Raw genomic sequence first — 54,437 nt, forward strand, 5'->3', positions numbered from 1 at the left:
GCGCAGACCGGCGCCGCCGCGACAGGCCAGCCGGACCGCACGGCGACGCGTCTGAGCGGCAACCGCATTCGCTTCGCCTACACGGACGCCACGCTGAACAGCATGGGGGCGACGGCGGTGGATCAGTCCATCGAGGTCGTGCGCCGTCGTCTGGACAGCTCGGGCACCAAGGAAATCGCCATCACCCGTCAGGGCGCGGACCGCATCGTGGTCCAGGCTCCGGGGCAGAGCGATCCAGCCGAGCTGGAACGTCTGGTCGGCCGTACCGCTCAGCTGACCTTCCAGATGGTCGACACCTCGACCAATGGTCTGCAGGACGCCATGGCCGGCCGCGTGCCGCCGGACGCGGAACTGCTGACCGACGATCAGGGCACGCCTTATCTGGTCAAGAAACGCATTCTTGTGTCGGGTGAAAACCTGACCCGCGCCGGCGTCGGCTCGGATCAGAACGGCCGCCCGGCCATCGACTTCCGGTTCGACGGGCAGGGCGCACGTCGCTTCGGCGAAGCCACCGCCCAGAACATCGGCAAGCCCTTCGCCATCATCCTGGACGGCAAGGTGATTTCGGCCCCGACGATCCAGGGCGCCATCACCGGCGGCACGGGTCAGATCACCGGCAACTTCTCGATCCAGTCGGCTTCTGAACTGGTCAACCTGCTGAACGGGGGCGCCTTGCCGGCGCCGCTGAAGGTCGAGGAACGTCGCGTCGTCACCGCCGAACTGGGCGCCGACGCCGTGCAGGCCGGTATGGTTTCGACCATCATCGGCTTCATCCTGATCTGCGTCTTCATGATCGGCGCCTACGGCTTCCTGTTCGGCGGCGTGTCGGTGCTGGGTCTGATGCTGAACGGCATCCTGATCATCGCCGCCATGTCCCTGTTCGGCGCGACCCTGACCCTGCCCGGCATCGCCGGTCTGGTGCTGACCTTCGCCGTGGCCGTGGACGCTAACGTGCTGATCTACGAGCGCATGCGCGATGAAGCGCGGGCCGGTCGTTCGGTCATCGCCTCGATGGACGCCGGCTTCAACAAGGCCATGGGCACGATCGTCGACGCCAACCTGACCACACTGGTGGCGGCGCTGATCATGTTCATGTTCGGTGCGGGCCCCGTGCGTGGCTTCGCGTGGACGCTGACCATCGGCGTCTTCACCTCCATGTTCTCCTCGGTGATGGTCGCCCAGGTGCTGCTCGGGTATTGGCTCAAGATCGCCAAGCCCAAGAAACTGCCGATCGCGGAGTGATGGCGATGCGTGGATGGCCCCTCATCAAACTGCTTCCGCAGAAGACGAACTTCCGGTTCGTCAAATATGCGCCCGCCGCCGGTGTGATCTCGATCATCCTGTGCGTGGCGTCGATCGTCGGCTGCTTCTATCCCGGCCTGAACATGGGCATCGACTTCCGGGGCGGCGCCTCGATGGAGGTGTCCAAGCCGGCTGGCCAGGTGCTGGAACTGGATCAGGTTCGCAGCGCCGTCAGTGAACTGGGTCTGGGCGACGTCCAGGTCCAGGGCATCGACAGCGCCGCCAGCGCCATCGTTCGCTTCCAGATTCCCGAGGACGAGGGCCAGAGCGCTGTCGTCGCCCGGGTCGAAAAGGCGATCGACGCGGCTGTCGGCGAGGTGAAGTACTCGGGCGTCAGTGTTGTCGGCTCCAAGGTCTCGGGTGAGCTGTTCACCAACGGCCTGCTGGCCCTCGGCGCAGCCATCGTGCTGATGTTCATCTACATCTGGTTCCGCTTCGAGCCGCAGTTCGGCTTCGGCGCCGTGGCCGGTCTGGTGCACGACATGATCCTGACCTTCGGCCTAATCGCCCTGTTCCGGTTCGAGTTCAGCCTGAACACCGTGGCGGCCATTCTGACCGTCATCGGCTATTCGATGAACGATACTGTCGTGGTGTTCGACCGCCTCCGTGAGAATCTGCGCAAGTACAAGACCATGCCACTGCGCGAGGTCATCGACCTTTCGCTGAACGAGACCCTGTCGCGGACCATCATCACCGGCGTCACCGCCGTGGGCGTTCTGGCGGTTCTGGCTCTGTATGGCGGCGAGGCCCTGTTCGGCTTCTCCATCGTGCTGATGATCGGTATCGTCATCGGCACCTATTCGTCGATCTACGTCGGCGCGCCGATCATCCTGCTGTGGGGCGTCAAGCGCGGCGGCTCCATCGATGAAGACGCCAAGCCGGTCAAGTTCGGCATGGCCAGCCGCCCTTAAGGCCGGCTTCTACCTGAAAAGGCTCCTCCTTCCCCCGGACGGGGAGGGAGGAGTAAGGTCACGCTTCCTGATTCCGACCCGGGGAGGGGCGCATGGCCAAACTGCTTTCAAATTTCAGAACGACTTTCCTGCTCAGCATCCTGCTGGCGGGGATCATGATCTTCGCCTTCGGCCGCATCGCGCCGGGCGGTTTCGATCTCGGCTTCGCCCAGGCGGCCTTCCGCTGGGTCCACGTCGTCGCCGGCATCCTGTGGATCGGCCTGCTCTACTATTTCAACTTCGTGCAGATCCGGGTCATGCCCGCGATTCCGGCCGAGCTGAAACCCGCCGTCAGCAAGCACATCGCGCCCGAGGCCCTGTTCTGGTTCCGTTGGTCGGCGCTGGTCACGGTGCTGGCGGGGATCGCGGTCCTGTTCGCGCGCGGCCACGTCTATGCCCATGAAGTGCTGACCTTCGGCCTGGCCGGCGGTCTGAACGCGGGCGATCAGCAGTTCACCCTGATGGGGATCGGCGTCTGGCTGGCCATCGTCATGTTCCTGAACGTCTGGGGCGTGATCTGGCCGAACCAGAAGCGTGCGCTGGGCATCATCGTCGTGGACGACGACAAGAAGGCCAAGGCCGCGCGCATAGCCATGCTGGGCAGCCGCACCAACCTGCTGCTGTCGCTGCCGATGCTGACCTCGATGGCCATGTATCAGACCCTGTTCGGCTGAGACTTGCGCCATTGCGCGCAATGGCCGATGGCCTTGCGTGATGACTGTTGATCTTGATGCCCAGGTCCGCGCCGCCGACCCCGACCGCTGGCTCTCCAGCCGGTTCGTGGCCGATGTTCAGGCGCGCGCGGACCTGATCGCCCTCTACGCCCTTGAGGCGGAATTGCTGACCATTCCCACCCGCGTCACCCAGCCCATGCTGGCCGAGATGCGCTACACGTGGTGGGCCGAGCAGATGGAGGGCGTCTTTTCCAACACCCCGCGCGTCGGCCATCCGGTGCTGGAGGCCCTGACAGCCGCCGTCGCCCGTCACGGGCTGGACCGAGCGCCCTTTGATGCTCTGATCGAGGCCCACATCGGTCGGGTCCACGGCGATCCGCATGATCTGGACGCCTTCTACGTCGGCCCGATGCAGGTCGCGGCGAGGGTGCTGGCGGGCGAAGGGCATGACGCGGCCGTCGTTGAGGCCGGGCGTCTGTGGGCGCTGTCGCAGACGGGGCGGGCGGATGAGGCGAAGGCTCAGGCCTCCGTCGCCAACGCCGCATTGAAGGCCCTGCCGACCACCGCTTTCCCCGCCGTCGCTCATGCGACGCTGATCCGTTCGGACGAGCCGGAGCCGCTGAAGCGGTTGCGGTTGTTCTGGGGCGTGCTGCGCGGCCGAATCTAGATCGCGTTCAGCGGCAGCTTGAGGAAGCGCTGGCCTGACGCTTCGGCCGGGGGCATGGCGCCCGCGCGGATGTTGACCTGCAACGCCGGCAGGATCAGTTGCGGCGGGGGCAGGGTGGCGTCGCGGGCCTCGCGCATGGCGACGTAGTCGTCCTCGCTGCGTCCCGCCAGATGAATATTGGCCTTCTCTTCGTCCACGCTGGTTTCCCAGCGGAACTCGGTGCGACCGTCCTTGGGAAGGTAGTCGTGGCCGACGAAGACCCGTGTCACGTCAGGCAGGCTCAGAATTTTCTGGATCGAGCGATGCAGGGTCCGGGCGTCGCCGCCGGGAAAGTCGCAGCGGGCCGTGCCGTAGTCGGGCATGAACAGGGTGTCGCCGACAAAGACGGCGTCGCCGATACGGTAGCTGACGCAGGCGGGGGTGTGGCCGGGCGTGTGCATCACCTCGACCTCTATTGAACCCAGAGTGAAGCGGGCGCCGTCAGCGTAGGTTTCGTCGAAGACCACGGCGTCGGGGGTGACGTCGGCGGCCTCGAACAGGTCGCCAAACGTCTTCTGCACGCGGGTGATCTTCTCGCCGATGCCAATGGGCGCGCCGGTGCGGGTGCGGATGACGTCGGCGCCGGTCAGGTGGTCGGCGTGGGCGTGGGTTTCCAGCACCCTTTGCAGCTTCAGGCCGCCGTCGCGGATAGCGTCCAACACCCGCTCGATCGAATCGGTCGAGGTGCGTGCCGCCGCCGGATCATAATCCAGCACCGGGTCGATGACGGCTGCAGCGCCAGTCGCCGGATCCGACACCAGATAGGTGACGGTGTGGGTCGCATTGTCGAAGAAACCGATGACGTCTGGGCGGGCGGCGGCGACGGAAAGGGGCATGGGTCAGTCTCCTGGATCGCGGCTAAATATATTAGTCATTGCTAATTTAACAAGTGCTCATATATTGAGCGGCATGATCGACCTGAACGCCATCGGACTGGAACGCTTTCAAGCCAATGCGGGCGACGCCGCCCGGTTGCTGAAATCCCTGTCAAACGAAAACCGCCTGATGATCCTGTGCCAGATCGGCGAGGGCGAACGGCAGGTCGCCGACCTGCTGCCGCTGGTCGGCCTGTCGCAATCGGCCCTGTCCCAGCATCTGGCGCGTCTGCGCGAGGACGGGCTGGTGAGCGCGAGGAAGAGCGGCACCGCCGTCTTCTATCGCATCGCCGACCCGGCTGCCCTGCAGGTGATCGGCGTTCTGGCCGAGATCTTCTGTCCTCCGGCTTCGGCCTGAGGCCCTCCCCAATCCAAGGACCATGACCATGAACCCGCTTGTCTCCCTGTCGCCCGCCGAGGTCGCCGCTCGCCTGAAGGCGCGCAGCGCCGTGCTTGTCGATGTCCGCGAACCCGACGAACACGCGCGCGAGCATATCGTGGGCGCCGTCACGGCACCGTTGTCGGCCTTTGAAGCCGCGAATCTGGGGCTGACGCCGGGCAAGGATGTCATCTTCATGTGCCGCAGCGGCAACCGGACCGGCGCGCACTGCGACCGGCTGGCCGCGCGCGTCGACGGCCCGGCCCATGTGCTGGCCGGCGGCCTGGACGCCTGGAAGAAGGCCGGGCTGCCGGTCAAAACCGACGCCAAACAGCCTCTGGAGCTGATGCGTCAGGTGCAGATGGCTGCGGGCGGGCTGATCCTGGTCGGCGCCCTGCTGGGAACGCTCGTTCATCCCGCCTTCTGGGGGCTCAGCGCCTTTGTCGGCGCGGGACTGTTCGTGGCGGGCGCCACCGGCTTCTGCGGGATGGCGCGCCTGCTGGCGGTCATGCCGTGGAACCGGAATATGAAGCGGGCCTGAGGTCATGGAGCCGATCCAGCTTCTTCTGGCCGCCCTCAGCGGCGGCGTCGTCGCCTTGCTGCTGACGGTGTTTGGCGGCGGCGGGTCGGTCCTGGCAGTGCCGCTGCTGCTCTATGTCGTCGGCGTGCGCGACCCGCATGTGGCGATCGGCGCCTCGGCGGCCGGGGTGTCGCTGAACGCTCTGACGGCGCTGGCCGGTCAGGCCAAGGCAGGGCGGGTGCGTTGGCCCTGCGCCATCCTGTTCGCCGTGGTCGGCGCGACGGCGGCCTGGTTCGGCTCATCTTTCGCTAAGGCCATTGACGGCCATCACCTGCTGCTGGCCTTCGCCGTGGCCATGGCGGCGGTCGGCGCAGCGATGCTTCTGCCCAAGAAGAGCGAGGGCGATCCGGGCGTCCGCCTGCATCGGGGCTTGGCGCCGCGCATGGTGATGTCGGGGGCGGGCGTCGGCATCGCGGCCGGCTTTTTCGGCATCGGCGGCGGCTTCTTGATCGTGCCGGGCCTGATGTGGGCCACAGGCATGACCCTGGCGGCGGCGCAGGCGACGTCCCTGCTTAGCGTCGCAGCCTTTGGGGCCAGCACGGCGTTGAACTACAGCCTGTCCGGTCTGGTCGACTGGAGCGTGGTCGCGGCCATGACGGTCGGCGGCGCGGCGGGCACGATGGCGGGCCTGCCCCTGTCGAAACGTCTGGGTGCGAACGCGGCCCTGGGGCGCCAGCTGTTCGCGGGCCTGATCCTGATCGTCGCGGTCTATGTGGCGTTCAAGGCGATCACCGGCGGCTGATCTCAGTCGCACAGACCGCCGATCAGGCGGGCCAGCAGGGCGTTCAGCGTCTTTTGCTCATCGATTGAGAGCGGCGCGAGGATGTCTCGCGCCGCTTCTTCGTGGCTGGGCATGATGGTTTCGATGAGGTCGAAACCCTTGTCTGTGAGGCGCACCAAGGTGGCGCGGCGGTCGGTCGGGTGGGGGCGGCGTTCGACCAGTCCGGCCTTTTCCAACCGGTCGATGCGGGCCGTCATGCCGCCGGACGACATCATGGCCGCCTCGAACAAAGCAGTCGGCGTCAGGCCTTCGGGCGCACCCGAGCGGCGCAGGGTCGCCAGGGCGTCGAACTCGCCCTGTTGCAGGCCATAGCGGGCGTAGAGGGGCGCCTGGCGCTCGCGTGCGACCAGGATGGAGGCCTCATGCAGTCGGCCCAGCGCCTCCATTGGCAACATCTCCATCTTGGGACGTTGGACGGCCCATTGGGCGGCGGCGCGAGAGGCTCTGTCGGGCATGGATTATCTTGACATCGAGATACTTGAGGCCAAGATAATAGCGCGATTTTCCAGTGGAGTCCTGTCTGATGACCGCACGGTCCGAAGCCGAACCGGCGCGCGGCGCGTCCTTGCTGCTGCTGGCGGCTATCTTCGCCCTGGCGCTGAACCTGCGCCCGGCGATGGCGGCGGTCGGGCCGCTGCTGGACCTGATCGAGGGCGCGACGGGGATGGATTCCACCGCCGCCAGCCTGCTGACCACACTGCCGGTGCTGATGATCGGCCTCGGGGCCCTGTCGATCCGCCCCTTGCGGCGGCGGCTGGGAGAGCGGCGCGGCATCCTGCTGGGGGCGCTGCTGATCGGTGCGGCCTGTCTGGTGCGGGCGGTGCTGAGCAATACGGCGGGTCTGATCGCCAGCGCGGCGGTCGTCGGCGTCGGCGTGGCCCTGATCCAGGCCCTGGCGCCGGTCGTCATCAAGCGGGCGTTTCCCGCGCGGTTCGGCACGGTGATGGCCGTCTACACCACGGGCATCATGGGCGGGGCGGCGGTTGCGGCGGCCACGGCGGCGGGACTGGCCGAGGCGGTCGGCTGGGCCTGGACGCTGGCGCTGTGGAGCGCACCCGCCTTTGTCGCGGCGGTCGTCTGGCTGATCGCCGCCCGCGATCCCGCGGCAGAGGAGCCCGACCGGAGCGTCGTGGTCGAGGTGCTCCACCCCGAAATCCCCTTCTGGAAGCAGGGCCGGGCGTGGAGCCTGATCTTGATCATGGGGCTGGGGACCTCGGCCTATACCCTGGTGCTGGCCTGGCTGCCGCCCTTCTACGTCGATCTGGGGCAGGCGAGGGCGACGGCGGGCTATCTGCTCAGCGGCATGACCGGGGCCGAGGTCGCGGCCGGCGTCATCGTCTCACTGGTGATCGCGCGCTTTCCTGACCGTCGCGGGCCGATCCTGACGGCGCTGGTGCTGGCCCTGATCGGTCTGGCGGGGCTGGTGGTCGCGCCGGTCTCGCTGGCGGTTCCGGTCGTGCTGGTCATGGGGCTGGGCATTGGGGCCATCTTCCCCCTGACCCTGATCCTGGCGATGGACCAGATCGACGACCCCGCGCGGTCGGGCGACCTGCTCGCCTTCGTGCAGGGCGGCGGCTACATCATCGCCAGCCTGTCGCCGCTGGCCGCGGGCCTGCTGCGCGACCACATGGCCGACCTGACGCAGGCCTGGGTCCTGATGGGGGTCGGTGTGGTGGTGTTGGGCGTGATCGCCTTGGGGTTCCGGCCGGGTCTGCCCAAGCTGCGCTGAGACGACCCGGCCTGATCGCTTAGGCGTCTCGCCAGGCCTTCAGCGCCTCCATGGCGCGGATGCTCTGCAGGCGCTTCTTGGCGCGGCCGCGTTCCTTGGGATGGATGCGCTTGCCGTCCTCATCGACCTTGGGGGCTTCGAGCGGCGGCAACAGGCCGTAGTTGATGTTCATCGGCTGGAACTTGGAGCCTTCCAGGTGGCCGCCGGTAATGTGCTCGACCAGGGCGCCCATGGCGGTTTCGGGCGGCGGGGCCGAAAGGTCGCGGCCCAGAGCTTGCGCGGCGGACAGACGGCCGGTCAGCAGGCCCATGGCGGCGCTTTCGACATAGCCCTCGACACCCGTGACCTGACCGGCGAAGCGCAGGCGCGGCATGGCCTTCATGCGCAGTTGCTTGTCCAGCAGTTGCGGGCTGTTCAGGTAGGTGTTGCGGTGCAGGCCGCCCAGACGCGCGAACTGGGCGTTCTGCAGGCCCGGGATCATGCGGAAGGTTTCAGCCTGCGCCCCGTGCTTCAGCTTGGTCTGGAAGCCGACCATGTTGAACAGGGTGCCCAGGGCGTTGTCCTGACGCAGCTGGACGATGGCGTGGGCCTTGACCGTCGGGTTGCGCGGATTGGTCAGGCCGACGGGCTTCATCGGGCCGTGGCGCAGGGTCTCGCGACCGCGCTCGGCCATGACCTCGATGGGCAGGCAGCCGTCGAAATAGGGGACGTTTTCCCAGTCCTTGAACTCGGCCTTGGGGCCGCCCAGCAGGGCGTCGATGAAGGCCTCGTACTGCTCCTTGTCCATGGGGCAGTTGACGTAGGCGGCGGCGTCGCCGCCGGGGCCTTCCTTGTCATAGCGCGACTGGCGCCAGGCGATGTCGAAGTCGATGCTGTCGGCGTGGATGATCGGGGCGATGGCGTCAAAGAAGCTGAGGCTTTCCTCGCCCGTCATCTTCAGGATGGCGTCGGCCAGGGCCGGCGAGGTCAGCGGGCCGGTGGCGACGATGACGTTGTCCCATTCTTCCGGGGGCAGGCCGGCGATTTCCTCGCGCACGATGGTCACCAGAGGGTGGGCTTCCAGCTTGGCCGTCACGGCCTGCGAGAAGCCGTCGCGGTCGACGGCCAGGGCGCCGCCCGCCGGGACCTGATGGGCGTCGCCGCATTCCATGATGATCGAGCCCAGCGCCCGCATCTCGGCGTGCAGCAGGCCCACGGCGTTGAACTCCCAGTCGTCCGAACGGAAGGAGTTGGAACAGACCAGCTCGGCCAGACCGTCCGTCTGGTGCGCATCGGTCTTGATGCCCGGCACGCCGCGCATTTCATGCAGGATGACGGGGACGCCGGCCTGGGCGATCTGCCAGGCGGCTTCGGAACCGGCGAGGCCGCCGCCGATAACGTGGACGGGTTTGGGAGTGGAAGCTGCGTTCGACATGGCGGCCTTCTAGCGGGCTGCGCGCCTCCCGTCAGCCTGTCATTGCGGCGGGGTGGCGAAGCAGTCGCTGTCTGGCGTATGAGCAAGCTTAAGAGGAGCCCATCATGACCACGGCGTTTTCCATCGGCGAGGCTCTGGCCTCCGGCTTCAGGTTGACGAAACGCAGGCCGCTGCAGGTCTGGGCCTGGGGCGTCGCGTCCGTGGCGCCGTCGCTGCTGGTCGGGGCGCTGATGCTGCGCCTGTTCGGGGCGATGACGTTGGAGGGCATGGCCTCCGATGAGCCCTCGCCCGCCATGATCGCGCAGATGATCCAGTTTCAGGCCCTGTCGGGGCTGGCGAACATCCTGCAGGCGCTGATCTGGGTCGTGGTGACGGCCGCGATCTTCCGCGCCGTCCTGTTCCCCGAGCGTTCGGCGCCGTTCGCCGGCCTGAAGGTCGGCATGGACGAGGTGAGGGTCGCCGTCGTCGGCCTGGCCCTGATCGTGGGCTTCTACGCGGCGGCCATCGTGATCGCCCTGGTCGCCTTCGCCGTCGGCGTCGGACTGTGGTTCGTCTCGGAAGCGGCGGCGGTCGCCGTGGGCCTGCTGGTGGCGCTGGCGGCGGGACTGGCCGTTTGGTGCGTCATCCTGCGGGCCTGCCTGATCATGCCCGCCAGCGTGGCCCTGGGCGACTTCGCCTTTGTTCAGGGCTGGAAGCTGTCGAAGGGGCAGGTGCTGCGGCTGCTGGGACTGAGCCTCGCGATCATCGCGGTCGTGCTGGCGATCGAACTGGCCCTGCTGGCCGTCATCGCCGTCGTCCTGTTCCTTGTCGCGGGGATTAACGTCTTCAGCCTGGCTGCGATGCTGGAGAATGGCGCGCCGCCGACGGTGAACTGGGGCGTGCTGATCCCCTGGGCGCTGGCGGCCTTCGTGCCGTTGTCGTGGCTGCAGGGCTTCCTGAGCACGGTGACGATGGCGCCCTATGCCGAGGCCTGCCGGTCGTTGCTGGCGCAAGCGCCGCAGGACGAAGCGCGTCCGGTTGCGCTAGGCTGAGCGGGAATCGAGGACCCTGCATGACTTTTCCCGCCACCGACTGCGCCTTTGAAGGCTTTCGCCTGACGCGACGCGCGCCTGTCGCCGTCCTGTCCTGGGCCGCAGCCTATGCCGTCTTCATCGGTATTCTGTTTCTGCTGGTGGGGCCGCACTTCGTCACGGTCCTGTCGGTGATCACCGAGATGCAGGCACAGGGGCAGACCGAGCCTTCACCGGAAGACGTGGAGCGGCTGATGCAGGCCTATGCCGCCATCATCGGCTGGGCCATGCCGCTGGGGCTGCTGTTCAGCGCCGTGATCAGCACCGCCATCGCCCGGGCCGTTATCCGTCCGGACGAGCGCAAGTTCGGCTATCTGCGCGTCGGCAAGGACGAGTTTCGGGTGCTGGGGGCCAGCCTGATCGTGTCCCTGATCATGTTCGTGGTGTCGTTCATCGGCTTCATGATTGCTACCGTGGCGATGGCGGGGGCCATGACCCTGCCGGCGCTGTGGCTGGTCGTGGTTCTGTTGTCGCTGGCGATCATTGGCCTGCTGATCTGGCTGTCGGTCCGGCTCAGCCTGGTTGTGCCGGCGACCTTCGCCGAGGGGCGGGTCGTGTTGAAATCGGCCTTCGCCATGACGGGCAAGAAGGTGTTCTGGCCGCTGCTGGGCATGGCGATCATCGCCGGGGTCCTGGCCATGCTGGTCGGCCTTCTGGGCTCAGCCGTGGCGGCGCCGCTGAGCCTGATGGTCGGCGGGAACGAGCGACTGGTCGCAATGGAGGGGGCGAACGTCGCCGGTCTGCTGAGCGCTCTCGGGCCCATGCTGGTCGTATCACTGGTGGTCCAGGCCGTCCTGTCGGCGGCCCAGATCGTGATCATGTACGCGCCCTTCTCGGCCGCCTATCTGCAGCTCAAGGGTGCGCCGCGCGCCTGATGAGGCGAGACGCCTGACCGGGTCGGTCAGGCGCTTTTGCGGGCACGGGGCTTCTTCTCCGCCTTCTGCACTTCAGGCAGGGCGGCCACGCGCGCCTTGCGGCGCTCTTCGTGGCGGTCCAGCACCTCCTTGAGGTACTTGCCCGTCCAGCTGGCAGGGTTGTCGGCTACCTGTTCAGGCGTGCCGAAGGCCACGATCTCGCCGCCGCCGTCGCCGCCTTCGGGACCGAAGTCCAGCAGGTAGTCGGCGACCTTGATGACATCCAGATTGTGCTCGATGACGACGATGGTGTTGCCGTTGTCGACCAGTTCCTGAAGCACCTCCAGCAGCTTGCGGGTGTCCTCGAAATGCAGGCCGGTCGTCGGCTCGTCGAGGATGTAGAGGGTCTTGCCGGTGGCGCGGCGGGCCAGTTCCTTGGACAGCTTGACCCGCTGGGCTTCGCCGCCCGACAGGGTGGTGGCCGGCTGGCCGACCTTGACGTAGCCCAGGCCCACGCGCTCCAGCGTCAGCATCTTGTCGCGGATCGAGGGCACGGCGTTGAAGAAGCGTGCGGCCTCTTCAACCGTCATGTCCAGAACATCGGATATGCTCTTGCCCTTAAAGACAATTTCCAGGGTTTCGCGGTTGTAGCGCTTGCCCTTGCAGACGTCGCAGGTGACGTAGACGTCGGGCAGGAAGTGCATCTCGATCTTGATGACGCCGTCGCCCTGACAGGCCTCGCAGCGGCCGCCCTTGACGTTGAAGCTGAAGCGGCCGGGGCCGTAGCCACGGGCCTTGGATTCCGGCAGACCCGCGTACCAGTCGCGGATCGGGTTGAAGGCGCCGGTATAGGTCGCCGGGTTCGAGCGCGGGGTGCGGCCGATGGGCGACTGGTCGATGTCGATGACCTTGTCGAACTGCTCCAGCCCCTCGATCCGGTCGAAGTTGGCGGGCGCGTCCGAGGCGTTGTGCAGGCGGCGGGCGGCGGCCTTGTACAGGGTCTCGATGGTGAAGGTGGACTTGCCGCCGCCGGACACCCCGGTGACGCAGGTGAACAGGCCGACCGGAATCTCGCCGGTGACGTTCTTCAGGTTGTTGCCGGTGGCGCCGCTGATCTTCAGCATCCGCTTGCGGTCGACGGGGCGGCGGCCTTCGGGCGGCAGTTCGATCTCGCGCGCGCCGGTCAGGAACTGGCCCGTCAGCGATTTCGGGTTGGCCATGACCTCGGCGGGCGTGCCCTGGGCGCAGATCTCGCCGCCGTGGACGCCGGCGGCCGGACCCATGTCGATGACGTAGTCGGCAGTCAGGATGGCTTCTTCGTCATGCTCGACCACCAGGACCGAGTTGCCGAGGTCGCGCAGCCCCATAAGGCTTTCCAGCAGGCGAGTGTTGTCGCGCTGATGCAGGCCGATGGAGGGTTCGTCCAGGACATAGAGGACGCCGGTCAGGCCTGAGCCGATCTGCGAGGCCAGGCGGATGCGCTGGCTCTCGCCGCCCGACAGGGTGCCGGAACTGCGCGACAGGCTGAGGTAGTCCAGGCCGACGTTGTTCAGGAAGCGCAGCCGGTCAGTGATCTCCTTGAGGATGCGGCGGCCGATCTCGCGCTGCTTGGCCGTCAGGTGGTCGTCCAGGGTGGTGAACCACAAATAGGCCTTGGAGATCGACAGCCAGCTGATCTCGGCGATGTCGGCGCCGCCGACCTTTACCGCCAGAGCCTCGGGCTTCAGACGCTTGCCGCCGCAGACCTCGCAGGGCGTCTCGGACTGATAGCGGCCCAGTTCCTCGCGGACCCAGGCGCTGTCGGTCTCGCGCCAGCGGCGTTCGAGGTTGGGTAGGACGCCTTCAAAGGCCTTGGCGACCTCGTACTTGCGGGCGTTGTCGTCATAGACGAACTTGATCTTCTCGCCGCCCGAGCCGTGCAGGATGACCTTCTGGGCCTGTTCCGGCAGGTCGCGCCAGGCCTTGTCCATCGAGAAGCCGTAGTGCTGGGCCAGCGATTGCAGGGTCTGAGTGTAGAGCGGCGAGGGGCCACGCGCCCAGGGGGCCACCGCGCCCTTGTGCAGGGTCTTGTCGCGGTCCGGGATCACCAGATCGGCGTCGAAGGCCAGCTTGACGCCAAGGCCGTCGCAGGTCGGGCAGGCGCCGAAGGGGTTGTTGAACGAGAACAGCCGCGGCTCTATCTCGCTGATGGTGAAGCCAGAGACGGGGCAGGCGAACTTCTCGGAAAAGACGATGCGGCGCGGCTCTTCGCCCTCGGGGGCGGTGGCCCATTCAGCAGTGGCGATGCCGTCGGCCAGGTTCAGCGCGGTCTGGATGCTGTCGGCGTAGCGTGGCTCAAGACCTTCTTTGGTTACAATGCGATCTACAACGATGTCGATGTCGTGCTTGAACTTCTTGTCGAGCGCGGGGGCGTCCTCGATGGCGTAGAATTCGCCGTCGATCTTCAGCCGCTGGAAGCCCTGGCGCTGCCACTCGGCCATTTCCTTCTTGTACTCGCCCTTGCGGCCGCGAACGACCGGGGCCAGCAACAGGATGCGCTCTCCGTCGGGCAGGGCTGTCAGCTTGTCGACCATCTGGCTGACGGTCTGGCTCTCGATCGGCAGGCCGGTGGCGGGCGAATAGGGCACGCCCACGCGCGCCCACAGCAGGCGCATGTAGTCGTGGATTTCCGTGACCGTGCCGACCGTCGAGCGCGGGTTTTTCGAGGTCGTCTTCTGTTCGATGGAGATGGCCGGGGATAGGCCCTCGATCAGGTCCACGTCCGGCTTGCCCATCAGTTCCAGGAACTGACGCGCATAGGCCGACAGGCTCTCGACGTAGCGACGCTGGCCCTCGGCGTAGATGGTGTCGAAGGCCAGCGAGGACTTGCCCGACCCCGACAGCCCGGTCATCACGACCAGCTTCTCACGCGGGATATCGACGTCCACGCCCTTGAGATTATGCTCGCGGGCGCCGCGAACGCGGATGAAATTGTGTTTTTCGGTCATGGGCCCGGAAACGGTAAGCGGGAACGCGGGAGACCCCGAAAACGGTCCGGGGCGACGACGCTATATGGGGATCAATTCGCCCGAAACAGCAAGAACAATATGAGAACTCGCGTGAGGCTTGCGTTCGACAAGCTTGACCTTAAGGTCCGCGCTTTCGGGGGGAGAATGTCATGCGTATTCTGAAATTGGCGGTAGGGATTGCAAGCGTAGTCGCGCTGGGTGGGTGCAATTTTCATACGACCCTGCCGACATCGGATCCGGCGCTCAATGCTGAAGCCGATGCATTGTTTGAAGATCTGGCGCATGGCCGTGACGACGCGGTGATCGCTCGTATGTCGTCTGCGAACAAGCCGGCCGAAATCCGGGCCCAGTTGCCGATGCTTCGCAATATGGTCAGTGAGGCCAATCCGCCCGAACCCACAGTGGTGGGGACGCGAAAGACAAGCGGCACGAGCGGCGAAGTCTATGAGGTGCAGCAGGACTACGCCTATTCCGATCGCGTAGTTCACGCCTACACGACCTTGATCAAGGAAGGCGGCGCTTGGAAGGTTCAGGCCTTCAACATTAATGCGCAGATGAAGCCGTCGAGCGCTGAGCCGTCTGCCTAGTCGCCGGGCGTCCAGGCGGGCTCAGGGCGGCGGTAGCGCTCCCCCGGACCGACCAAAACGCCGCTGGCGTTTGCGACGCCCAGTTCCAGGCTTTCAGCGATGCGGCGGGCGCGGACGATGAAGTGGTCGGCGGCGACGGGCGGGCAGAGGTCGCGGGCGGTGGCCTCGAAGATTTCGAGCCAGCGGTCGAAGTGGCGGGCGTCGATGGGCAGAGGCAGGTGCTTCGGCATGGGCCGGCCCTGATAGACGCCGGTGGACAGGGCGACCGAGGACCAGAAGAGCTTCATCTGTGCCAGATGCGGGCCCCAGTCCTCGATCCGTTCGGCGAAGATCGGGCCGATGAAATCATCCTCGCGGACGCGGGCGTAGAAGCCTTCGACCAGGGCGTCGATCAGGGCCTCGTCGATGCCGGTCTCGTCCCGGATTTGCTGGACGGCTGCGGCGCGGCGGACGGCGGCCTCGGCCCGGTCGGGCAGGGGCTTGTCAATGCGGAAGGCGACGGTTCGGTCAGACGCGGTCATGGGCTGAAGATAGGCGCGCCGCGCTGCGTTGCAAAAGCGCAGCAGGAGAATTGGGGTTGCGCTGCGAAAGATCAGCACCCATCCTTCTAATCAGCCAACGTATTTGACGAGGAGGCACGACGATCATGATCAGCGCTCTGGAAATCGGTTTCGCCCTTTCCGCTCCGCTTTTCGTGCTCGCCTATGTCCTCGCTCAACCCAAGCCCAAGCCCGTCCGCATCCGCACTCGTGACGCTCAACAGCGTCGCGGCCCGCACGCCTGACGGTCACACCCTATTCGATAATCTGAGCCTCGCCTTCGGGCGCGAGCGCACGGCCGTCGTGGGCCGCAACGGCGTGGGCAAGACCACGCTGCTGCGCCTTGTCGCCGGTCTGGCCGAACCCGCCGAGGGGACGGTGGCGCGCGCCGGAACGGTCGGCTGGCTGGCGCAATCCTATGAGCCAGCGTCCGGCGAGACCGTGGCGGAGACCCTCGGCGCGGCGGAGCCTCTGGCCCTGCTGGCGCGGGTGCTGGCGGGGGATGGCTCGGTCGAGGACATGGCTGAAGCCGACTGGACGCTGGAGGCGCGGCTGGATGAAGCGTTGGGGCAGGTCGGTCTGGCCGGGCTGGCGCTGGACCGGCTCATGAGCAGCCTGAGCGGAGGCGAGCAGACCCGGCTGCGGTTGGCCGGGCTGATGCTGGCGGCGCCGGACCTTATCGTTCTGGACGAGCCGACCAACCATCTGGATGTCGAAGCGCGGGCCTTGGTGGCTGAGGTTGTGGGGCGCTGGCCGGGCGGGGTGCTGACGGTCAGTCACGACCGGGGGCTGCTGCGGCGGATGGACCGGATCGTCGAGCTGTCGAGCCTGGGGGCGCGGACCTATGGCGGCGGCTGGGACCTCTATGTCGAGCGGCGGGACGCCGAGCGGGCGGCGGCGGAGCGCGATCTGGAAAGCGCCGAACGTGAGGTCGGACGCGCGGCCCGCGAGGCGCAGACGGCGCTGGAGAAGAAGGCCAAACGAGACAAGGCGGGACGGGCGCATCGGGCGGGAACGTCAGATCCCAAGATCCTGCTGGACGCCAGGGCGCAGCGAGCCGAGGAATCCGGGGCGCGTGAGGGGCGGCTGGCGGAGCGTCGGCGCGCGGAGGTCGAGGCGCGGTTGGTGGAGGCGCGTGAGCGGGTCGAGCGGGCGCGGTTGCTGTCCGTGCCCATGCCTTCGACCGGGCTGGCGGCGGGGAAGGCCGTGCTGGCGCTGGACGAGGTTGAGTGGCGCAGTCCTGAAGGCCGATTGATCGTCGGGCCTGTGTCGCTAGGGCTGACGGGGCCGGAGCGGGTGGCGATTACGGGGCCGAACGGAGCGGGCAAGACGACGCTGCTGAAACTGATCTCGGGTCAGTTGCAGCCGACGGGGGGGCGGATCGAACGGCCTGTGACGGCGGCCCTGCTGGATCAGGCGGCGGCGATCCTGAAGCCGGACGAAACCCTGATGGAGGCCTGGCGAAGGCTGAATCCCGAAGGGACGCCGAACGACGCCCATGCGGCCCTGGCGCGGTTCCTGTTCCGCAACACGGCGGCGCACCGGACGGTGGGGACCCTGTCAGGCGGCGAGCGGCTGAGGGCGGCGCTGGCCTGTGTGATGACGGGGGCGAAGCCGCCGCAACTTCTGATTCTGGACGAACCGAGCAACCATCTGGATCTGGACTCGATCGCCGCCATCGAGGCGGCGCTGGCGGCCTATGACGGGGCGCTGGTGATCGTCAGCCATGATCGGGACTTCATGGACAATGTGGGGGTTGATCGGGAGGTGCGGTTGGCGCGGCCGCTTCCGTGAGCTGTGGCGTATGACGCCAAAGAACTGGATCCGGCGTCCGCCGGGATGAGCGGGGGCAAGGGGGCGCGGACCTGTCAAAGACCGCTCCCAATCTGGCAGAGGCTGGGATCAGGGCGTGTGACGTCGCTTCGAGCGCCCCCGATCTGCTGAGATCATGGGGATTGAGGTGATAACTCGTGATCTCTGTGTCAGCCCCAGGCTTCGACCACGCCCTGGCGGCGGGCGCGAATGGGGACGGGGCCGGTCGTGACCGGCTCGGCCTCGGCGCGGCCGAAGAGCCAGCCCTGACCATAGTTGACGCCGAGGTCCTGAAGGGCCTGGGCGGCGTCCTCGGTCTCGATCATCTCGGCGATGGTGGTCATGCCCAGAGAGCCGCACAGTTCGACAAGGTGGCCAATCAGGGTGCGCGTGCGGGCGTCGCCGTCGATGTCGCGCACGAAGGCGCCGTCGATCTTGACCGCGTCGACCGAGAGGCCACGCAGATAGTCGAAGGCGGCGGAGCCCGCGCCGAAATCGTCGATGCAGACCTTTACCCCCGCGTCGCGCAGGGCGCCGAGGCGGCGGTTGGCGGCGGCGATGTCAGCCAGGGCGGCGGTTTCGGTGACCTCGACGATCAGGCGCCTGCGGTTGTCGGGCTCGGAGGCCGTCATTTTCAGCAGGGCCGTGACATAGGCGTCGTTGGCGAGCGAGGCGCCGGAGACATTGATGGCGATCTTGAGGAGGCCTGAGCCGGGCTGGCGCAGGCGGTGGACGATCTTTTCGGCCACGGCCAGATCAAAGCTTTCGATCAGAGCCAGTTCCTCGGCCATGCGGATGGCGGGCGCGGGCCCGCCTGACTGGCCGAAACGGGCCAGGGCCTCGAAATGGTGCACGGCCCGCGTCTTCAGGTCGACGATGGGCTGATAGAAGAGGGCGAATTCCTTTTCGCGGACGATGCTGCGGAAGCGATCGGCGTCCTTCAGCGTGCGCGACAGGGAATCGGCGAAGCTGAGTTCAGGCTGGGCGGCGTTGTCCTTGAGGCAACCCTCGATGGCGAAGCGCATGGCGCGCAGGGCGCACAGGGCGTCCGAGCCGACGGCGGTTTCGCTGGCGCGCGAGGTCAGGGTCAGGCCCTCGGCCAGCCCGGCTTCGCGGACCTCGGCTTCGAGGTCGCGACCGTCGTCGGCTTCCTTGATCAGGGCGTATCGGTTGGCGGTCAACTGACCGGCGCTGAGGCCGTCGTGGGAGGCCGCTTGCAACCGTGCGCCGATGCGGGCGGCCAGGCGTTCGCTGGCCAGATCGTCTGCAGCGCCGAGGCCCTGAACCTCGATGAAGGCCATGGCCAGCCGCTGCAGGGCGGCGCCGGTCTTGCCATTCAGGCTCTCGCGGGCAAGCGCCATGAAGCCCTCGGCGTCCGTCAGGGGGCGGGCTTCAAGGTCCTCCAGCACGAAGGGCTCGCCCTGCCAGGTGAGGGCGCAGGAGACGGCGGGGGCGAGGTCCGGCAGGACGAAGGCGCGGAACAGGGCGCGACGCACGCGGCCGTCCCCGCAGTCGGCAAGAATTTCCAGCGGCAGGCTGCGCGCTCCGCCGGTCAGGCTGCGAAGCGCCTCCAGGACCGCGGAGCGACTGGAAAAGGACAGCAGATCAGCGAAGGGGCGGCCGATCCAACTGGCCGTAGATTGTCCCGCCGTCGGCCCGGCGCCGAGCGCGAAGGTGATCTCGGCCTTGTCGTTCACCTCGACGAGGGCGTCGGCGGCGGCGAAGGCCAGACCAAGAAGACGGGATTTCAGGTTCATGGACCGAGTTTGCCCGGGCGGCCGTTAAGAAAAACCGGATTGGCGCCGAATTCCCTGGCTTGATCAGGCCTTGCGGTTCAGAGCCACGGCGCGGCCGTCGCCTTCGGTGGCGCGACCCGAGGCGCCATAGCCGACGCCCTGGGCGCGGGCGCCCGCGACTTCGGCGGCGATGGTGCGGACCAGGCCCTCGGACACCTGACGGGCGGCGTCGACGGTTGAGGCGTGTTCGGCCAACACGCTTTCAAAAGACTGGGTCGCCGCGATCAAGGCCTCGCGAAGATCGGCGGGAATGACCGTCAGGAAGGCAGGCGCGGCCTTGGCCTGGGCCGACTCGCGACGATAGAGGTTGGCCAGTTCCTGGGTCTCGGCCATGCCGCTGGCGACGTCCTGGGCGCGATGGGCGCGAAAGGCGGCGCTTTCGACAGCGAGGCGCTCGGTCAGGGCCTGGGTCAGGTTGATGAGTTGGCGGGCGCGCAGGGTGGAGGTTTCGACGTCGGGGGTCACGCGGACTGTTCCTGCATCTTGAGCATTTCGGACATGACGGTGTCGGCCAGGCCGATGCCGCCGGCCTTGACCGTCTGCTTGGCCATGGCGTCGAGCAGGAAGCTGCGCCAGGTTTCCTCGGCGCTGCCGCCGCCGAAGGCGCCGTCCGTTTCCAGGCCTTCGAACATGGGCTTGAACATCTGGGACAGGAAGCTGGCCTCGAAGTCCTGGGCGGTCTTGCGCATCTGTTCCGGCGACTGGCCGCGATGAAGCGTCGGGTTGATCGGGTTCAGGGCGTTGGCGGCGACGGGCAGGACGTCCATCACATGACCTCGATGTCGGCTTGCAGGGCGCCGGCGGCCTTGATGGCCTGCAGGATGCTGATCATGTCGCGCGGGCTGACGCCGAGGGCGTTCAGGCCGTTGACCAGGGTCGACAGCGAGGTCCCGCCGTTGACGATCCGCATCTGACGGCCGGTCTCTTCCTCGATCGAAACGTTGGACTGCGGCACAACGACGGTCTGGCCGCCGCGGCTGAAGGGCTCGGGCTGGCTGACCAGCGGGTTTTCCTGAACCGAGACGGTCAGGTTGCCCTGGGCGATGGCGACGGTGGAGATGCGCACCGCGTCGCCCATGACGATGACGCCGTTGACCTCGTCGATGATGACCTTGGCCGGGGCGTCGACGCGGACCGGCAGGTTCTCGACCTGGCTGATGAAACCGGCCATGCCCATGGTCTGGGGTGAGCGGACGGCGACGACGGTGCCGTTCTCGGCCAGGGCGCTGTTGGGGTAGGCCTGATTGATGACGGCGGCGACGCGCTGGGCCGTGGTGAAGTCGGGATTGCGCAGGGTCAGGCGCACGATGGGCATGGCGGACAGGTCGAAGCCGGTCTCGCGCTCGACCACGCCGCCCGAGGCGATGCGACCCGCCGTCGGCACGCCGCGCGTGACCGAGGAGCCGGAGCCGCCCGAGGCCGAGACGGCGCCGGTCTGAACGGACCCTTGCGCCACCGCGTAGATCTCGCCGTCGGCGCCTTGCAGGGCCGTGACCAGAAGCGTGCCGCCCAGGAGGCTCTTGGCGTCGCCCATGGCCGAGACGGCGACGTCCAGACGCGAGCCCGGAGTGGCGAAGGGCGGCAGGTCGGCGGTGATCATGACCGCCGCCACGTTCTTGGTGTTCAGGTTTGCGCCGCGGATATTGACGCCCTGACGCTCCATCATCCCTTCCAGAGACTGGCGGGTGAAAGGCGAGTTGCGGAGGCTGTCGCCCGTGCCGTTCAGGCCGACCACCAGGCCGTAGCCGACCAGCTGGTTGGTGCGGACGCCTTCGACCGAGACGATGTCCTTGATCCGCGACTGAGCCTCGGCCGCGTTCGGCGCCGCCGCCAGAATCAGGGCGGCGGAAGCGGAGGCGATGAGGGCGGTGAGCAACTTCTGCATGCGACAGACGTCCTGTTGAGGCGTTCACGATTAACCATGCGAAGATCGTGCCGCCTGAAAAACGTATTGAATTCAATGCTTGCTGTGCGAGGTGCAAATGTCCTGCGGCAGAATCTGCCGGGGCGTTAACCAAGCGGTGACCCTCGTGGCCGATGGTGCAGGCTGATCGGGAGCATGGATCATGAAGGTCACCGGCCCCTCGGGCGCGACATCGACGCAAGGTTCACGGCCCGCACGCGCGGCGGGCGGCTTCAGCCTGCCGGCCAGCGGGGCGGCGTCCGGGCCGGCTTCCGCCGCCGCGACCAGCGCCGCATCCAGCGTGGCGGGCGTCTCGGCCCTGATGGCCCTGCAGGGGGTCGAGGATGCGACTGAGCGTCGGCGCCGGGCGATTCGGCGCGGCGGCGGGCTTTTGGACCGACTGGATGAGCTGAAACTGGCGATGCTGAACGGTCAGGACGGGGCGCCGGCGCTGGAGCGGCTGGCGCGGACCCTGCGCGAGGAGCGGCCCGAGGACGCCGATCCGGGCCTGAACAGCGTGTTGGATCAGATCGACCTGCGCGCCGCCGTGGAAATGGCCAAGGCGGAAGCGGCGCGGGCGCGGGCCTAGAAGCCCCGGGAAACACGACGGAAACGCCATGTGAGCGGCGCGGGTGAGGATATTTTGCCACACTCTCGCCGCATTAATGAACCTCTGCCATATCACGGACACGCGAACGCCATTGCCGCGACTCTCCGGCTTGCCTATACGGCCAGTGCGCCGCAGGGGGGCGCAGACAAATGAGCGTGAGTGCGATGAACGCATTAGCGTCTGTGATCGAGGGGGATATGGTCCAGTACCGTCCCACCGACGACGAGCCGTTTATGAACGAGCGGCAGCTAGCCTATTTCAAGGCCAAGCTTCTGGCGTGGAAGGATGACATCCTCCGCGAATCCAAGGGCACTGTCGTTAATCTGAAAGCCGAAACCGAGAACCACCCTGATCTGGTGGACCGGGCCTCGTCGGAATCCGACAGGGCGCTGGAGCTTCGGACCCGCGACCGGCAACGCAAGCTGATCTCCAAGATCGAGGATGCGCTGCGTCGGATCGAGGACGGTTCCTACGGCTATTGCGAAGACACCGGCGAGCCGATCGGCCTGGGTCGACTGGAAGCCCGTCCGACGGCGACCCTGTCGGTCGAGGCCCAGGAGCGGCACGAACGCCGCGAAAGGGTCCATCGCGACGACTGAGCCGCCGTCACCGACAAGGTGACGAAAAATTCGGGATATTTCCCCAGTTGAGCCATGTTGCGCTGCAACATGGGTCTTGATCGGCAATGTTCTGCTGTCGGTCAGCTCAATCAAGGATGTTTCATGACCCGTATTCTCGTCTCCCTGTCGGCTGTCAGCCTGCTGGCCCTCGGCGCCTGCGCCCAGACCTCGGCGCCGAAGCCGGTGAGTCCTGGGGTCGATCAGGTCATTGAGAAGGTCGTCTTCGTAGCGGCCGAGACCCAGCCCTGCACCGCGGGCGTGGCCCGCACCACCTGCCTGCAGGTGCGGGAGGCCGTCGATCAGCCCTGGACGCTGCACTACTTCGGCTATGAAGGCTTCGAGCATCAGGCGGGCGTGGAATACCGCCTGCGCGTTCGCGGCACGCCCGTCGCCAACCCGCCGGCCGACGCCTCGTCGGTGCATTGGTCGCTGGTTGAGATTCTGGACAAGAAGCCCAAGCGCTGATTGGGATTTGGACGGCGCCTCTCTTGACTTCGGTCGAGACGTGATCGACCTAGGCCCCTGTCGGAACGGCGTCGCGTCCTGCGGGGTGCGACGCCTTTTCGGCGTTTTCAGAGACTGGACGCTCTGCCCGGATCGCCAAGGTTCGCGGCGGGCCGCCCGGCCGCCTTCGCTTTCAGGCTCGCAGGATCCTCATGTCCGTCAAGGTTCGTTTCGCCCCGTCGCCCACGGGTAAGCTGCACGTCGGCAATGTCCGCACCGCTCTGGTGAACTGGCTGTTCGCCAAGGGGCAGGGCGGCTCGTTCGTTCTGCGTATCGACGACACCGACCTGGCGCGCTCGACCCAGGAGTTCGAGGACGGCATTGAGACCGACCTGACCTGGCTGGGTCTGGTCTGGGACGAGCGTTACAACCAGTCCAAGCGGTTCGACCGCTATGAAGAAGCCGCCGCGCGCCTGAAGGCGTCGGGCCGGCTCTACGCCTGCTATGAGACCTCGGAAGAATTGGATCGCCGCCGCAAGGTGCAGTTGTCGCGCGGCCTGCCGCCCATCTACGACCGTGCCGCGTTGGACCTGACCGAGGCCGAGAAGGCGGCCTATGAGGCCGAGGGCCGTCGTCCGCACTGGCGCTTCAAGCTGGAGGGCAAGCGCGTCGCCTGGGAAGATCTGGCGCGAGGCCACGCCGAGGTGGACACCGCCTCGATGTCGGACCCGGTGCTGATCCGCGAGGACGGCCTGTTCCTCTATACCCTGCCGTCGGTCGTCGACGACATTGACATGGACATCACCCACATCATCCGGGGCGAGGACCACGTCACCAACACCGGCGCGCAGATCGAGATCTTTGAGGCCCTGGACGCCAAGGTTCCGGGCTTTGCGCACATGCCGCTGCTGGTCGGCGCGGACGGCACGGCCCTGTCCAAGCGTCTGGGCTCGCTGTCGATCAGCGACATGCGTGATGAAGGCTATGAGCCCATCGCCATCACCAGCCACCTCGGCAAGATCGGCACCTCGGACAATCTGGAGATCGCGGCCTCGGTCGAGGCTCTGGGCCAGTCCTTCGCCTTCTCCAAGATGGGCCGCTCGCCGGCGCGTTATGACACCGCCGATCTGGACCGTCTGAACGCCCAAGCCCTGCACGCCATGGGTTATGCCGAGGCGCAGCCGCGTCTGGAGGCGCTGGGCGTCGATCTGGGCGAGGTCTTCTGGGACACCGTCCGTGGCAATCTGAACAAGTTCGCCGACGTGGCCGACATGGCCAGGATCGTCACCGGCCCGGTCACGCCAGTAATCGAGGACCCGGCCTTTGCGGCTGCGGCTCTGGAGGTTCTGCCTCAGGTCATCGACGCGGGTGCATGGTCGGCCTGGACGACTGCGGTCAAGGAGAAGACCGGCGCCAAGGGCAAGGGCCTGTTCATGCCGCTGCGTCTGATCCTGACCGGACAGGCGCACGGACCGGACATGGCGGCCATGGCCCCCCTGATCGGCCGCGAAGCCATCGTGCGTCGCCTGAAGGGCGAGGCGGGCTGAGCCCTCAGGCTTAGCCGGATACAAGAAAGGCCGTCTTCTCTCGAAGGCGGCCTTTTTCGTTTCTGCGATGCGGCTGGATCAGCCGGCGTTGCAGGTCGCCAGGGCCTGGTCGTCCAGAGCCTCGCCCTTGTAGCTGAAGGCGGTGACCGGGCCGAGCTTGGCGACCACGCGACGGCAGGCGCGGGCGGCGGGCTGGCTGGTTCCGCCCGAAGCGGTGCAGGACGCGCCTTCGCAGCGCCAGGCGGCGCCGTCAACGATGACTCGGCCGGCCGGGGCCTTGGCGGCGTCGGCCAAGGTCAGGCTGGTGGTCGGGGCATCAGCGGCGAAAGCGGGAGCAGCGACGAACAGGGCTGCGGCGGCGAGAAGAGCACGCATAGGCAAGACTCCAAATGGGTTGGGCGCACGGCCCTGCGACGCCATAGTCCGTTTTCTTTGGAAACTGTCAATGCGGTTTCGAAGCAACGGATCGGCGTTTACTGACCCACGTTTACTTACCGATGATCATGTTTCAAGTGCGGCGTGTCATCGGCCTTTTTCATGGCGATCACGGCGTCCTCGACCGTATCGACGCTGATGTAGGCGTCCAGGAAGCTGGCGGGCGTCATGCCTTCCTCCACGCTGTGGCGGATCAGGGCAAAGTAGTTTTCCCAGAACCCGTTCAGGTTCAGGAAGATGACCGGCTTGGCGTGCAGGTCCAGCCGTTTCCAGGACAGCAGTTCGATCGCTTCTTCGAGGGTGCCGATGCCGCCCGGCGCCACGACGAAGACGTCGGATTGATCGTACATCAGCTGCTTGCGCTCGTGCATCGAGGTGACGACCACGGTCTCGACGTCGTCGAACAGGCGTTCACGGCTGCGCAGGAAGGCCGGCATGATTCCGACGACCCGGCCGCCGGCTTCGTGCGCCGCGCGCGCCGAGGCGCCCATCAGGCCCACGCCGCCGCCGCCGTAGACCAGGCGCCAGCCCGCCTCGGCCGTCGCCTTGCCGAAGGCGCTGGCAGCCTGGACGTACTGCGGATCAGCCCCGTCGGACGAGCCGCAGAACAGGCAGACCGAGCGGCCTTCGAAGGGGGCGATGTTGGCGGGCGGCAAAGACATGGGGCCTCGGTACAGGAAGGGAGACAGAGCGGCGTCGACCGCGCTATCTGAGGGCATAGGCATATCGCTACGCGGGTCAGGATGAAACGTCGGATTGTCGTTGCATGGTCTGGCGTCGTGCTGGCCCTTGCGGGCTGCAGCGCGCCGGTCGAGCGCACCAAGGGCGAAGAAGCCCGACAGGACGGCGGCTGGACGGCGTCGCCGCGCATCAAGGCCATCGTGCGTCAGGGCACGGGGCTGGTCGTCCGCGGCGATGCGCCGCCGGGCGCGCGCGTGGTGTTGCGCGGCGATCAGGACGCGGCCTATGCGGCGGGAACGGATGCTTCCGGACGATTCGAGTTGCGCGTCGGTGCGGTCCCGACGGCCATGCTGCTGACGCCAGAGGTTCAGATCGGCCAGTTTCCGGCCTCGGGTCCGGAGCAGTTGATCCTGGCGGGCGACGGCGGCGACCTGGCGGCTTTGCTGATCGAGGGCGGGGCCAGTCGTCGGCTGTCCCCCGGTCCGGCTCTGGATTCAGTCGACGGTGACGGCCGAGGTTTGCTTGTCTCTGGGCGGGCTCGGCCCGGCGCGCGCGTGGCTGTATCCGCTGACGGCAGTGTGGCGGTGGAGGCGGTCGCCGATGCTGAGGGGCGCTGGACGGCGACTCTCGCTGGCGTGGGGGATCGGTCGGCAGACATCACGGTCGACGGGGCGAGATTCGCCTATCCCGGACCGGCAGGTGGCGCGGGTGTCGGATTGATCGAACGGTCCGGGGCGGGGTGGCGGCTGACGCGGGCCCTGTCACCGTCGGCACGGCAGACCAGTTGGTTCCCGGACCTGTGATGTGCCGATCCAGCACAATTTAGATTTCATTAACCAAACAAGTTGATCAAAGGCCTGTCTTCTTATTCTTCGAGGACACCCACCATCACCGAACGAACGACTTTCAGCCCGACGCGCAATGCGTCGGGTCTTTTTTTGCACGGTGCGTGCTGAGCGGTTCAGCCAGATCGGGCGGTCAGCTTTATCGCGGCGCTCAGGCCGAACAGAACCGCCAGGACGGCCAGCGTCAGCAACTCCGGTGCGACCTCGGCTACGCCCGCGCCTGCCGCGTTCAGCTTGACGAAGGCCTGGATAGCCGAGGTCGAGGGCGACAGGCGAGCCAGCGAGGCGAGCGGTTCAGGCATCAGGAACAGGGGCCAGGCGGCGCCGCCTAGGAAGAAGAGCGGGACCGAAGTGCCGACCAGAATCTGCATGGCGCGTTCATGCCGGTCGAAAAGGCTGCCGATGGCCAGTCCCAGGGCCGAGACGCTGGCTGCGAAGACCGGCACGGCCAGGATGATCCCGAACAGGTCGCCCATGCGCGGATAGTCCTGAAACCAGAAGACGAAGCCGAAATAGAAGAGGCTGGCGACGCTGCCGATCAGGGTCAGGGCGGTCCACAGGCCGAGGAAGCTGCGGGTCGAAAGCGCCTGGGCCCCCGTTTCTCGTCGCAGACCGGCGAACAGGGCGGCGCCCAGCAGCAGGGTCTGTTGCAGGATGATGGCGCTGACCGCCGGGACCGCATAGCTGCCGTAGCCGTCGGTGGTGTTGTAGAGCGGGCGCTGCACGACGGTCGGGGCGCGTTCCAGCAGGCGCGTGGCCTCGATCACGGGTGTCAGGACCTGTTCGGCGGCGGCCGCCGCAGCACCGCCCAGCGCCTTGCCCATGGCCGTGGCGCGGACCAGATAGGCGCCGTTCAGATAGAGGCCGATCCCCTTGGCGTCGCCGTGGATCAGGGACGACTCGAACCGTTCAGGGATCATCATGACGGCGTCGACCTCGCCGTTGCGCAGCATGCGCTCGGCTTCGGCGGGGGAGGCTGAGACGACGGCGGCGTCCAGAGCGCGGGTGGCGTTCATCTCCTGCACCAGTCGGCGGCTGAGGGTCGAATGGTCCTGATCGACGACGGCGACCGGCAGCTTGACTGGCGTCTGACCGACATAGGCCATGGGGTAGTAGAAGGCGTAGGCGACGACGGCCAGCAAGATGGTGCTGGACAGGGGGCGGTGCTTGAAGATGCCTGCTAAGGCTCCGATGAAGGCCCCGCCAAAGCTGCGGGCGGGCAGGTGCAGGCTGAGGTCTTCGGGTTTGGGCGCGCGTCGGGCGCGACGATGGGCCAGAGGGATCGACAGGGCGAAGGTCCCGGCCGCGACGCCCAGCAGGATCAACAGCGGCTCCAGCGAGGCGGACAGGTCCGAGCCCAGCACCATCTGCTCGTTTTGCAGCCGCAGGTAGTGGGTGAAGGGCAGGATGGCGCTCCACGCCTGAGCGAAGGCCGGGCCGTGCAGAAGGGGCAGGGTGCCGTTGGAGAAGGCGATGGCCGAGCCCGCATAGACCGCCGTGGCCGAGAAGCTGGTGTCCATGTCGCCGGTCAGCGCGACCAGCAGGGCCGATATCCCGGCGGTGGCCGCCATCAGGGCGAGCAGGCCAGCTAGCAGCATCAGCAGGCTGCCCTCGACGCCCCAACCGCGCCAGCCACAGAGCCAGGCGATCCAGACCGCGCCCCACACGGTGAAGGTCAGGACATAGGGCGTCAGCTTCCCCGCCAGCGCCGCCGTCAGCCGCCCGTCCATTCGCGCCGACCAGTCCATTAGCGAGCCGCCGCGCAGTTCACGCCCCACCCCCATGACGGCGGCGCAGGCCATCAGCAGATGCAGGGCGCCGGGCATGATCAGTCCGCCGAGGAAGAGCTCGAAACTCAGTTGGGGGTTGCCGAGGATGGTCACCTGAACGGCGGGCGTTTTCAGCCGCGCGGCGGGCACGCCCAGCGCTCGCGCCCGGTCAAGGATCAACGGAGCGGCGGCGCTGGTCAGGGCCGTGGTCTGGGCCGAGGCGGCCAGCGAGCCGACGGTCTGGAAGGCGCCGTTGTAGTAGACGATCACCGCGTCCGGCTGACGAAAAGCGTTCTTCTCTGCGCCGCGCGGGATGTAGGCGAGGCTGTAAATCTTGCCCGACCGCATCAGGGGCCAGGCGGCTTCCAGATCGGTCGGCTGGGCCACCACCCGCACGCCGGGGCTGGCTTCCATGTTGCGGATGGCGGCGCGGCTGAAGGCGGAGTGATCCTGATCCACCACGGCGACCGGCACGTCGCGCACCACGCCCTGGAAAAGCATGGCCCCGACCACGACCATCAGCACGATCGGCATGACGAGCAGCAGGATCAGGTCCCAGCGGCTGCGGGCCAGATGGGCGATCTCGGCGCGCAGGGCGTGACTGAAGACGCCGCCGTCAGTCGGCCTTGTCACCGGGCGGGCCAGTCGAACAGGACGCTCATGCCCGGACGCAGCCCCTCGACTGGAGCGACCGGTTTGGCGTGGATCTCGAAGCTGCGCACGTCATAGCCGCGCGACTGGCGTGTGGCGCGCCAGGTGGCGAAGTCGCCCTGGGGGCTGATGAAGTTGACGCGGAAGGCGACGCCCTTGCGGTTCAGGGCGGGGATGTCGCCGCGCACGGTGTGGCCGATCTTCAGGCCGTCGAACTGATCCTCGCGCAGGTTGAAGGCGATCCAGGCGTGATCCAGATCGACCACGGTGAAGACCGGCACGCCGATCAGCACTAACTCGCCGGGGTTGGAGAAGCGTTCGGCGATCTCGCCTGCCGCTGGGGCGATCAGGCGGGTTTCAGCTTGCAGCGCGGTCATCTGGCCGACCCCGGCGCGGGCGGCGGCGACCTGGGCGTCGGCGATGGTTTTCTCTTCGCTGCGAGGGCCGGCGACGGCCTTCAGGTACTGCTGGCGAGCGGCCTCGGACTGGGCGGCGGTGGCGGCGCGGGCGGCGACGGCCTCGTCGCGGCGCTGGGCGGAGATGACGCCCTCGGCGAACAGGTTTTCAGCCCGCCGCGCGGTCTGGGCGGCCAACTGGGCGGCGGCCTGGGCGCTGCGCCAGATGGATTCCAGCGAGCGGATGTCTTCGGGCCGGGCGCCGACTCGGCTCAACTCCTGAACGGCCTTGGCCCCTTGCAGGGCGGCGGCGGCCTGCTGGTCGGCGGCTGTGATCTCGGGGCTGGAGAGGATGGCCAACACCTGGCCCTGAACGACGCGGTCGCCGGCGGAGGCCAGCATCTTCTCGACCCGGGCAGGGGCCTTGGTGGCGACGGTGAAGGTCTCGGCCTCGACCATGCCCTGCACCTGCGGCGGGGCCGGGCGGGCGGCGAGGAAGAGGCCGATGATCACAAAGGCGAGCACGGCCAACGCCGCCAGCGCGATGATCAGGGTCTGGAGCCCTTTTCGTTTCAGGGGCGGAGGCGGCGTCTCGGGCGCGGGCGGCGGGGCGAGGGGGGCTTCGGTCATGGCGCGATCACCCGGTCGGCGCGTTGCAGATAGCTGATGAATTCGTCGCTGCGGTCGCTGGCGGCCAGCAGGGCGGCCAGGGCCAGTTCGTACTCATAGGCCGCCGCCGCGCGCTGCAAGCGGGCCGCGCCCAGCAGGTTGCGGGCGTCGATGACGGCGGAGGCCGGGGCCTCGCCCTCGCGGAAGGACAGGTCCTGAACCCTCAGGTTCTCGGTCGCGGCTTCAAGGCTGGAGTCCAGCGACAGGAACTGACGGCGCGACAGCTCGACCAGGTTGTAGGTGCGGATGATCAGGATGCGGACCTCGTCGCGGGCCTGACGCTCCAGCTGTTCGGCGGCCTGTGAACGGGCGCGGGCGGCGCTGATCATCCGCCCGCGATCCAGCGACGACATCAGGGTGTAGCGGGCGCCGACGCCGAAGGCCCAGTCGGGCTCGATCGGCAGGGCGTCCTCGCGGTTCAGGTTGTAGGCGCCGAAGGCGTAGACCGACGGACGCAGGCGTGACCGGGCCAGATCCACGCCGGCGTCGGCCAGATCGCGCCCTGCGCCGGCCAGGGCGATGCGGGGATTGTCGGCGGTTCCGGCTTCGATGAAGTCGCTGACAGGGGCGGGCGGCGTCGAGTTGACGAACAGGGAGCTGGTCGGGGCCACGCGATTGGTCACGGCCAGCAGCCGCGATAGGCTTTCCACCGCCGTATCATGCTCCAGTTCGGCGCGATCCAGCTGACGTTGGGCGGCGTCGCGGGCGACCTGAACCTGCAGTCGTTGCGCGGCGCTGAGGAAGCCCTCGCGCTCCATGGCCTGGGCGTTGCGCAGGTGCAGGTCGAAGCCGTCCCGCGTGTCGCGGGCGATGATCAGGGCCTCGTGCGTCAGGGTCTGGCCGAAATAGACCCGCACCAGATTGACGCTTTCCAGATTGCCCGCCTCGGCCTGACGGGCGCGGGCCATGTCGACATTGGCGCCCGCCGCATCGCGCAGGGCAGGGATGGCCCCGCCGGTGTAGATGGGCATGACGGCGGTGGCGACGGGACGGAAGCTGGTGTCGGCGGTCTTCAGCCGCACGCTGCCGGGCAGGCTGGCGAAGAACTCGGGCAGGGCGGTCTGCAGCCGGTCGTTGATGGCTTGCAGGATGTCGCCGGGCACGCCGGGCAGGTCGCCGATGATGCCGGGCAGCAACTGGTTGGCGACGGACTCGGCCTGGCCCAGGGCGTCGGACAGGGAGATGTCGAAAGTCTTCTGATAGCGCAGCACCTGAGCGTCGACGGCGATGGTCGGCCGGTTCAGCGTGCGCGCGGCCGCCGCCTGTTCCTCGGCTGCGGTCACGTCGGCGCTGGACGCGCGTCGAATGCTGGAGGTGGCCTCCAGGCGGGCGGTAGCCGCTTCGAAACTGTAGGGAACCGCTTCCTGGGACAACGCCGTCGAAGCTGGCAGGAAGGACGTTGCTGTCAGGACGAAAAGAACCACGCCGCGTCGCCATAGGCCCTGCGTTTTCGGTCCTGATCTCGTCATCGAAATCGCCCCATCAAAGTCGTGCGGCGCCGTGGGGCGCCGCGCCCACCAGCGGCGAGCTTGACCTTAAATCGCGTCAGAGTGGTTCAGGTTGCATCGGGGGTGGTTTGCGAAGCTTTGGCGAAATCACGGCGTGATCGTGGCGGCTTCGAGGAACCCTGGTTTGCTAACGGCGTTGGCTTCGGATCAGGTGTTAAGGTCGGGGGCGGGATGTCGCATCCACAGACTGTGGCATGGATTGTCGGGGCGGCGGTGACGGCCGCTGCGCCTGCTCTAGCTCAGGAGTCGTCGGAGCCCGACGCCTTGACTCGCGAAGTCGTGGAACTGCGCCGGGCTGTCGCCGCGCTTCAGGCAAGACTGGACGCTGTCGAGGTTGCGGCGCGAAGATCGCCTGCAGCTCCAGAACCGAGCGGATCATCCGCGCCGGCGTCGCCGGCGGCGCCTGCGACATCCGTCTCGACGGTCCTGCCCAACCGCAACACTTTCGGCGATGAGCTTACTGGAGTAGCGCGGGCAGATACGGCGGCGCCGCCCAATGATCCGCAGTTGCGGGGCTTCATCCCTATTCCCGGCACCGACACGATGGTCAAGCTGGGCGGGTTCGCCAAGGTCAACGCCATCTACGACTTCGGCCCGGCGGGGAACCCCGACAAGCTGGTCACGGCGACTATTCCGATCAGCGGCGGCGACGCCCGAAACGCCAATCTGGACGCCAACGCCACCCGTTTCAGTTTCGACGTGCGGCGGCCGAGCGCCCTGGGGCCGCTGCGCTTCTATCTGGAGAACGACTTCTACGGCGGGGCGGGCAGCACGGCCTTTCGGTTGCGGCAGGCGCATGGCCAGGTGGGCAATACCTATGCCGGCTACGGCTACAGCGCCTTCACCGACTCTGACGCCTTTCCCGAGACGCTGGATGACGAGGGGCCCAACGCCGAGGCTTTCCTGCGGGTGGCGGCGATCCGTCAGATCTGGAAGCTGGGTGGCGGCGCGACCGCGACTCTGTCGGTCGAGGATCCATCGTCAGACCTGACTTTGGGCTCGGGGCGGACCTCGGCCCAGCCGGCGCCGGACGTGGTGGGAGCGCTGCGACTGGAACGACCGTGGGGGCATGTCCAGACTGCGGCCGTGGTTCGTCGGATTGGCTACAGCGAGGATGACCGCGATGAGAGCGACTTTGGCTATGGGCTGAACCTGTCGGGCCTGTTCAAGCTGGGCGGTGATTTCGCCATGGCGGGCGTGACCTATGGCGACGGCGTGGCGCGCTATTTCAACGATCTGGGCGGACGCGGTTACGACGGTCTGATCCAGCCGGACGGCGATGTTCGCACCCTGTCCGCCTATGGCGGCTACCTCGGCTACACGCGTCACTGGAGCCCGCGCTGGCGGTCGAACCTGGTCGGCGGGGTCGTGGTGCTGGAACGCGACGCCCTGCTGGCGCCGACGGCTTTCCGATCCAGCGGCTATGGGGCCCTGAACCTGATCTGGGCGGTCAGCCCCAGCTTTTCGGTCGGGGTCGAGGCCCTGTACGGGCGCCATGAACTGCAGAACGGTCAGGACGCCGACGTCGCCCGGCTGCAGGCTAGCCTCAAATACGATTTCGTCCGGTGAGCGCCCTGCTGGTTCAGCACCCGGAGATCGCGCTGTTTCTGGCGCTGGCGATCGGTCATCTGATCGGGATGATCAAGGTCGGGCCGATCCAGTTGGGCGGCGTCTGCGGGACCCTCATCGTGGCCCTGATCCTGGGGCAGAGCGGGGTCAAGCTGGATCCCGACCTGAAGGCGGTGGCCTTCGCCCTCTTCATCTTCGCTCTGGGCTTCACCGGCGGGCCGCAGTTCTTCGCCAATGTCGGCAAGGGCTGGCGCTACGGAATGCTGTCTCTCGTCGAGGTCGTCGCCGTGATGGCGGTGGTCATGACGGCGACCGTGTTGCTCGGGCTGAACCCGGGCGCGGCCGCGGGGATGCTGGCGGGGTCGGCGACCGAGTCCGCCGTCATCGGCACGGCCTCCGAGGCGGTCAGCCGGCTGGCTTTGCCGCCGAGTCAGATTGAGGCTCTGCAGGGCGAGATCGCCACGGCCTACAGCGTCACCTACCTGTTTGGCCTGATCACCATCGTCCTGTTCACCAGCCAGCTGGCGCCCGCCATTCTGCGCATTGACCTGAAGAAGGAGGCGGCCGATCTGGCGCGCCGCATGGGCGGTGAGGGCGAGAGCGGGGCTCCCGCCCTGCCGCCACTGGTCGGACGGGCCTTCGCCGCCGGGGCGGCTGCGGGCGAGACGGTCGCTGCCTTCGAGCAGCGTTTGAGCTACGACGCCACGGTCGAACGGATCAGGCGCGGGGACGAGGTGCGCGAGGCGGCCTCCGACGACCTGCTTCAGCCCTCCGATGTCCTGCTGATCGTGGGGCGTCGCGACGGGGTGCTGAGGGCCGCCGACGCGCTGGGACCCGAGACCGTCACGACCCATCTCGATATGCCGCTGGCGCGCCGACCCTATGTCATGAACCGGGCTGAACTGGTCGGATGTACGGTGGCGCAGCTGCGCGCCCTGGCGCCGCTGGAGGCCCATCGCGGGGTCTATATCGCGGGCATCCAGCGACTGGGCCACGCCATCCCGGTCCTGCCCGCCACCAAACTGGAGCGCGGCGACGTCATTGAGCTGTACGGCGCCGAGCGCGCAGTGGCTCGCGCCGGCGACGAACTGGGGCGGGCCATCCCTGCGGGCGACAAGACCGACTTCGTCATGCTGGGCCTGGGGGTTCTGGCGGGCATTCTGATCGGCGCTCTCGGCGCGACGGTTGCGGGTATTCATGTGACCCTGGGCGCGGGCGGCGGCTGCCTGCTGTCGGGCCTGCTGTTCGGCTGGTACGCCTCGCGCCGCGCAGGATCGGCGGCGTTTCCCTCGTCGGCGGCCCAGATCCTGAAGGATTTCGGCCTGGCCACCTTCATCGCCGCGGTCGGCTTTTCCGCCGGTCCCGACGCGATCCGTCTGATCAAGGAATACGGTCTGGCCCTGCCGCTGGCGGGAATCCTCGCGGTCCTGATCCCGGCCTCGCTGTCGCTCTTCATCGGCCATCGCCTGCTGAAGATCGAGACGCCGATCCTGCTGGGGGCCATCGCCGGTCAGCAGTGCAGCACCCCCGCAATCAGCGCCCTGGTCAGCGCCTCGGGGAACTCGACGCCGGTCGTCGGCTACACCGTCACCTACGCCATTTCCAACGTCCTGCTGCCCCTGCTGGGGCCGGTGGTCGTCGGGCTGGCGGCGCATCTGGGATAGAGGAGGAGGGCCTCATGGAATGGCTGCATAACCTGTTCTCACGCTCGCCGGAGGCCGCACTCTTCCTGACGCTGGCCATCGGCTATGCGGTCGGCAAGATCAATTTCGGCCGGTTCCAGTTGGGCGGGGTCGGCGGCTCCCTGTTGGCGGCGGTCGTCGTCAGCCAGGTGGGGGTCCAGATCGACGACGGGGTGAAGGCGGTGATGTTCGCCCTCTTCATCTACGCCGTGGGCTACAACAGCGGGCCGCAGTTCTTCAACTCGCTGAACAAGTCCAGCCTGCGCGAGATCATCCTGGCGGTCTTCCTGGCCATCACGGCCCTGGTCACCGTGGTGGTGCTGGCCAAGCTCTTCCATCTGGACAAGGGGCTGGCGGCGGGTCTGGCGGGCGGCGCCCTGACCCAGTCGGCCATCATCGGCACGGCGGGCGACGCCATTTCGCGTTTGCCTCTTTCGCCTGAAGCCATCAAGGCGCTGCAGGCCAATGTCGCCATCGGCTACGCCGTGACCTACGTCTTCGGCTCGCTGGGCGCGATCATCGTCTGCGTCAACATCCTGCCGCGCTTCATGAAGGGGGACCTCAAGGCTGACGCCGCCAAGGTCGAGGCCCAACTGCGCGGCGGCACGCCCGTTTTCGGCCCCGGCGCGACGCCGGCCCTGCCGCGTCTGGTCGGCCGAGCCTATCAGGTGCGCGAAGCCGAGGGCCAGACCGTGGCCGAGATCGAGACCGCGGCCCAGGACGCCATCACCATCGAGAGCGTCCTGCGGGGCGGTCAGGTCGTACCGCTGAAACCGGATTTTAGGCTTCAGGCCGGGGACGTTGTGGTGGTCGTCGGGCGGCGCGATCAGGTTGTCGACATGGCCTCCGACATCGGTCCCGAGACTGTCCTGCCCGACGACGGCGAGAACCCGGTCATGCAGTCGCGTCAGGCGGTCTTCACCCGCAAGGACATGAACAACATGACCATCGCCGAGGTGCAGGCGGCGGTCGATCGCGACATGCGGCGCGGCGTCTACATCGAAGGCATCACGCGCATGGGGCGACCCTTGCCCGTGCTGCCGGACACCAAGCTGGTCCATGGCGACGTGGTCACCTTCTATGGTTCGGCGTCCGATACCCAACGCGCGGCCAAGGCGGCGGGCTATGAGCTGGTTCCCAGCGACAAGACCGACTTCGTCTATCTGGGGCTCGGGGTTCTGGTCGGCCTGCTGATTGGTCTGCTGAGCGTGCAGATCGGCAATGTCCCGCTGACACTGGGGGCAGGGGGCGGCGCCCTGTTGTCCGGTCTGGTGTTCGGCTGGATGCGCGCCAAGCGGCCCATGTTCGGGGCCATGCCCCATGCGGCGGGGCAACTGCTGCAGGACTTCGGCCTGGCCGCCTTTGTGGCCGTGGTCGGTCTGAACTCGGGGCGTCAGGCCCTGCAGACGGTGCAGGAACATGGGATCACCATCTTCATCCTGGGGGTGATCGTGACCCTGTTGCCGCTGCTGCTGACCATGCTCTTCGGCCGCTATGTGCTGCGTTACGACAACGCGGCCGTCTTTGCCGGCGCCCTGGCCGGTTCGCGCAGCGCCAACCCCGCCTTCGGCGAGGTCCTGTCCAAATCCGAAAGTTCCGTGCCCACCGTCCCGTTCGCCATCACCTATGCCCTGGCCAACGTCCTTTTGACCCTGCTCGGCCCGCTTGTGGTCGGTCTCGTCTAGCCCCGGAGACGTTTGATGCATTCCCAAGATGAAAAACTGGCCCAACTCAGCCCGTTCGAGCTGAAGGATGAACTGATCAAGCTGGCCTCCAGCGTCGAGAACCGGCTGATGCTGAACGCCGGGCGGGGCAATCCGAACTTCCTGGCCACGACGCCACGCTATGGCTTCTGGCGGCTGGGCCTGTTCGCCATGCGGGAGGCCGAACGCACCTTCGCCTACATGCCCGAGGGGCTGGGCGGCTTCCCGCGTCAGGCCGGGATCGAGGATCGGTTCGAAATCTATGCGCGTGAGCACGCCGGCGCCGAGGGCATGGAGTTCCTGGCCGGCGCCGTCTCCTATGTCCGCGACCAGCTGGGTCTCGACGCCTCGGCCTTCCTCTATGAAATGTGCGAGGGGATTCTGGGCTGCAACTATCCGGTGCCCGACCGGATGCTGAAGCTGTCAGAGGTCATCGTCGGCCACTACCTGCGCGATGAAATGGCCGGAGCGCACAGCCTGGTCGGGGAGTTCGACATCTTCGCCACCGAGGGTGGGACGGCGGCGATGACCTATATTTTCAACACCCTGCGGGAGAACCATCTGGTGTCGCCGGGCGACAGGATCGCCATCGGCATGCCGATCTTCACCCCCTACATCGAAATCCCCGAGCTGAACGACTATCGGCTTGAGCAGGTGCATATCGAGGCCGATCCCGATCTGGGGTGGCAATACCCGGCCTCGGAGATCGACAAGCTGAAGGACCCGTCGATCAAGGCCTTCTTCCTGGTCAATCCCAGCAATCCGCCGTCGGTTCGCATCGACGACGCGACGCTGGAGCGCATCGCCGCCATCGTGAAGGAGCGGCCGGACCTGATCCTGCTGACCGACGACGTCTACGGCACTTTCGCCGACAACTTCGTCTCCCTGTTCGCGGTCGCGCCGCACAACACCATCCTGGTCTATTCCTACTCGAAGTATTTCGGGGCCACGGGCTGGCGTCTGGGCGCCGTCGCCACGCATAGGGACAATGTGCTGGACCGGCTGATCGCCAAACTGCCCGAGGCCGCAAAGAAGGAGCTGGACGAGCGCTACGCCTCGATCACCACGGCGCCGCGCGATCTGAAGTTCATCGACCGGTTGGTGGCCGACAGCCGTACCGTCGCCCTGAACCACACGGCGGGCCTGTCGACGCCGCAGCAGGTGCAGATGGTGCTGTTCTCGTTGTTCTCGCTGATGGACACGCCGCAAGCCTACAAGGCGGCGATGAAGCGGCTGATCCGCCATCGCGAGCACGCCCTCTATCGCGAGATCGGCGTGGCCCCCGATCCCAACCCCAACGACGTCGGCTACTACACCCTGCTGGACCTGGGGGACCTCAGCGAGAAGGCCTTCGGCAAGCCGTTCAGCGACTGGCTGCTGAAAACGATCGAGCCCCGGTCGCTGCTGTTCGAACTGGCCGAGGAGTCCGGCGTGGTCCTGCTGCCCGGCGGCGGCTTCGGCGCGCGAACCCCGGCGGGCCGTGTCTCGCTGGCCAACCTCAACGAGGCCGACTACGCCAAGATCGGCAAGGCCGCCCGCGCCCTGATCGAGAAATACTACAGGAAGTTCGAGAAGGGCTGATGCACATCAGGCGATCAAAGACGCATGTGGTCCAGAGACATTGACGGAAATCCTGACGCTTGAGTGGATGGGAAAACCCGCCTGGATGTGGGCGGGATTTCTGGTCGTCGTCGTGGCTTTGCTGGCCTTCGATCTGGGCGTCCTGCACCGCAAGGCGCACGAGATCGGCGTGCGGGAAAGCCTGTTGCTGTCAGCCTTCTATATCGGGGTCGCCCTGCTGTTCGGGGTCTGGGTCTGGGTCCGGCTGGGGGCGGACAGCGGGCTGGACTATCTGACAGGGTTTGCGATCGAAAAGAGTCTGGCGATGGACAACGTCTTTGTCATCGCCATGATTTTCAGCGCCTTCGGGATTCCGCGCCTGCATCAGCATCGCGTGCTGTTCTGGGGCGTGCTGGGCGTCATCATCCTGAGAGCCGTCATGATCGCGGCTGGGGCGGCTCTGGTCAGTCGCTATGAGTGGGCGCTGTATGTCTTCGCCGGCTTCCTGATCTTTACCGGCGGCCGGATGATCGCCACCAGTCCTACCGAGGAGGCGGCGACAGGGCAGGGTGTGGTCAAATGGCTAAGGCGACATATGCCGGTTACGGACGGTTTGCATGGCGCGCGGTTTTTCGTTTTTGAGGCCAATGCGGCGGGACGGATGGTTTGGCACGCCACGCCGCTGTTCCTGGCCCTGGTGACGATTGAGTTCGCCGACGTGATCTTCGCGGTGGATTCGGTGCCGGCCATCTTCGCCATCACGACGGATCCCTACATCGTCTACACGTCCAACATCTTCGCCATTCTGGGGCTGAGGGCGCTTTATTTTGCGCTCGCGGCGGTGATCCACCGCTTCGCCTATCTGAAGCAGGCCTTGGCGATCCTGCTGGTCTTCATCGGAGGGAAGGTCATCGCCGCGCCGCTGATGGGGCTGGAGAAGTTTCCGCCGGCGATATCGCTCGGCGTGACGGCCGCCATCCTGGCCGCGGGCATTCTGTGGTCGATGTGGAAGACCCGGGCCGAAACCCGGGTCGACACATGAGGCCCGATCAGGCCGGCTTTTCTTCCAGACGCTTGTCCAGATAGGCGCCGACGCGACGCTCGACCGCGCCGATGTGGTCCTGCCAGAAGTGGCTCGCGCCTTCTTCCAGTTCGTAGTCGATGACGATGCCCTTCTGGGTGCGCAGCTTGTTGACCACGCGCTCGACCTCGACCGGCGGCACCACGGTGTCGGCGGTGCCATGCAGGAACAGGCCCGAGGCCGGGCAGGGCGCCAGGAAGCTGAAGTCGTACATGTTCGAGGGCGGCGACACCGAGATAAAGCCGTCCGTCTCAGGACGGCGCATCAGCAACTGCATGCCGATGTAGGCGCCGAACTGATAACCGGCGACCCAGGTCTGGGTGGCCGCGGGGTTGTTGGCCTGCAGCCAGTCCAGGGCCGTGGCGGCGTCAGCCAGCTCGCCGATGCCGCTGTCGAACTCGCCCTGCGACTTGCCGACGCCGCGCGAGTTGTAGCGCAGGGTGGCGAAGCCACGCTGGACGAACAGCTGGTGCAGGGTCACCGCCACCGGGTTGTTCATGTGCCCGCCCGCCTTGGGGTGCGGGTGCAGAATCAGGGCGATGGGCGCGTTGGGGCGCTTGCCGGGGGAATAGCGGCCTTCGATACGGCCCGAGGCGCCGGGAAGAATGACTTCAGGCATGGATCAGAGGAATCCTGTCTTCAACTGTCGTTTCGCGGGCGGACAATACTTGACCAACGCAGTAGGACTTTCTAAGTCCGCTCGGCGTGGCGCACTTGTCTGCGAGGGCGCGGGTTCTAACACATGAGCCCCGAAAAGCGTGAAATTTTTGAGGACATTCCATGCGTCTGTCGACAAAGGGACGATACGCCGTGATGGCAATGGCCGATCTGGCGCGCAACGGCGCGGACCGGGCGGTGTCTCTGGCCGAGATCGCGACGCGTCAGGAAATCTCGCTCAGCTATCTGGAGCAGTTGTTCGCGCGCCTGCGTAAAAGCGGTCTGGTCAAGAGCGTACGCGGTCCCGGCGGCGGCTATCGGCTGGCGCGCGAGGCCTGTGAAACGGCCGTGGCCGAGATCGTCCTGGCGGTGGACGAGCCGATCCGCGCCACGCGCTGCGTCGGCGCCGGATCGCCCAAGGGCTGCATGATCAAGGGCGAGCGCTGCATCACCCACCACCTTTGGGAAGACCTGGGTCAGGAAATCCATCGCTATCTCGCCAGCGTCAGCCTGGAGGACGTCATCCAGCACCGCACCGGTCCAGCGCGCCTGGGCGTGCCGGCCGGCGCCGGCATGGAGGCGGCGGCATGAGCGTCTATCTGGATTACAACGCTTCGGGTCTGGTCCGCCCCGAAGTGCAGGAAATCATGGCCAGGGCCCTGGCCGACAACGGCAATCCGTCGGCGGTCCACGCCGCCGGGCGCCGGGCGCGGGCGCGCATCGAGACAGCGCGGGCTCAGGTGGCCGAGCTGGTCGGAGCCGACCCCACCGCCATCATCTTTTCTTCGGGCGGCACTGAATCCAACGCCCAGGCTATCGTCAGCGCTCTGGCGGCGGGTTGCGAGCGGCTGATCGTCGGCGCGACCGAGCATCCTTGCGTGGCCGAGGCTGCGGTGGCCTCAAGCGCACCGGTCGAGGTGCTGCCGGTCGATGTCAATGGCGTGGTCGATCTGGTCTGGCTGGCCGAGGCGCTGGCGCGTCCGGGCCGCGCCGTGGTCGCCATCCATCATGCGAACAATGAAAGCGGCGTGATCCAGCCTATCGCCGAGGCGGCGGCTCTGGTCCGCGCGGCGGGCGGCTGGCTGCACGTTGACGCCATCCAGTCGGCGGGCAAGGTGCCGGTCGATATGCGGGCGCTGGACGCGGACAGCCTGACCCTGTCGGCGCACAAGCTGGGCGGGCCGCAGGGCGTGGGCGCTCTGGTGCTCAAGGAGGGCGTGGCCGGCGTCCGGATCCTGCATGGCGCGGGTCAGGAACGCGGCCTTCGCGCCGGGACCGAGAACGTGCCCGGCATCACTGGCTTCGGCATGGCCGCTGATTGCGCCGCGCGTGATCTGGACGAGGCCATGGCGCACGCCGGCTGGCGCGACGCCGCCGAGGCCAGGGTCAAGGCGGCGGGCGCGACCATCATCGGAGGCGCGGTCGAGCGTCTGCCCAACACCCTGTTCATGGCCGTCGAGGGCTGGGACAGCCCGCAACAGCTCATCACGCTCGATCTGGTCGGGGTCATGGTCTCGGCCGGCTCGGCCTGCTCGTCGGGCAAGGTCAAGCCGTCCAAGGCGATCAGCGCCATGGGGCTGGCTTCGCTGGCGACCGGGGGCGTGCGCGTTTCCGGCGGCTGGGGCACGACGCAGGGCGACTGGGACCGGTTCGCCGAGGCCTGGGTCACGGCCTGGAACAAGCATCAAGCGCGCCTGTCTGAGCGCGCGAAGGAAGTCGCGTAAGTTATGGCTGCTGTTAAGGAAACCGTCGAAGCTGTCGCCGCGCTCGAGAAGTATGAGCACGGCTTCACCTCGGACATCGAAACGGAATATGCGCCGCGCGGCCTGAACGCCGACATCATCCGCTTCATCTCCGAAAAGAAGGGTGAGCCGGAGTGGATGCTGGAATGGCGCCTGGCCGCCTATGAGCGCTGGCTGGCGATGGAGGAGCCGACCTGGGCGGCGGTGAAATACGACCCCGTCGACTATCAGGACCTCTACTACTACGCCGCGCCGAAGCAGAAGGAGGGGCCGAAGTCGCTGGACGAGGTCGATCCCGAAATTCTGGAGGTCTACAAGAAGTTGGGCATCCCGCTGAAGGAGCAGGAGGTCCTGGCGGGCGTGCAGGGCGCACCCAAGGTGGCTGTGGACGCCGTGTTCGACAGCGTCTCGGTTGTGACCACCTTCAAGGAGGAACTGGCCAAGGTCGGCGTGATTTTCATGCCGATTTCCGAGGCCTTGCGCGAATATCCTGATCTGGTGCGCAAATATCTGGGCTCGGTCGTGCCGGTGTCCGACAACTATTTCGCGGCGCTGAACAGCGCAGTCTTTTCGGACGGCAGCTTCGTCTACATTCCCCCGGGCGTGAAATGCCCGATGGAGCTGTCGACCTATTTCCGCATCAATGCCAGCCAGACGGGCCAGTTCGAGCGCACCCTGATCATCGCCGACAAGGGGGCTTACGTCTCCTATCTGGAAGGCTGCACCGCGCCGATGCGCGACGAGAACCAACTGCACGCGGCGGTCGTGGAGATCGTGGCCCTGGACGACGCCGAGGTGAAATACTCGACGGTGCAGAACTGGTATCCCGGCGACGCCGAGGGCAAGGGCGGCATCTACAACTTCGTCACCAAGCGCGCCGACTGCCGCGGCGACCGCTCCAAGGTCAGCTGGACCCAGGTCGAGACCGGCTCGGCCGTCACCTGGAAATACCCGTCCTGCATCCTGAAGGGCGAGGAGAGCTCGGGCGAGTTCTATTCCATCGCGATCACCAACGGGCATCAGCAGGCCGACACCGGCACCAAGATGATCCATCTGGGCAAGAACTCGAAGTCGCGGATCATCGCCAAGGCGGTGTCGGCGGGCAAGTCGGACTCGACCTATCGCGGCCTGGTCTCGGTGCACCCCAAGGCCACGGGCGTGCGCAACTTCACCCAGTGCGACAGCCTGCTGATCGGCAAGGAGTGCGGCTCGCACACCATCCCCTATATCGAGGCCCGCAACGGCTCGGCCCAGCTGGAGCATGAGGCGACGACGACCCGCCTGTCGGAAGACCAGCTCTTCTACGCCCAGCAGCGCGGCCTGTCGGAGGAAGAGGCGGTGGCCCTGCTGGTCAACGGCTTCGTCCGCGACGTCATGCAGAAGCTGCCGATGGAGTTCGCCGTCGAGGCGCAGAAACTAGTGGCGATCAGCCTCGAAGGCTCGGTCGGGTAAAGAAGAACAATGCTGAAGATCAACAATCTCCACGTCTCGGTCGCTGACAAGCCGATCCTCAAGGGCTTGACGCTCGAAGTGCCGGCGGGCGAAGTCCATGCCGTCATGGGGCCGAACGGGGCCGGCAAGTCGACGCTGGGCTACAGCCTGTCGGGTCGTCCCGGTTATGAGGTCACGGACGGTTCCGCCTCGTGGAACGGTCAGGACCTGCTGGACCTGGACCCCGCCGAGCGCGCGGCGGCGGGCGTCTTCCTGTCCTTCCAGTATCCGATGGAGATCCCCGGCGTGCCGGCCATGACCTTCATCCGCACGGCGCTGAACGCTCAGAAGCGCGCGCGCGGCGAGGAAGAGGTCTCGGCCCCCGCCTTCCTGAAGCAGGTCAAGGCGGCGTCGCAGGCGCTGAAGATGGACTTCGGTATGCTGAAGCGGCCGCTGAACGTCGGCTTCTCCGGCGGCGAGAAGAAGCGGATGGAGATCCTGCAGATGGCCCTGCTGGAGCCGTCGCTGCTGATCCTGGACGAGACGGATTCCGGCCTCGACATCGACGCCCTGCGCATCGTGTCGGAGGGGGTGAACGCCCTGCGTCGCGCCGACCGGTCCATGCTGGTCATCACCCACTATCAGCGCCTGCTGGACTATATCAAACCGGACAAGGTCCACGTGCTGGCCGCCGGCCGCATCGTCGCCTCGGGCGGCCCCGAACTGGCGCTGGAGCTGGAGGCGGAAGGGTACGACAAGTTCCTGCCGACCGCGGCATGAGCGCAGCGCCGCAAATCGATCTGACGAACGCCGAGACCTTTCCCACTCGGCGCACGGAAGCGTGGAAATACAGCGATCTGAAGCGCTGGCTTCGTGAAGCGCCTGAACCGTCCGGCACGGCGCTGGTCAGCGCGCCGGGGCCCTTCTACGACCTGGGCGGCGAGGCCATTGTCTTCGCCAACGGCCGTCCGGTCGGCGTCACCGACTTCATCGCCTCGGGCGTGCAGACGCTGCGTCTGCGCTTCCTGTCCGACGCGGTCGGCACCGGCCACACGGCCTCGGCGCGCATCGCCGCACGCACCGGCGCGCGGTTGCTGCTGCTGGAGACGCATGAAGGCAAGGGTTCGGCCTATGTCGCCCACAACAAGGTCGAGATCGACGTCGCCCGCGACGCCGAGGTCACGCGCATCGTCCTGATCGAGGAGCCCGAGGACGCCATTTCGGTGACCAACGCCGAGGTGCGGTTGGAAGCCGGCGGTCGCTATCGCCAGACGGTCGTCACGACCGGCGCCAAGCTGCAGCGCATAGAGACGCAGTTGAGCCATGGGGCCGAGGGCGCCGATGCCCGTCTGGACGGTCTCTATCTGCTCAAGGGTTCGCGCCACGCCGACCTGACGACCGTGGTCGACCATCTGGCCGCGAGCGGCACGACCAGCCAACTGACCAAGGGCGTCGTTCACGACACGGCGCGTGGGGTGTTTCAGGGCAAGATCATCGTCGAGCGCGGGGCCGACGGCACCGACGCCCGCATGGCCCACAACGCCCTGATCGCGTCCGAGCGTGGCGAGATCGACGCCAAGCCCGAGCTGATCATCTATGCCGACGACGTGCAGTGCGCGCACGGCAATACGGTCGGCACGCTGGACGAGAGCGCGCTCTTCTACATGCAACAGCGCGGCATTCCCGCCGACGAGGCCCGCGCCCTGCTGGTCCAGGCATTCCTGTTCGAGGTCGTGGATCGGATCGAGGACGAGGCCGCCAAGGAGGTTGTGCGCGCATGGCTGACGGCCAGACTCTGAAAGGCGGGTCCGTGAAGACATTCGACCCTTATGCCGCGCGGGCGCAGTTCCCGATCCTGTCGCGACAGGTGAACGGCAAGCCGTTGGTCTATCTGGACAACGCGGCCTCGGCGCAGAAGCCTCGCGCGGTGATCGACGCCCTGGTGGCCTCGATGGAGGGCAGCTACGCCAACGTCCATCGCGGCCTGCACACCCTGTCGAACGAGGCGACCGAGGCCTTCGAGGCGGCGCGCGAGATCGTCGCCCGCTTCCTGAATGCACCCTCGGGCGAGAACATCGTCTGGACCAAGGGCGGGACCGAGGCGATTAATCTGGTCGCCAGCGGAATCGGTCTGAGCATCGAGCCGGGCGACGAGATCATCGTCAGCGAAATGGAGCACCACTCCAACATCGTGCCGTGGCACCTGCTGCGCGAACGCAAGGGCGCGGTGCTGAAATGGGCGCCGATAAGGGACGACGGTTCGCTGGACATGGAAGTCTTCGCCGCCCTGCTAGGGCCGAAGACCAGGGTCGTCGCCGTCACTCACATGTCGAATGTGCTGGGCACCATCAACCCGATCGCCGAGATCACCCGCTTGGCCCATGCGGCCGGCGCGCGGGTACTGGTCGACGGCTGTCAGGGCGCGGTGCACGCCACGCCGGACGTTCAGGCGGTCGGCTGCGACTGGTATGTCATCACCGGCCACAAGCTGTATGGCCCGACCGGCGTCGGCGCCCTGTACGGCACGACCGAGGCTCTGGAGAGCCTGCCGCCCTATCAGGGCGGGGGCGAGATGATCCAGACGGTCGAGAAGGACCGCATCACCTATGCGGCGCCGCCGCATCGCTTCGAGGCCGGCACGCCGCCGATTCTGGAGGCCATTGGTCTGGGCGCGGCGTTGGAATGGCTGTCGGGCTTCGACCGTCAGGCCGTGGCTGCGCACGAGCTGGCCCTCTATGACCACGCCCGCGAGCGGCTGGCCGACGCCGGCTGGCTGCGGGTGCTGGGCGAGGCCGAAGGGAAGGGCGCGCTGCTGACCTTCTCTGTCGAGGGCGCCCATGCTCATGACGTGGCCCAGATCATGGACCGTTACGGCGTGGCCGTGCGGGCCGGTCTGCACTGCGCCGAACCGCTGGCGAAAAGACTGGGCGTGACCTCGAGCACGCGCGCCTCCTTCGCCCTATATAACACCGTGGAGGATACAGACGCCTTCGTGGATGCGCTGATCAAGGCGCGGAACTTCTTCGTGTGATGAGTATGGACGCCAAGACCGAAACCGCCATCAGCGACAGCGACGCCTTCGCCGCCAGCTGGGACGAGCCGCAAAAGAGCGCCCTGTCGCAGGCCGAGCTGGACAAGCTGACCGACGACCTGATCGAGGCGCTGAAGACGGTGTACGACCCGGAAATCCCGGTCGACATCTATGAGCTGGGCCTGATCTACAAGGTGGACGTGTCCGACGACCGCGACGTTCTGGTCGAGATGACGCTGACGGCGCCGGGCTGTCCCGTGGCCGGCGAGATGCCCGGCTGGGTCGAGGCGGCGGTGATGAAGGTCGAGGGCGTGAAGTCCGCGCGCGCCAACCTGGTGTTCGACCCGCCGTGGGATTCCTCCAAGATGAGCGATGAGGCCAAGCTGGCCCTGAACATGTTCTGAGGACGTAGCGATGACCGAGCTTCAGACCGCTGCCCGACCGCGCCGCCCCCGGCCCAAGGCCGTGACCCTGACCGACGCCGCCGCCGCGCGCGTGCGCGAGATCATGGCCAATGCCGAGAAGGACTACGTCGGCCTGCGCGTCGGGGTGAAGAACGGCGGCTGCGCCGGGCAGGAATACACCTTCGCCTATGCCGAGCAGATCGAGCCGCTGGACGAGGTGGTCGAGGACAAGGGCGTCACCATCCTGATCGAGCCCAAGGCCGTGCTGTTCCTGATCGGCTCCGAGATTGACTATGAGACGACGAAGCTGGCGTCCAAGTTCGTCTTCCGCAATCCGAACGAGACCGACGCCTGCGGCTGCGGTGAGAGCGTGACCATCATCCCCGCCGCCCTGGACGCCGACTGACATGATCCGACTGGAAGGCGTGACCCGGCGCTATCGCAGCGCGGCGGGCGAGCGCACGGCGCTGGACGCTGTCGACCTGACCATCGGTCGCGGCGAGGTGTTCGGCGTGGTCGGGCGTTCGGGCGCCGGCAAGTCGACCCTGATCCGCGCCATCAATCGGCTGGAGACGCCCGACGCGGGCCGCATCTTCGTCGATGATCAGGAGATCACGGCGCTGAAGCCCGCCGAGCTACGCGCTGCGCGGCGCCGGATCGGCATGATCTTCCAGCACTTCAACCTTCTGAACGCCAAGACCATCGAGGACAACGTCGCCTTTCCCCTGCGGCTGGAGGGACGGCCCGAGGCCGAGGTGAAGGCGCGCACGGCCGAACTGCTGGCCCAGCTGGGTCTGGCCGAACACGCGAAGAAGCATCCGGCCCAGCTGTCGGGCGGTCAGAAGCAGCGCGTCGGCATCGCCCGCGCTCTGGCCTGCGGTCCCAGCGTCCTGCTATGCGATGAAGCGACCAGCGCGCTGGACCCGGAGACGACCGAGGACATCCTGACCCTGCTGGACGGGCTGAACCGAGATCTGGGCCTGACCATCGTCCTGATCACCCACCAGATGGAGGTGGTGCGCCGCGTTTGCGACCGGGTGGCGGTGCTGAAGGACGGCAGGATCGTGGAGCAGGGCGCGACGGCGGACGTTTTCCTGCACCCGCAGCATCCCGTGACCCGCGCCATGCTGGCCGAGGGCGAGGAGGCGTTCGACGCCTCGGTCGTGCCCGCCGGGGCCCGGCTGGCCAAGCTGACCTTCCGCGGTTCTTCGACCTATGAACCGGAACTGAGCCGCGTCGCGCGCTCGGTCGGCGTCGACTATTCCATCCTGTCGGGGCGGATCAGCCGTATCCGGGGCGAGCCCTATGGCCAACTGGTCGTGGCCTTCACCGGCGGCGACGCCGAGGTGGCCATAGCGCAACTGACCACGCGCGGCGTGACGGTAGAGGCAGCCTGATGTTCGACAACGTAGATTGGGCCGAGATTGGCCGCGCCACCGTCGACACCTTGCTGATGCTGGGTGGGTCGCTGGTGCTGACGGTCATTCTGGGGGTGCCGCTGGGCGTGCTGCTCTATCTGTCGGGCAAGGGGCGGCTGGCTGCCAATCCGGTGCTGAACACCTTGCTGTCGCTGATCGTCAACGTGCTGCGCTCGGTGCCCTTCATCATCCTGCTGATCGTCATGCTGCCGGTGACAGTGCTGCTGGTCGGCACGTCGCTGGGCGTGGCCGGGGCCATTCCGCCGTTGGTCGTGGGGGCTGCACCCTTCTTTGCGCGTCTGGTCGAGACGGCCCTGCGGGAAGTGGATAAGGGCGTGGTCGAGGCGACCCAGGCCATGGGTGGCTCGACCTTCCAGATCGTGACGCGCGCCCTCTTGCCCGAGGCCATGCCGGGCATCATCGCCGGGGCCACGGTCACCGCCATCGCCCTGGTCAGCTACACCGCCATGGCGGGCGTGGTCGGCGCGGGCGGTCTGGGCGACCTGGCCGTGCGCTTCGGCTATCAGCGCTTCCAGACCGACGTCATGGTCGTGACCGTAGTTCTGCTGCTGATCCTCGTACAAATTCTGCAGATGATCGGCGACCGTCTGGTCGCTAAGGTCTCGCACCGCTGATTTTTCGAAAGCCTGCCCCATGATCCGCCGTTCGCTGCTGCTGTCCGCCGTCGCTGTCCTGACGCTCGCCGCCTGCGGCCAGGGCGCGGACAAGAAGGCAGGCGCCGAGGGCGCGCCTCTGCTGGTCGGCGCCACGGCCGTGCCGCACGCGGAAATCCTGGAGGCGGTGAAGCCGATCCTGGCCGCCGAGGGCGTGCCGATCGAGATCAAGGTCTTCAACGACTACGTTCAGCCCAACGTGCAACTGTCTGAAAAGCGGCTGGATGTGAACTATTTCCAGACCAAGCCCTACCTAGACGAGTTCAACATCGCGCGCGGCGCTGATCTGGTCACCGTGGTCGGCGTCCACGTCGAGCCTCTGGGCATCTATTCGAAGAAGCACACGGCCCTGGCGGCGATCCCGAACGGGGCGCTGGTGGTGCTGCCGAATGATGCGTCCAACACCGGACGGTCGTTGCTGCTGCTGCAGAGCGCCGGCCTGATCACCCTGCGCGATCCGACCAACCCGCTGCAGACGGTGCGCGACATCGCCACCAACCCCAAGGGGCTGAAGTTCCAGGAGGTCGAGGCCGCCACCATTCCGCGTATCCTGCCTCAGGTCGACGCGGCGGTGATCAACACCAACTATGCCCTGGACGCCGGTCTGAAGCCCAAGACCGACGCCCTGTCGCTGGAAGGCGCCGACAGCCCCTATGTCAACTATCTGGTGGCGCGCCCGGACAATCAGAACGACCCGCGCGTTCAGGCGCTGGCCACGGCCCTGCGCAGCCAGGCGGTCAGGGACTTCATCGCCAGGAAGTACGACGGCGCGGTGATCCCCGCCGCCTGATCCGTCAGGCCGGTTCGACCACGACCGCCGTGCCATAGGCCAGGACCTCGGTCACGCCGGGCATGATCTCGTTGGCGTCGTAACGCATGGCCAGGATGGCGTTGGCGCCCATATCGCGCGCATGGGCGACCAGTTCGTCATAGGCTTCCTGACGTGCGGCCTCGGCCAGCTTCACATAGGCGCCGACGCGCCCGCCAATCATCGATTGCACCCCGCCGATAGCGTCGGAAATGACGTTGCGCGAGCGCACGGTGACGCCGCGCACCATGCCGAGATGGCGGACGATGCGGTGGCCGGCCAGGTCATTGGTGGTCGTGACGAGCATGGTCGTGTCTCCAGTTTAGCGGCGGTCCAGGGTGCGGAAGGTGAAGGCGTGGTCGTCCTTCTCGCCCGCCGGATGGGGTTCCGACAGGGTTTCCATGAAGGCGGCTTCGTCAAAGGCGGGGAAGTGGGCGTCGCCTTTGGGCTCGGCCTCGACCTCGGTGATGTAGAGACGCTGGGCGCGTGGCAGGACGGCCTCGAACAGGGCGGTGCCGCCGATGACGCAGACCTCGTCCACGCCGTCCTCTACGGCGGTTTCGCGCGCGATGGACAGGGCCTCGCTCAGGTTCGAGCAGACCAGCGCGCCCTTGGCCATGCCATCAGACTCATAGGATCCGTCCTTGGTCAGGACGATGTTCAGGCGACCGGGCAGGGGTTTGAGCGGCAGGCTTTCCCAGGTCTTGCGGCCCATGATGCAGGGCTTGCCGACCGTGACAGCCTTGAAGCGCTGCAGATCCGACCGCAGCCGCCACGGCAGGTCGCCGTCGCGTCCGATGACGCCATTGCGGGCGCGGGCGACGACGAGGGCGATTTTGGGTATGGACACAGGGCAGACTCCGAAAGGCGGGGACGGCTGAACGCCGCCCCCTGATCGGACTTAGGCCTCTGGCTCGAGCAGTTTCAAGCGGAAGAAGGCCGCGCCTATCACTGCGCCGATGGCCGGGGCGACGAAGAAGACCCAGACCTGGCTCAGGGCCTGTCCGCCGACCAGCAGGGCGGGGCCGAAGCTGCGGGCCGGGTTGACTGAGACGCCCGTCACCTGGATGCCGACGATGTGGATGACGGCCAGGGTGATGCCGATGGCGACGCCGGCGAAGGCGCCGTGCCCCTTGGCCCCGGTCACGCCCAGGATGGCGATGATGAAGATGGCGGTGGCGACGATCTCGAAGATCAGGGCCGCGTGCAGGCCGTATCCGCCCGGCGATCCGGCGTCGAAGCCGTTCTGGCCCAGACTGGCGAAGCCGGTCTTGGCGATCATGCCGAGGATGGCCGCGCCGATGATGGCCCCGATGAACTGGGCGATCCAGTAGATGACCATGTCCTTGAGGCTCATCCGCCCGGCGACGAAGACGCCCAGGCTGACCGCCGGATTGACGTGACAGCCTGACACGGGGCCTATGCCATAGGCCATGGCGATGATGGCGAAGCCAAAGGCCAGGGCGATGCCCAACTGGCCTACATGATCAAACCCGCCCAGCACGGCGGCGCCGCACCCGAACAGCACCAGCACCATCGTCCCGACCAGTTCGGCCGCAAACTTCTTCAACATGACAACCCTCCCGTTTCATGCGCCCGCATCGACGCGGAACAGGGAGGGTGCGCCGAGTCCTGCCGCTTCGCCAGACGGCGATACGGGAGTTTACGCTTCGGCTTTTTGGGCTTCCGGCTCCAGCCACTTCAGCCATTTGCGCTGCATGGCGGCTTCCAGGTTGATGCCGGCGTGGTCGCAGTAGATGAGCAGCATACCGAGGACGTCGGCGGCCTCGTCGCCGAGAGCGGTCGCGTCGGGCGCGCCTCGCGCGCGTCCGGTCAGGTTCAGGTGTTCCTTGGTCAGTTCGCCCAGTTCTTCCTGCAGTTTCAGCAGAGCCCAGTCGCGGTCACGGTCGATGGCGTGTTCGCGTGCATAGATGTCGGAGATGCGGAGGACGTCCGCCTTGAGGTCAGCGATTTTCATGAGGGTCAGACCGCGACAGCGGCCTTGATGTGCGGCCAGGACTGGTAGTCGTTCAGCACGAAGTCCGACATCTCGAACCCGAACAGGTCGGCCTTGTCGGCCACCGTCAGGGTCGGCAGGGGCAGGGGGGCGCGGCTGAGCTGCAGCTCGGCTTGTTCCAGATGGTTCAGATACAGGTGAGCGTCGCCGAAGGTGTGGACGAAGTCGCCTGGCTCCAGACCCACGACCTTGGCCAGCATGTGAGTCAGCAGGGCGTAGGAGGCGATGTTGAACGGCACGCCCAGGAAGATGTCGGCCGAGCGCTGATACAGCTGGCAGCTCAGCTTGCCGTCGGCGACGAAGAACTGGAACAGGCAGTGGCAGGGCGGCAGGGCCATGTCGTCCACGTCGGCCGGGTTCCAGGCGCTGACGATGTGGCGTCGGCTGTTGGGGTTGGTTTTCAGGCCGTGGATCAGCTTCTGAATCTGGTCGATGCTCTGGCCGTTCGGGGCGGCCCAAGAGCGCCACTGCTTACCGTAAACGGGGCCCAGGTCGCCCTCGGCGTCGGCCCATTCGTCCCAGATGCTGACGCCGTTGTCCTTCAGCCAGGCGATGTTGGTCTCGCCGCGCAGGAACCACAGCAGCTCAATGAAGATCGAGCGCGTGTGCAGCTTCTTCGTCGTCAGCAGCGGGAAGCCCTTGGACAGGTCGAAGCGCATCTGGCGGCCGAAGACGCCCAGGGTGCCGGTGCCGGTGCGGTCGTCGCGTCGCACGCCGTTGTCGAGGATGTCCCGCAGCAGATTCAGGTACTGCCATTCGGGATGATCGGCGGGGACGGCCGCCGTGCGAGCTTCGAGATCAGCGAGGGCGACGGCGGCGTTCATGGGGAGAGAATGCCGTTGATTCGCGGCGCGGGGCAGGCGCCTGATTCGCTTGCTCACAGAAAAGAGAAGCGCCCGCCGATTTCTCGACGGGCGCTCCTTCATTCGATCGTCTCGACGAGGATCAGCGACCCGGCGCGAGGCGTTCGTTCTGGACCCAGCCCAGGTTGTCGTTGTCGTCCATGACCTCCCACCAGACGCCCTCGCGGTTGCCGGTCGGGTAGAGGCGCAGGCCTGCGGGCAGTGCGCGCACGACCGAGCCGCCGTTCGGCCTCGAACGCAGGGTCGCCGCCTGCTGGACAGTATAGGTCTGGACCGAGGCTTCGTGAGCCGCCGAGCCGCCTTCCAGACCGCCCATCTGCATGACCATGTCGGTGTAGGCCTGGATGAAGGACTGGGCGACGATGCGGCCGATCTCGGTGTTTTCATAGCTGCCGCCGCCCAGGGCGCCGGCTCCGAAGCCGCCGGCGCCGAGACCCCAGCTCAGATCGCTCTTGGAGGCGTAGCCCTCGGTCACCGCCGCGGTTTCCGAAGTGCGGACGTTGGTCAGGGACAGGACGGTGTTGGCCTCCATCCGGCGCGTCCGCAGACCACCGACGATGGCGCCCGCGCGGCCGCCGATGGCTGCGCCGGCCAGACCGGCCAGGGCGCTGCCGCCCGAATTGGCGTTCTGGCTGGCGATCTCGCCGACCAGGACGAAGTCGGCCGCACGCACCTGGCCGCCGCCGACGTTGGAGCCGCGCTGCAGGTCGCCGCCCGAGGCCAGCTCACGCTCGCGCTGGGCCACGCTCATGCCCGTGCCGCGATCCACCAGGGTGAAGCAGCCCGAACGCTGGACGACGACACGCAGCAGGCTTTGCGGCGGCGACAATTGCAGCTCGCGCCAGAAGTCGGACTGGCCGTCGGCCAGGGTGACGGTGCCCAGGCTGCGGGCGCAGCGCGGGATCTGGGCCATCTGGGCGTCCTGGGTGCGCTGGGCGCCGCTGCGGCGCGCCTGGGCTTCGGAGGCGGTCGGCAACACCGAGGCGGCCATGAGGGCGGCCAAGGCAGGGGCCATCATACGAATGTTCAAGGTAAAGCTCCTGTAAGGGGGTTCAGGCGTCGCCGCTCTCTCCTGAGAGGGCGGGGCCGTGTTCAGTTCTCGGTCGTCAGGCGATCGCGCTGCAGCCAGCCGATGTTGTCATCGGCATCCAAAACCTCGATCCAGTCGCCGTCCTCATTGCCGGTCGGGAAGACAGTGTCTTCGGCGGCCATCGGGCGAACCACGTCGCCGCCTGGCGCGCTGCGCAGGATGGAAGCGCGGGCCAGGGCGTAGCTGGTGACGGCCGGGCGTGCCGGGCTGCGCTGTTCCTGGCGCCCGCGCGACGGGCGAGCGGCTTCAGCCTGACGAACGGCGAGGGCTTCCTGCGCCGCCGCTTCGGCGCGGAGCGCCTCGCGGTTGGCGAGGGTGACTTCCGGAACGCTGGAGCCCGTGCCGCCCAGGCTGGTCACGAGGTCGGCGTAGCCGCGCACGAAGGCCAGGGCCAGGGTCTTGCCCTCGTCCTCACTCTCATAGCCGGCGCCGACGCGGCCGCCGAAATGGTTGTCGCGGATGCGTAGGCGGCGCCAGTCGTCCTTGTTGGCGACGGCGCGGGTGTAACCCACCGTCTCGGCGAGGGGCACGCTGGACAGCGAGAAGACGACCTGGGCGTCTGCCTTGCCCTTGGCGAGATCCTTCTTAAGGTCCTTGATGGAGTCGACGGTGCGATTGCTCAGCGCCTGATCCAGCTGATTGCCGGCGATGTTGGCGCCTGAGGAGAGCATCTGGGCCATGCCGGCGCCCAGTTCGGCGCCTTCGCCCTGCGTGACCGCCGCGACGCCGGCCTGAAGCAACATGCGTCCGCCGCTGGACGCCAGGGACCCGAGCAGCCCCCGACGGCTGTCGCCGCTATCGGCCTCGATCGGATTGGCCAGCTCAGCGACCAGGACGAAATCCGCGGTGCGGATGCGACCGGCGGCGCCCAGGCCGCGCTCGCGCTCGACAACATTCATGCCCGGGCCGCGCTCGATCAGGGTGAAGCAACCGGATTCGCGGACCAGATAGCGCAGCAGCTCGGATGGCGCGCCCACGCCCAACTGGTTGAACAGGGCTCCTTGGGTGTCGGCGATGGTCACCGTGCCCAGGTTTTGCGTGCAGCGCGGCGTCTCATTGATGACTGGCGCCGCCGTGTCATTGCTACGGCGACCGAAGATCTGGGCTTCGGCCGGGGTCGTCAGCATGACGGTCAAGGCGGCGACAGCGGTCAGGCCGCGTGCAAAATGAGGCATAATTCTGGCTTATGGTTGTTGAAAAAAGCTCCATTTCTCTAGCTTTGCCATAAGCGAAGCGCAACAGCGCTCGACCCATCAGCCCGCAAAACCGCCTGAGTTCAGGAAGATCATCTCGTCCGCCGTCGTTTCTCGACCCAGACAAGCGTTGCGATGCGGGTAGCGTCCAAAGCGGGCGACAATGTCACGGTGGATGACGGCGAATTTGAAAGTCTCGGGCGTTTCGACTTCGTCCAGCAGCGACAGAAGCATCTCCTGATCGGTGAGCGATTCCGAGTGCATCAGCGGCATCAGAATGAAGGGGCGGAGGTCGCCTGCCACCTGGCGGTCATGGCCGATGGCGATCGCCGCCTTGGCGAACATCAGGGCCAGGGAATCGGTGGCGAACATATGCGCCGT

The 54,437-nt window shown here is 67.0% G+C and carries 56 protein-coding genes (2 of these 56 cut by a window edge); 33 read left to right on the forward strand and 23 right to left on the reverse strand.

Translation table 11 applies throughout. The annotated features are described in order from the left end of the window. From secD to ACIQTU_RS08005, 4 genes are all read left to right on the forward strand, one after another. Positions 1-1,242 carry the 3' portion of a protein translocase subunit SecD gene (secD, locus tag ACIQTU_RS07990; RefSeq protein ID WP_400544961.1) on the forward strand. Its footprint begins 357 nt before the window's first position, so the window shows 1,242 of its 1,599 coding nt (coding positions 358-1,599); its start codon lies beyond the left edge, outside the window; its stop codon occupies positions 1,240-1,242. Next, the gene (secF, locus tag ACIQTU_RS07995; protein WP_400544964.1) at positions 1,242-2,213 is read left to right on the forward strand and encodes a protein translocase subunit SecF; all 972 of its coding nucleotides are present in this window, start codon (positions 1,242-1,244) and stop codon (positions 2,211-2,213) included. Before secD ends, secF begins: the two co-directional genes overlap by 1 nt. A gap of 92 nt (positions 2,214-2,305) precedes the next feature. Continuing rightward, entirely contained in the window at positions 2,306-2,926 is a 621-nt protein-coding gene (locus ACIQTU_RS08000; protein ID WP_400544967.1) for a hypothetical protein, read from the forward strand. 40 nt (positions 2,927-2,966) lie between these two features. Continuing rightward, on the forward strand, positions 2,967-3,593 hold the full coding sequence (locus ACIQTU_RS08005) for a squalene/phytoene synthase family protein (RefSeq protein WP_400544970.1): 627 nt from the start codon (positions 2,967-2,969) through the stop codon (positions 3,591-3,593). On the opposite strand, the gene ACIQTU_RS08010 is transcribed toward ACIQTU_RS08005, so the two are convergent. Next, positions 3,590-4,468 carry an MBL fold metallo-hydrolase gene (locus ACIQTU_RS08010; protein ID WP_400544973.1) on the reverse strand — a complete coding sequence of 293 codons (879 nt, stop codon included), beginning with the start codon at positions 4,466-4,468 and terminating at the stop codon, positions 3,590-3,592. The genes ACIQTU_RS08005 and ACIQTU_RS08010 overlap by 4 nt on opposite strands. 73 nt (positions 4,469-4,541) lie before the next feature. On the opposite strand from ACIQTU_RS08010, the gene ACIQTU_RS08015 reads away from it, so the two are divergent. From ACIQTU_RS08015 to ACIQTU_RS08025, 3 genes are read left to right on the forward strand one after another with little or no spacing between them, the layout of a single operon-like run. Further along, positions 4,542-4,865: an ArsR/SmtB family transcription factor gene (locus ACIQTU_RS08015; RefSeq protein WP_400544976.1), complete on the forward strand. Its 324-nt coding sequence runs from the start codon at positions 4,542-4,544 to the stop codon at positions 4,863-4,865. A 28-nt stretch (positions 4,866-4,893) separates the two neighbouring features. Continuing rightward, on the forward strand, positions 4,894-5,427 hold the full coding sequence (locus ACIQTU_RS08020) for a rhodanese family protein (protein WP_400544979.1): 534 nt from the start codon (positions 4,894-4,896) through the stop codon (positions 5,425-5,427). A gap of 4 nt (positions 5,428-5,431) precedes the next feature. Continuing rightward, positions 5,432-6,208: a sulfite exporter TauE/SafE family protein gene (locus ACIQTU_RS08025; protein ID WP_400544981.1), complete on the forward strand. Its 777-nt coding sequence runs from the start codon at positions 5,432-5,434 to the stop codon at positions 6,206-6,208. A gap of 2 nt (positions 6,209-6,210) precedes the next feature. On the opposite strand, the gene ACIQTU_RS08030 is transcribed toward ACIQTU_RS08025, so the two are convergent. Continuing rightward, positions 6,211-6,702 (reverse strand): MarR family winged helix-turn-helix transcriptional regulator, encoded by a 492-nt coding sequence (locus tag ACIQTU_RS08030; protein WP_400544984.1) that lies wholly within the window; start codon positions 6,700-6,702, stop codon positions 6,211-6,213. 68 nt (positions 6,703-6,770) lie between these two features. On the opposite strand from ACIQTU_RS08030, the gene ACIQTU_RS08035 reads away from it, so the two are divergent. Then, positions 6,771-7,976 (forward strand): MFS transporter, encoded by a 1,206-nt coding sequence (locus ACIQTU_RS08035; protein WP_400544987.1) that lies wholly within the window; start codon positions 6,771-6,773, stop codon positions 7,974-7,976. Positions 7,977-7,995: 19 nt separating this feature from the next. Here the strand turns inward: ACIQTU_RS08035 and trmFO are convergent, their stop codons facing one another. Beyond that, entirely contained in the window at positions 7,996-9,390 is a 1,395-nt protein-coding gene (gene trmFO, locus ACIQTU_RS08040) for a methylenetetrahydrofolate--tRNA-(uracil(54)-C(5))-methyltransferase (FADH(2)-oxidizing) TrmFO (RefSeq protein WP_400544989.1), read from the reverse strand. 104 nt (positions 9,391-9,494) lie between these two features. On the opposite strand from trmFO, the gene ACIQTU_RS08045 reads away from it, so the two are divergent. Together ACIQTU_RS08045 and ACIQTU_RS08050 are read left to right on the forward strand one after the other, a co-directional pair. Continuing rightward, positions 9,495-10,421, forward strand: a complete 927-nt coding sequence (locus tag ACIQTU_RS08045) for a hypothetical protein (protein ID WP_400544991.1) — start codon at positions 9,495-9,497, stop codon at positions 10,419-10,421. A 20-nt stretch (positions 10,422-10,441) separates the two neighbouring features. Beyond that, the gene (locus ACIQTU_RS08050; RefSeq protein WP_400544994.1) at positions 10,442-11,335 is read left to right on the forward strand and encodes a hypothetical protein; all 894 of its coding nucleotides are present in this window, start codon (positions 10,442-10,444) and stop codon (positions 11,333-11,335) included. Between the two features lie 26 nt (positions 11,336-11,361). On the opposite strand, the gene uvrA is transcribed toward ACIQTU_RS08050, so the two are convergent. Further along, the gene (uvrA, locus tag ACIQTU_RS08055) at positions 11,362-14,301 is read right to left on the reverse strand and encodes an excinuclease ABC subunit UvrA (protein ID WP_400544997.1); all 2,940 of its coding nucleotides are present in this window, start codon (positions 14,299-14,301) and stop codon (positions 11,362-11,364) included. 170 nt (positions 14,302-14,471) lie between these two features. Between uvrA and ACIQTU_RS08060 the strand changes: the two genes are divergently transcribed. Beyond that, positions 14,472-14,909: a hypothetical protein gene (locus ACIQTU_RS08060; RefSeq protein ID WP_400545000.1), complete on the forward strand. Its 438-nt coding sequence runs from the start codon at positions 14,472-14,474 to the stop codon at positions 14,907-14,909. Here ACIQTU_RS08060 and ACIQTU_RS08065 read toward each other — a convergent pair. Further along, a complete protein-coding gene (locus ACIQTU_RS08065) occupies positions 14,906-15,430 on the reverse strand; it encodes a group III truncated hemoglobin (RefSeq protein ID WP_400545003.1) in 525 nt (174 codons plus the stop codon). The two genes, ACIQTU_RS08060 and ACIQTU_RS08065, sit on opposite strands and share 4 nt — an antisense overlap. Before the next feature lie 183 nt (positions 15,431-15,613). On the opposite strand from ACIQTU_RS08065, the gene ACIQTU_RS08070 reads away from it, so the two are divergent. Next, positions 15,614-17,242: an ABC-F family ATP-binding cassette domain-containing protein gene (locus ACIQTU_RS08070; RefSeq protein WP_400545006.1), complete on the forward strand. Its 1,629-nt coding sequence runs from the start codon at positions 15,614-15,616 to the stop codon at positions 17,240-17,242. A gap of 188 nt (positions 17,243-17,430) precedes the next feature. Here the strand turns inward: ACIQTU_RS08070 and ACIQTU_RS08075 are convergent, their stop codons facing one another. The 4 genes from ACIQTU_RS08075 to ACIQTU_RS08090 all read right to left on the reverse strand — a co-directional run bounded on the left by ACIQTU_RS08075 (position 17,431) and on the right by ACIQTU_RS08090 (position 20,941). Next, positions 17,431-19,017, reverse strand: a complete 1,587-nt coding sequence (locus ACIQTU_RS08075) for an EAL domain-containing protein (RefSeq protein WP_400545009.1) — start codon at positions 19,015-19,017, stop codon at positions 17,431-17,433. Between the two features lie 63 nt (positions 19,018-19,080). After that, on the reverse strand, positions 19,081-19,521 hold the full coding sequence (locus tag ACIQTU_RS08080; RefSeq protein ID WP_400545012.1) for a flagellar basal-body protein FlbY: 441 nt from the start codon (positions 19,519-19,521) through the stop codon (positions 19,081-19,083). Next, on the reverse strand, positions 19,518-19,823 hold the full coding sequence (locus ACIQTU_RS08085) for a rod-binding protein (protein WP_400545015.1): 306 nt from the start codon (positions 19,821-19,823) through the stop codon (positions 19,518-19,520). Before ACIQTU_RS08085 ends, ACIQTU_RS08080 begins: the two co-directional genes overlap by 4 nt. Then, a complete protein-coding gene (locus ACIQTU_RS08090; protein ID WP_400545018.1) occupies positions 19,823-20,941 on the reverse strand; it encodes a flagellar basal body P-ring protein FlgI in 1,119 nt (372 codons plus the stop codon). The genes ACIQTU_RS08085 and ACIQTU_RS08090 overlap by 1 nt, the downstream gene beginning before the upstream one ends. A gap of 181 nt (positions 20,942-21,122) precedes the next feature. Between ACIQTU_RS08090 and ACIQTU_RS08095 the strand changes: the two genes are divergently transcribed. From ACIQTU_RS08095 to gltX, 4 genes are all read left to right on the forward strand, one after another. Beyond that, positions 21,123-21,548: a flagellar assembly protein FliX gene (locus ACIQTU_RS08095; protein WP_400545021.1), complete on the forward strand. Its 426-nt coding sequence runs from the start codon at positions 21,123-21,125 to the stop codon at positions 21,546-21,548. Between the two features lie 218 nt (positions 21,549-21,766). After that, a complete protein-coding gene (gene dksA / locus ACIQTU_RS08100; protein ID WP_400547070.1) occupies positions 21,767-22,168 on the forward strand; it encodes an RNA polymerase-binding protein DksA in 402 nt (133 codons plus the stop codon). 123 nt (positions 22,169-22,291) lie between these two features. Continuing rightward, complete coding sequence (locus ACIQTU_RS08105) at positions 22,292-22,654, forward strand: DUF4377 domain-containing protein (protein ID WP_400545024.1); 363 nt, start codon at positions 22,292-22,294, stop codon at positions 22,652-22,654. 191 nt (positions 22,655-22,845) lie between these two features. Further along, on the forward strand, positions 22,846-24,180 hold the full coding sequence (gltX, locus tag ACIQTU_RS08110; RefSeq protein WP_400545027.1) for a glutamate--tRNA ligase: 1,335 nt from the start codon (positions 22,846-22,848) through the stop codon (positions 24,178-24,180). Positions 24,181-24,258: 78 nt separating this feature from the next. On the opposite strand, the gene ACIQTU_RS08115 is transcribed toward gltX, so the two are convergent. Both ACIQTU_RS08115 and ACIQTU_RS08120 read right to left on the reverse strand, forming a co-directional pair. Then, entirely contained in the window at positions 24,259-24,555 is a 297-nt protein-coding gene (locus ACIQTU_RS08115) for a CC_3452 family protein (protein ID WP_400545030.1), read from the reverse strand. A gap of 116 nt (positions 24,556-24,671) precedes the next feature. Next, positions 24,672-25,277: a TIGR00730 family Rossman fold protein gene (locus ACIQTU_RS08120; RefSeq protein WP_400545033.1), complete on the reverse strand. Its 606-nt coding sequence runs from the start codon at positions 25,275-25,277 to the stop codon at positions 24,672-24,674. A gap of 81 nt (positions 25,278-25,358) precedes the next feature. On the opposite strand from ACIQTU_RS08120, the gene ACIQTU_RS08125 reads away from it, so the two are divergent. After that, positions 25,359-26,099, forward strand: coding sequence for a hypothetical protein (locus ACIQTU_RS08125; RefSeq protein WP_400545036.1), 741 nt, complete (start codon positions 25,359-25,361; stop codon positions 26,097-26,099). Positions 26,100-26,257: 158 nt separating this feature from the next. On the opposite strand, the gene ACIQTU_RS08130 is transcribed toward ACIQTU_RS08125, so the two are convergent. From ACIQTU_RS08130 to ACIQTU_RS08140, 3 genes are read right to left on the reverse strand one after another with little or no spacing between them, the layout of a single operon-like run. Further along, on the reverse strand, positions 26,258-28,543 hold the full coding sequence (locus ACIQTU_RS08130) for an ABC transporter permease (RefSeq protein WP_400545039.1): 2,286 nt from the start codon (positions 28,541-28,543) through the stop codon (positions 26,258-26,260). Continuing rightward, a complete protein-coding gene (locus ACIQTU_RS08135; RefSeq protein ID WP_400545042.1) occupies positions 28,540-29,586 on the reverse strand; it encodes an HlyD family secretion protein in 1,047 nt (348 codons plus the stop codon). Before ACIQTU_RS08135 ends, ACIQTU_RS08130 begins: the two co-directional genes overlap by 4 nt. Beyond that, positions 29,583-31,049 carry a TolC family protein gene (locus ACIQTU_RS08140; protein ID WP_400545045.1) on the reverse strand — a complete coding sequence of 489 codons (1,467 nt, stop codon included), beginning with the start codon at positions 31,047-31,049 and terminating at the stop codon, positions 29,583-29,585. The genes ACIQTU_RS08135 and ACIQTU_RS08140 overlap by 4 nt, the downstream gene beginning before the upstream one ends. Positions 31,050-31,397: 348 nt before the next feature. Here ACIQTU_RS08140 and ACIQTU_RS08145 point away from each other — a divergent pair, with 348 nt between their 5' ends. The 5 genes from ACIQTU_RS08145 (at position 31,398) to ACIQTU_RS08165 (ending at position 38,689) form a co-directional block, all read left to right on the forward strand. Continuing rightward, the gene (locus ACIQTU_RS08145) at positions 31,398-32,702 is read left to right on the forward strand and encodes a DcaP family trimeric outer membrane transporter (RefSeq protein WP_400545048.1); all 1,305 of its coding nucleotides are present in this window, start codon (positions 31,398-31,400) and stop codon (positions 32,700-32,702) included. Further along, the gene (gene aspT / locus ACIQTU_RS08150; RefSeq protein ID WP_400545051.1) at positions 32,699-34,366 is read left to right on the forward strand and encodes an aspartate-alanine antiporter; all 1,668 of its coding nucleotides are present in this window, start codon (positions 32,699-32,701) and stop codon (positions 34,364-34,366) included. Before ACIQTU_RS08145 ends, aspT (ACIQTU_RS08150) begins: the two co-directional genes overlap by 4 nt. Before the next feature lie 14 nt (positions 34,367-34,380). After that, positions 34,381-36,069, forward strand: a complete 1,689-nt coding sequence (aspT, locus tag ACIQTU_RS08155) for an aspartate-alanine antiporter (protein WP_400545054.1) — start codon at positions 34,381-34,383, stop codon at positions 36,067-36,069. A gap of 15 nt (positions 36,070-36,084) precedes the next feature. Next, the gene (locus ACIQTU_RS08160) at positions 36,085-37,668 is read left to right on the forward strand and encodes a bifunctional aspartate transaminase/aspartate 4-decarboxylase (protein WP_400545057.1); all 1,584 of its coding nucleotides are present in this window, start codon (positions 36,085-36,087) and stop codon (positions 37,666-37,668) included. A gap of 67 nt (positions 37,669-37,735) precedes the next feature. Next, the gene (locus tag ACIQTU_RS08165) at positions 37,736-38,689 is read left to right on the forward strand and encodes a TerC family protein (protein ID WP_400545060.1); all 954 of its coding nucleotides are present in this window, start codon (positions 37,736-37,738) and stop codon (positions 38,687-38,689) included. Positions 38,690-38,696: 7 nt separating this feature from the next. Here ACIQTU_RS08165 and ACIQTU_RS08170 read toward each other — a convergent pair whose 3' ends face one another. Then, complete coding sequence (locus ACIQTU_RS08170) at positions 38,697-39,347, reverse strand: alpha/beta hydrolase (RefSeq protein ID WP_105564945.1); 651 nt, start codon at positions 39,345-39,347, stop codon at positions 38,697-38,699. Positions 39,348-39,508: 161 nt separating this feature from the next. Here ACIQTU_RS08170 and ACIQTU_RS08175 point away from each other — a divergent pair, with 161 nt between their 5' ends. From ACIQTU_RS08175 to ACIQTU_RS08225, 11 genes are read left to right on the forward strand one after another with little or no spacing between them, the layout of a single operon-like run. Then, on the forward strand, positions 39,509-39,976 hold the full coding sequence (locus tag ACIQTU_RS08175; protein WP_400545064.1) for an Rrf2 family transcriptional regulator: 468 nt from the start codon (positions 39,509-39,511) through the stop codon (positions 39,974-39,976). Beyond that, complete coding sequence (locus tag ACIQTU_RS08180) at positions 39,973-41,109, forward strand: cysteine desulfurase family protein (protein WP_400545067.1); 1,137 nt, start codon at positions 39,973-39,975, stop codon at positions 41,107-41,109. Before ACIQTU_RS08175 ends, ACIQTU_RS08180 begins: the two co-directional genes overlap by 4 nt. Positions 41,110-41,112: 3 nt before the next feature. Further along, entirely contained in the window at positions 41,113-42,579 is a 1,467-nt protein-coding gene (gene sufB, locus ACIQTU_RS08185; RefSeq protein WP_400545070.1) for a Fe-S cluster assembly protein SufB, read from the forward strand. Between the two features lie 9 nt (positions 42,580-42,588). Next, positions 42,589-43,338 carry a Fe-S cluster assembly ATPase SufC gene (gene sufC / locus ACIQTU_RS08190; RefSeq protein WP_400545073.1) on the forward strand — a complete coding sequence of 250 codons (750 nt, stop codon included), beginning with the start codon at positions 42,589-42,591 and terminating at the stop codon, positions 43,336-43,338. After that, positions 43,335-44,357 (forward strand): Fe-S cluster assembly protein SufD, encoded by a 1,023-nt coding sequence (gene sufD / locus ACIQTU_RS08195; protein WP_400545075.1) that lies wholly within the window; start codon positions 43,335-43,337, stop codon positions 44,355-44,357. Before sufC ends, sufD begins: the two co-directional genes overlap by 4 nt. Beyond that, complete coding sequence (locus ACIQTU_RS08200) at positions 44,336-45,589, forward strand: aminotransferase class V-fold PLP-dependent enzyme (protein ID WP_400545077.1); 1,254 nt, start codon at positions 44,336-44,338, stop codon at positions 45,587-45,589. Before sufD ends, ACIQTU_RS08200 begins: the two co-directional genes overlap by 22 nt. A 5-nt stretch (positions 45,590-45,594) precedes the next feature. Next, positions 45,595-45,993 carry an SUF system Fe-S cluster assembly protein gene (locus ACIQTU_RS08205; RefSeq protein ID WP_400547073.1) on the forward strand — a complete coding sequence of 133 codons (399 nt, stop codon included), beginning with the start codon at positions 45,595-45,597 and terminating at the stop codon, positions 45,991-45,993. Between the two features lie 10 nt (positions 45,994-46,003). After that, entirely contained in the window at positions 46,004-46,399 is a 396-nt protein-coding gene (locus ACIQTU_RS08210) for a HesB/IscA family protein (RefSeq protein ID WP_400545079.1), read from the forward strand. Position 46,400: 1 nt separating this feature from the next. Further along, positions 46,401-47,390 (forward strand): methionine ABC transporter ATP-binding protein, encoded by a 990-nt coding sequence (locus ACIQTU_RS08215; protein WP_400545082.1) that lies wholly within the window; start codon positions 46,401-46,403, stop codon positions 47,388-47,390. Next, positions 47,390-48,046: a methionine ABC transporter permease gene (locus ACIQTU_RS08220; protein WP_400545085.1), complete on the forward strand. Its 657-nt coding sequence runs from the start codon at positions 47,390-47,392 to the stop codon at positions 48,044-48,046. Before ACIQTU_RS08215 ends, ACIQTU_RS08220 begins: the two co-directional genes overlap by 1 nt. A gap of 19 nt (positions 48,047-48,065) precedes the next feature. Continuing rightward, a complete protein-coding gene (locus ACIQTU_RS08225; protein ID WP_400545088.1) occupies positions 48,066-48,875 on the forward strand; it encodes a MetQ/NlpA family ABC transporter substrate-binding protein in 810 nt (269 codons plus the stop codon). A 4-nt stretch (positions 48,876-48,879) separates the two neighbouring features. Here the strand turns inward: ACIQTU_RS08225 and ACIQTU_RS08230 are convergent, their stop codons facing one another. The 8 genes from ACIQTU_RS08230 to ACIQTU_RS08265 form a co-directional block, all read right to left on the reverse strand. Continuing rightward, complete coding sequence (locus ACIQTU_RS08230; protein WP_400545091.1) at positions 48,880-49,200, reverse strand: YbjQ family protein; 321 nt, start codon at positions 49,198-49,200, stop codon at positions 48,880-48,882. A gap of 15 nt (positions 49,201-49,215) precedes the next feature. Next, positions 49,216-49,743 carry a dihydrofolate reductase gene (locus tag ACIQTU_RS08235; RefSeq protein ID WP_400545094.1) on the reverse strand — a complete coding sequence of 176 codons (528 nt, stop codon included), beginning with the start codon at positions 49,741-49,743 and terminating at the stop codon, positions 49,216-49,218. Between the two features lie 51 nt (positions 49,744-49,794). Next, on the reverse strand, positions 49,795-50,466 hold the full coding sequence (locus ACIQTU_RS08240) for an aquaporin (RefSeq protein WP_400545097.1): 672 nt from the start codon (positions 50,464-50,466) through the stop codon (positions 49,795-49,797). Positions 50,467-50,556: 90 nt separating this feature from the next. Continuing rightward, entirely contained in the window at positions 50,557-50,871 is a 315-nt protein-coding gene (locus tag ACIQTU_RS08245; protein ID WP_400545100.1) for a phosphoribosyl-ATP pyrophosphohydrolase, read from the reverse strand. Positions 50,872-50,876: 5 nt separating this feature from the next. Further along, positions 50,877-51,734 carry a thymidylate synthase gene (locus ACIQTU_RS08250; RefSeq protein WP_400545102.1) on the reverse strand — a complete coding sequence of 286 codons (858 nt, stop codon included), beginning with the start codon at positions 51,732-51,734 and terminating at the stop codon, positions 50,877-50,879. Between the two features lie 121 nt (positions 51,735-51,855). Then, on the reverse strand, positions 51,856-52,803 hold the full coding sequence (locus tag ACIQTU_RS08255) for a CsgG/HfaB family protein (protein ID WP_400545105.1): 948 nt from the start codon (positions 52,801-52,803) through the stop codon (positions 51,856-51,858). A gap of 62 nt (positions 52,804-52,865) precedes the next feature. Continuing rightward, positions 52,866-54,038, reverse strand: coding sequence for a hypothetical protein (locus ACIQTU_RS08260; protein ID WP_400545108.1), 1,173 nt, complete (start codon positions 54,036-54,038; stop codon positions 52,866-52,868). Positions 54,039-54,116: 78 nt separating this feature from the next. After that, positions 54,117-54,437, reverse strand: the 3' portion of a protein-coding gene (locus ACIQTU_RS08265; protein ID WP_400545111.1) for a DUF924 family protein. Its footprint extends 228 nt past the window's final position; 321 of the gene's 549 nt are visible here — the last part of the coding sequence; the start codon falls outside the window, past its right edge — the gene reads right to left on this strand; it ends in the stop codon at positions 54,117-54,119.

The organism is Brevundimonas sp. NPDC090276 (assembly GCF_044772165.1).
Lineage (GTDB): Bacteria > Pseudomonadota > Alphaproteobacteria > Caulobacterales > Caulobacteraceae > Brevundimonas.

Coding starts and splice junctions, on each gene's coding strand:
- secF (WP_400544964.1), top strand. CDS start 1,242: ATGGCGATGCGTGGATGGCCCCTCATCAAACTGCTTCCGCAGAAGACG.
- ACIQTU_RS08000 (WP_400544967.1), top strand. CDS start 2,306: ATGGCCAAACTGCTTTCAAATTTCAGAACGACTTTCCTGCTCAGCATC.
- ACIQTU_RS08005 (WP_400544970.1), top strand. CDS start 2,967: ATGACTGTTGATCTTGATGCCCAGGTCCGCGCCGCCGACCCCGACCGC.
- ACIQTU_RS08010 (WP_400544973.1), bottom strand. CDS start 4,468: ATGCCCCTTTCCGTCGCCGCCGCCCGCCCAGACGTCATCGGTTTCTTC.
- ACIQTU_RS08015 (WP_400544976.1), top strand. CDS start 4,542: ATGATCGACCTGAACGCCATCGGACTGGAACGCTTTCAAGCCAATGCG.
- ACIQTU_RS08020 (WP_400544979.1), top strand. CDS start 4,894: ATGAACCCGCTTGTCTCCCTGTCGCCCGCCGAGGTCGCCGCTCGCCTG.
- ACIQTU_RS08025 (WP_400544981.1), top strand. CDS start 5,432: ATGGAGCCGATCCAGCTTCTTCTGGCCGCCCTCAGCGGCGGCGTCGTC.
- ACIQTU_RS08030 (WP_400544984.1), bottom strand. CDS start 6,702: ATGCCCGACAGAGCCTCTCGCGCCGCCGCCCAATGGGCCGTCCAACGT.
- ACIQTU_RS08035 (WP_400544987.1), top strand. CDS start 6,771: ATGACCGCACGGTCCGAAGCCGAACCGGCGCGCGGCGCGTCCTTGCTG.
- trmFO (WP_400544989.1), bottom strand. CDS start 9,390: ATGTCGAACGCAGCTTCCACTCCCAAACCCGTCCACGTTATCGGCGGC.
- ACIQTU_RS08045 (WP_400544991.1), top strand. CDS start 9,495: ATGACCACGGCGTTTTCCATCGGCGAGGCTCTGGCCTCCGGCTTCAGG.
- ACIQTU_RS08050 (WP_400544994.1), top strand. CDS start 10,442: ATGACTTTTCCCGCCACCGACTGCGCCTTTGAAGGCTTTCGCCTGACG.
- uvrA (WP_400544997.1), bottom strand. CDS start 14,301: ATGACCGAAAAACACAATTTCATCCGCGTTCGCGGCGCCCGCGAGCAT.
- ACIQTU_RS08060 (WP_400545000.1), top strand. CDS start 14,472: ATGCGTATTCTGAAATTGGCGGTAGGGATTGCAAGCGTAGTCGCGCTG.
- ACIQTU_RS08065 (WP_400545003.1), bottom strand. CDS start 15,430: ATGACCGCGTCTGACCGAACCGTCGCCTTCCGCATTGACAAGCCCCTG.
- ACIQTU_RS08070 (WP_400545006.1), top strand. CDS start 15,614: ATGTCCTCGCTCAACCCAAGCCCAAGCCCGTCCGCATCCGCACTCGTG.
- ACIQTU_RS08075 (WP_400545009.1), bottom strand. CDS start 19,017: ATGAACCTGAAATCCCGTCTTCTTGGTCTGGCCTTCGCCGCCGCCGAC.
- ACIQTU_RS08085 (WP_400545015.1), bottom strand. CDS start 19,823: ATGGACGTCCTGCCCGTCGCCGCCAACGCCCTGAACCCGATCAACCCG.
- ACIQTU_RS08090 (WP_400545018.1), bottom strand. CDS start 20,941: ATGCAGAAGTTGCTCACCGCCCTCATCGCCTCCGCTTCCGCCGCCCTG.
- ACIQTU_RS08095 (WP_400545021.1), top strand. CDS start 21,123: ATGAAGGTCACCGGCCCCTCGGGCGCGACATCGACGCAAGGTTCACGG.
- dksA (WP_400547070.1), top strand. CDS start 21,767: ATGGTCCAGTACCGTCCCACCGACGACGAGCCGTTTATGAACGAGCGG.
- ACIQTU_RS08105 (WP_400545024.1), top strand. CDS start 22,292: ATGACCCGTATTCTCGTCTCCCTGTCGGCTGTCAGCCTGCTGGCCCTC.
- gltX (WP_400545027.1), top strand. CDS start 22,846: ATGTCCGTCAAGGTTCGTTTCGCCCCGTCGCCCACGGGTAAGCTGCAC.
- ACIQTU_RS08115 (WP_400545030.1), bottom strand. CDS start 24,555: ATGCGTGCTCTTCTCGCCGCCGCAGCCCTGTTCGTCGCTGCTCCCGCT.
- ACIQTU_RS08120 (WP_400545033.1), bottom strand. CDS start 25,277: ATGTCTTTGCCGCCCGCCAACATCGCCCCCTTCGAAGGCCGCTCGGTC.
- ACIQTU_RS08125 (WP_400545036.1), top strand. CDS start 25,359: ATGAAACGTCGGATTGTCGTTGCATGGTCTGGCGTCGTGCTGGCCCTT.
- ACIQTU_RS08135 (WP_400545042.1), bottom strand. CDS start 29,586: ATGACCGAAGCCCCCCTCGCCCCGCCGCCCGCGCCCGAGACGCCGCCT.
- aspT (WP_400545054.1), top strand. CDS start 34,381: ATGGAATGGCTGCATAACCTGTTCTCACGCTCGCCGGAGGCCGCACTC.
- ACIQTU_RS08160 (WP_400545057.1), top strand. CDS start 36,085: ATGCATTCCCAAGATGAAAAACTGGCCCAACTCAGCCCGTTCGAGCTG.
- ACIQTU_RS08165 (WP_400545060.1), top strand. CDS start 37,736: ATGGGAAAACCCGCCTGGATGTGGGCGGGATTTCTGGTCGTCGTCGTG.
- ACIQTU_RS08170 (WP_105564945.1), bottom strand. CDS start 39,347: ATGCCTGAAGTCATTCTTCCCGGCGCCTCGGGCCGTATCGAAGGCCGC.
- ACIQTU_RS08175 (WP_400545064.1), top strand. CDS start 39,509: ATGCGTCTGTCGACAAAGGGACGATACGCCGTGATGGCAATGGCCGAT.
- ACIQTU_RS08180 (WP_400545067.1), top strand. CDS start 39,973: ATGAGCGTCTATCTGGATTACAACGCTTCGGGTCTGGTCCGCCCCGAA.
- sufB (WP_400545070.1), top strand. CDS start 41,113: ATGGCTGCTGTTAAGGAAACCGTCGAAGCTGTCGCCGCGCTCGAGAAG.
- sufC (WP_400545073.1), top strand. CDS start 42,589: ATGCTGAAGATCAACAATCTCCACGTCTCGGTCGCTGACAAGCCGATC.
- sufD (WP_400545075.1), top strand. CDS start 43,335: ATGAGCGCAGCGCCGCAAATCGATCTGACGAACGCCGAGACCTTTCCC.
- ACIQTU_RS08200 (WP_400545077.1), top strand. CDS start 44,336: ATGGCTGACGGCCAGACTCTGAAAGGCGGGTCCGTGAAGACATTCGAC.
- ACIQTU_RS08205 (WP_400547073.1), top strand. CDS start 45,595: ATGGACGCCAAGACCGAAACCGCCATCAGCGACAGCGACGCCTTCGCC.
- ACIQTU_RS08210 (WP_400545079.1), top strand. CDS start 46,004: ATGACCGAGCTTCAGACCGCTGCCCGACCGCGCCGCCCCCGGCCCAAG.
- ACIQTU_RS08215 (WP_400545082.1), top strand. CDS start 46,401: ATGATCCGACTGGAAGGCGTGACCCGGCGCTATCGCAGCGCGGCGGGC.
- ACIQTU_RS08220 (WP_400545085.1), top strand. CDS start 47,390: ATGTTCGACAACGTAGATTGGGCCGAGATTGGCCGCGCCACCGTCGAC.
- ACIQTU_RS08225 (WP_400545088.1), top strand. CDS start 48,066: ATGATCCGCCGTTCGCTGCTGCTGTCCGCCGTCGCTGTCCTGACGCTC.
- ACIQTU_RS08230 (WP_400545091.1), bottom strand. CDS start 49,200: ATGCTCGTCACGACCACCAATGACCTGGCCGGCCACCGCATCGTCCGC.
- ACIQTU_RS08240 (WP_400545097.1), bottom strand. CDS start 50,466: ATGTTGAAGAAGTTTGCGGCCGAACTGGTCGGGACGATGGTGCTGGTG.
- ACIQTU_RS08245 (WP_400545100.1), bottom strand. CDS start 50,871: ATGAAAATCGCTGACCTCAAGGCGGACGTCCTCCGCATCTCCGACATC.
- ACIQTU_RS08250 (WP_400545102.1), bottom strand. CDS start 51,734: ATGAACGCCGCCGTCGCCCTCGCTGATCTCGAAGCTCGCACGGCGGCC.
- ACIQTU_RS08260 (WP_400545108.1), bottom strand. CDS start 54,038: ATGCCTCATTTTGCACGCGGCCTGACCGCTGTCGCCGCCTTGACCGTC.